The sequence below is a fragment of the Pseudomonas sp. GW456-E7 genome (assembly GCF_059424105.1).
In genome coordinates, this window is sequence record NZ_JBWKZB010000035.1 from 1 (window position 1) to 56,867 (window position 56,867).

52 protein-coding genes (1 of these 52 running past the window's edge) are annotated in these 56,867 nt (G+C 60.3%); 26 read left to right on the forward strand and 26 right to left on the reverse strand.

What is annotated here, in order from left to right; genetic code table 11:
- The first annotated feature begins 155 nt into the window (after window positions 1-155).
- From AC07YV_RS20780 to pdxH, 3 genes are all read left to right on the forward strand, one after another.
- Window positions 156-1,301 (forward strand): serine hydrolase domain-containing protein, encoded by a 1,146-nt coding sequence (locus AC07YV_RS20780; RefSeq protein WP_102701005.1) that lies wholly within the window; start codon window positions 156-158, stop codon window positions 1,299-1,301.
- A gap of 113 nt (window positions 1,302-1,414) precedes the next feature.
- Complete coding sequence (locus tag AC07YV_RS20785) at window positions 1,415-2,422, forward strand: OmpA family protein (protein WP_102701006.1); 1,008 nt, start codon at window positions 1,415-1,417, stop codon at window positions 2,420-2,422.
- A gap of 24 nt (window positions 2,423-2,446) precedes the next feature.
- Window positions 2,447-3,094 (forward strand): pyridoxamine 5'-phosphate oxidase, encoded by a 648-nt coding sequence (gene pdxH / locus AC07YV_RS20790; RefSeq protein WP_102701007.1) that lies wholly within the window; start codon window positions 2,447-2,449, stop codon window positions 3,092-3,094.
- A gap of 5 nt (window positions 3,095-3,099) precedes the next feature.
- Here the strand turns inward: pdxH and AC07YV_RS20795 are convergent, their stop codons facing one another.
- A complete protein-coding gene (locus tag AC07YV_RS20795) occupies window positions 3,100-3,336 on the reverse strand; it encodes a hypothetical protein (RefSeq protein ID WP_102701008.1) in 237 nt (78 codons plus the stop codon).
- Between the two features lie 164 nt (window positions 3,337-3,500).
- On the opposite strand from AC07YV_RS20795, the gene AC07YV_RS20800 reads away from it, so the two are divergent.
- Complete coding sequence (locus AC07YV_RS20800; protein WP_007971612.1) at window positions 3,501-3,965, forward strand: outer membrane lipoprotein; 465 nt, start codon at window positions 3,501-3,503, stop codon at window positions 3,963-3,965.
- A 103-nt stretch (window positions 3,966-4,068) separates the two neighbouring features.
- On the opposite strand, the gene nhaA is transcribed toward AC07YV_RS20800, so the two are convergent.
- Window positions 4,069-5,256: a Na+/H+ antiporter NhaA gene (gene nhaA, locus AC07YV_RS20805; RefSeq protein WP_102701009.1), complete on the reverse strand. Its 1,188-nt coding sequence runs from the start codon at window positions 5,254-5,256 to the stop codon at window positions 4,069-4,071.
- Window positions 5,257-5,503: 247 nt separating this feature from the next.
- Between nhaA and AC07YV_RS20810 the strand changes: the two genes are divergently transcribed.
- Window positions 5,504-6,601, forward strand: coding sequence for a PLP-dependent cysteine synthase family protein (locus AC07YV_RS20810; protein ID WP_173900830.1), 1,098 nt, complete (start codon window positions 5,504-5,506; stop codon window positions 6,599-6,601).
- 95 nt (window positions 6,602-6,696) lie between these two features.
- Here the strand turns inward: AC07YV_RS20810 and AC07YV_RS20815 are convergent, their stop codons facing one another.
- Window positions 6,697-8,310 carry an NAD(P)/FAD-dependent oxidoreductase gene (locus tag AC07YV_RS20815; RefSeq protein WP_102701011.1) on the reverse strand — a complete coding sequence of 538 codons (1,614 nt, stop codon included), beginning with the start codon at window positions 8,308-8,310 and terminating at the stop codon, window positions 6,697-6,699.
- Between the two features lie 95 nt (window positions 8,311-8,405).
- Window positions 8,406-9,074, reverse strand: a complete 669-nt coding sequence (locus AC07YV_RS20820) for a COG3650 family protein (RefSeq protein ID WP_102701012.1) — start codon at window positions 9,072-9,074, stop codon at window positions 8,406-8,408.
- A gap of 173 nt (window positions 9,075-9,247) precedes the next feature.
- On the opposite strand from AC07YV_RS20820, the gene AC07YV_RS20825 reads away from it, so the two are divergent.
- Window positions 9,248-9,604: a SecDF P1 head subdomain-containing protein gene (locus AC07YV_RS20825; protein WP_102701013.1), complete on the forward strand. Its 357-nt coding sequence runs from the start codon at window positions 9,248-9,250 to the stop codon at window positions 9,602-9,604.
- Window positions 9,605-9,616: 12 nt separating this feature from the next.
- Here AC07YV_RS20825 and AC07YV_RS20830 read toward each other — a convergent pair whose 3' ends face one another.
- On the reverse strand, window positions 9,617-10,216 hold the full coding sequence (locus AC07YV_RS20830; protein ID WP_102701014.1) for a short chain dehydrogenase: 600 nt from the start codon (window positions 10,214-10,216) through the stop codon (window positions 9,617-9,619).
- A 106-nt stretch (window positions 10,217-10,322) separates the two neighbouring features.
- Between AC07YV_RS20830 and AC07YV_RS20835 the strand changes: the two genes are divergently transcribed.
- The gene (locus tag AC07YV_RS20835) at window positions 10,323-11,231 is read left to right on the forward strand and encodes a LysR family transcriptional regulator (protein ID WP_102701015.1); all 909 of its coding nucleotides are present in this window, start codon (window positions 10,323-10,325) and stop codon (window positions 11,229-11,231) included.
- Window positions 11,232-11,393: 162 nt separating this feature from the next.
- Here the strand turns inward: AC07YV_RS20835 and AC07YV_RS20840 are convergent, their stop codons facing one another.
- From AC07YV_RS20840 to AC07YV_RS20860, 5 genes are all read right to left on the reverse strand, one after another.
- Window positions 11,394-12,095, reverse strand: a complete 702-nt coding sequence (locus tag AC07YV_RS20840) for an ABC transporter ATP-binding protein (protein ID WP_015093834.1) — start codon at window positions 12,093-12,095, stop codon at window positions 11,394-11,396.
- Window positions 12,096-12,863: a high-affinity branched-chain amino acid ABC transporter ATP-binding protein LivG gene (livG, locus tag AC07YV_RS20845; protein ID WP_007976644.1), complete on the reverse strand. Its 768-nt coding sequence runs from the start codon at window positions 12,861-12,863 to the stop codon at window positions 12,096-12,098.
- Window positions 12,860-14,116: a high-affinity branched-chain amino acid ABC transporter permease LivM gene (locus AC07YV_RS20850; protein ID WP_102701016.1), complete on the reverse strand. Its 1,257-nt coding sequence runs from the start codon at window positions 14,114-14,116 to the stop codon at window positions 12,860-12,862. The genes livG and AC07YV_RS20850 overlap by 4 nt, the downstream gene beginning before the upstream one ends.
- Window positions 14,113-15,036 carry a high-affinity branched-chain amino acid ABC transporter permease LivH gene (gene livH, locus AC07YV_RS20855; protein ID WP_007976647.1) on the reverse strand — a complete coding sequence of 308 codons (924 nt, stop codon included), beginning with the start codon at window positions 15,034-15,036 and terminating at the stop codon, window positions 14,113-14,115. The genes AC07YV_RS20850 and livH overlap by 4 nt, the downstream gene beginning before the upstream one ends.
- A 233-nt stretch (window positions 15,037-15,269) precedes the next feature.
- Window positions 15,270-16,397 (reverse strand): branched-chain amino acid ABC transporter substrate-binding protein, encoded by a 1,128-nt coding sequence (locus AC07YV_RS20860; protein WP_095965097.1) that lies wholly within the window; start codon window positions 16,395-16,397, stop codon window positions 15,270-15,272.
- A 350-nt stretch (window positions 16,398-16,747) separates the two neighbouring features.
- On the opposite strand from AC07YV_RS20860, the gene AC07YV_RS20865 reads away from it, so the two are divergent.
- Window positions 16,748-17,053 (forward strand): DUF2288 domain-containing protein, encoded by a 306-nt coding sequence (locus AC07YV_RS20865; RefSeq protein ID WP_102674187.1) that lies wholly within the window; start codon window positions 16,748-16,750, stop codon window positions 17,051-17,053.
- Between the two features lie 274 nt (window positions 17,054-17,327).
- Here AC07YV_RS20865 and AC07YV_RS20870 read toward each other — a convergent pair whose 3' ends face one another.
- Window positions 17,328-19,526, reverse strand: a complete 2,199-nt coding sequence (locus AC07YV_RS20870) for a hypothetical protein (RefSeq protein WP_102701017.1) — start codon at window positions 19,524-19,526, stop codon at window positions 17,328-17,330.
- Between the two features lie 195 nt (window positions 19,527-19,721).
- On the opposite strand from AC07YV_RS20870, the gene AC07YV_RS20875 reads away from it, so the two are divergent.
- Window positions 19,722-20,618 (forward strand): NAD(P)-dependent oxidoreductase, encoded by an 897-nt coding sequence (locus AC07YV_RS20875; protein ID WP_102701018.1) that lies wholly within the window; start codon window positions 19,722-19,724, stop codon window positions 20,616-20,618.
- On the opposite strand, the gene AC07YV_RS20880 is transcribed toward AC07YV_RS20875, so the two are convergent.
- Window positions 20,575-22,791, reverse strand: a complete 2,217-nt coding sequence (locus AC07YV_RS20880) for a putative bifunctional diguanylate cyclase/phosphodiesterase (protein WP_494990346.1) — start codon at window positions 22,789-22,791, stop codon at window positions 20,575-20,577. The genes AC07YV_RS20875 and AC07YV_RS20880 overlap by 44 nt on opposite strands.
- Window positions 22,792-22,937: 146 nt before the next feature.
- A complete protein-coding gene (locus AC07YV_RS20885) occupies window positions 22,938-23,303 on the reverse strand; it encodes a YkgJ family cysteine cluster protein (protein ID WP_102701020.1) in 366 nt (121 codons plus the stop codon).
- Window positions 23,304-23,664: 361 nt separating this feature from the next.
- Between AC07YV_RS20885 and AC07YV_RS20890 the strand changes: the two genes are divergently transcribed.
- Window positions 23,665-25,011, forward strand: coding sequence for a spinster family MFS transporter (locus AC07YV_RS20890; protein ID WP_102701021.1), 1,347 nt, complete (start codon window positions 23,665-23,667; stop codon window positions 25,009-25,011).
- A 10-nt stretch (window positions 25,012-25,021) separates the two neighbouring features.
- Here the strand turns inward: AC07YV_RS20890 and rapA are convergent, their stop codons facing one another.
- Window positions 25,022-27,838: an RNA polymerase-associated protein RapA gene (gene rapA, locus AC07YV_RS20895; RefSeq protein ID WP_102701022.1), complete on the reverse strand. Its 2,817-nt coding sequence runs from the start codon at window positions 27,836-27,838 to the stop codon at window positions 25,022-25,024.
- Window positions 27,839-28,056: 218 nt separating this feature from the next.
- On the opposite strand from rapA, the gene AC07YV_RS20900 reads away from it, so the two are divergent.
- The 3 genes from AC07YV_RS20900 (at window position 28,057) to ccoM (ending at window position 28,916) form a co-directional block, all read left to right on the forward strand.
- Window positions 28,057-28,398: a hypothetical protein gene (locus AC07YV_RS20900; protein ID WP_008054180.1), complete on the forward strand. Its 342-nt coding sequence runs from the start codon at window positions 28,057-28,059 to the stop codon at window positions 28,396-28,398.
- A gap of 100 nt (window positions 28,399-28,498) precedes the next feature.
- On the forward strand, window positions 28,499-28,660 hold the full coding sequence (locus tag AC07YV_RS20905; RefSeq protein WP_173900828.1) for a hypothetical protein: 162 nt from the start codon (window positions 28,499-28,501) through the stop codon (window positions 28,658-28,660).
- Window positions 28,661-28,805: 145 nt separating this feature from the next.
- On the forward strand, window positions 28,806-28,916 hold the full coding sequence (gene ccoM / locus AC07YV_RS20910; protein ID WP_007976669.1) for a cytochrome c oxidase subunit CcoM: 111 nt from the start codon (window positions 28,806-28,808) through the stop codon (window positions 28,914-28,916).
- A 270-nt stretch (window positions 28,917-29,186) separates the two neighbouring features.
- On the opposite strand, the gene AC07YV_RS20915 is transcribed toward ccoM, so the two are convergent.
- Both AC07YV_RS20915 and AC07YV_RS20920 read right to left on the reverse strand, forming a co-directional pair.
- Window positions 29,187-30,662: an inorganic phosphate transporter gene (locus AC07YV_RS20915; protein ID WP_102701023.1), complete on the reverse strand. Its 1,476-nt coding sequence runs from the start codon at window positions 30,660-30,662 to the stop codon at window positions 29,187-29,189.
- Window positions 30,663-31,038: 376 nt separating this feature from the next.
- Window positions 31,039-31,239, reverse strand: coding sequence for a hypothetical protein (locus AC07YV_RS20920; protein ID WP_007976673.1), 201 nt, complete (start codon window positions 31,237-31,239; stop codon window positions 31,039-31,041).
- A 687-nt stretch (window positions 31,240-31,926) separates the two neighbouring features.
- Between AC07YV_RS20920 and pcaR the strand changes: the two genes are divergently transcribed.
- The 11 genes from pcaR (at window position 31,927) to pcaC (ending at window position 42,702) form a co-directional block, all read left to right on the forward strand.
- Window positions 31,927-32,769, forward strand: a complete 843-nt coding sequence (pcaR, locus tag AC07YV_RS20925) for a pca regulon transcriptional regulator PcaR (protein ID WP_007986334.1) — start codon at window positions 31,927-31,929, stop codon at window positions 32,767-32,769.
- Between the two features lie 124 nt (window positions 32,770-32,893).
- Window positions 32,894-34,240, forward strand: a complete 1,347-nt coding sequence (gene pcaK / locus AC07YV_RS20930) for a 4-hydroxybenzoate transporter PcaK (protein WP_102701024.1) — start codon at window positions 32,894-32,896, stop codon at window positions 34,238-34,240.
- A gap of 259 nt (window positions 34,241-34,499) precedes the next feature.
- Complete coding sequence (locus AC07YV_RS20935; RefSeq protein WP_007976681.1) at window positions 34,500-35,357, forward strand: CoA transferase subunit A; 858 nt, start codon at window positions 34,500-34,502, stop codon at window positions 35,355-35,357.
- On the forward strand, window positions 35,357-36,136 hold the full coding sequence (locus tag AC07YV_RS20940; RefSeq protein WP_102701025.1) for a CoA-transferase subunit beta: 780 nt from the start codon (window positions 35,357-35,359) through the stop codon (window positions 36,134-36,136). The genes AC07YV_RS20935 and AC07YV_RS20940 overlap by 1 nt, the downstream gene beginning before the upstream one ends.
- The gene (pcaF, locus tag AC07YV_RS20945; RefSeq protein WP_173900829.1) at window positions 36,133-37,338 is read left to right on the forward strand and encodes a 3-oxoadipyl-CoA thiolase; all 1,206 of its coding nucleotides are present in this window, start codon (window positions 36,133-36,135) and stop codon (window positions 37,336-37,338) included. Before AC07YV_RS20940 ends, pcaF begins: the two co-directional genes overlap by 4 nt.
- 37 nt (window positions 37,339-37,375) lie before the next feature.
- Window positions 37,376-38,080: a protocatechuate 3,4-dioxygenase subunit beta gene (gene pcaH / locus AC07YV_RS20950; RefSeq protein ID WP_102701027.1), complete on the forward strand. Its 705-nt coding sequence runs from the start codon at window positions 37,376-37,378 to the stop codon at window positions 38,078-38,080.
- Between the two features lies 1 nt (window position 38,081).
- A complete protein-coding gene (gene pcaG / locus AC07YV_RS20955; RefSeq protein WP_102701028.1) occupies window positions 38,082-38,648 on the forward strand; it encodes a protocatechuate 3,4-dioxygenase subunit alpha in 567 nt (188 codons plus the stop codon).
- Window positions 38,649-38,780: 132 nt separating this feature from the next.
- Entirely contained in the window at window positions 38,781-40,085 is a 1,305-nt protein-coding gene (locus AC07YV_RS20960) for an MFS family transporter (protein ID WP_102701029.1), read from the forward strand.
- Between the two features lie 45 nt (window positions 40,086-40,130).
- Complete coding sequence (locus AC07YV_RS20965) at window positions 40,131-41,495, forward strand: 3-carboxy-cis,cis-muconate cycloisomerase (protein WP_102701030.1); 1,365 nt, start codon at window positions 40,131-40,133, stop codon at window positions 41,493-41,495.
- A gap of 12 nt (window positions 41,496-41,507) precedes the next feature.
- Entirely contained in the window at window positions 41,508-42,299 is a 792-nt protein-coding gene (gene pcaD / locus AC07YV_RS20970) for a 3-oxoadipate enol-lactonase (protein WP_102701031.1), read from the forward strand.
- Between the two features lie 10 nt (window positions 42,300-42,309).
- Window positions 42,310-42,702: a 4-carboxymuconolactone decarboxylase gene (gene pcaC / locus AC07YV_RS20975; protein ID WP_007976697.1), complete on the forward strand. Its 393-nt coding sequence runs from the start codon at window positions 42,310-42,312 to the stop codon at window positions 42,700-42,702.
- A gap of 123 nt (window positions 42,703-42,825) precedes the next feature.
- On the opposite strand, the gene AC07YV_RS20980 is transcribed toward pcaC, so the two are convergent.
- The 4 genes from AC07YV_RS20980 to emhA form a co-directional block, all read right to left on the reverse strand.
- On the reverse strand, window positions 42,826-44,085 hold the full coding sequence (locus AC07YV_RS20980) for an OprD family porin (RefSeq protein ID WP_102701032.1): 1,260 nt from the start codon (window positions 44,083-44,085) through the stop codon (window positions 42,826-42,828).
- A gap of 435 nt (window positions 44,086-44,520) precedes the next feature.
- Window positions 44,521-45,981 (reverse strand): efflux RND transporter outer membrane subunit EmhC, encoded by a 1,461-nt coding sequence (gene emhC, locus AC07YV_RS20985; protein ID WP_102701033.1) that lies wholly within the window; start codon window positions 45,979-45,981, stop codon window positions 44,521-44,523.
- A complete protein-coding gene (gene emhB / locus AC07YV_RS20990) occupies window positions 45,981-49,142 on the reverse strand; it encodes an efflux RND transporter permease subunit EmhB (protein WP_102701034.1) in 3,162 nt (1,053 codons plus the stop codon). Before emhB ends, emhC begins: the two co-directional genes overlap by 1 nt.
- 3 nt (window positions 49,143-49,145) lie before the next feature.
- Window positions 49,146-50,303, reverse strand: a complete 1,158-nt coding sequence (gene emhA / locus AC07YV_RS20995; protein ID WP_102701035.1) for an efflux RND transporter periplasmic adaptor subunit EmhA — start codon at window positions 50,301-50,303, stop codon at window positions 49,146-49,148.
- A gap of 277 nt (window positions 50,304-50,580) precedes the next feature.
- On the opposite strand from emhA, the gene emhR reads away from it, so the two are divergent.
- The gene (gene emhR / locus AC07YV_RS21000) at window positions 50,581-51,213 is read left to right on the forward strand and encodes an efflux system transcriptional repressor EmhR (RefSeq protein ID WP_015093857.1); all 633 of its coding nucleotides are present in this window, start codon (window positions 50,581-50,583) and stop codon (window positions 51,211-51,213) included.
- A 186-nt stretch (window positions 51,214-51,399) separates the two neighbouring features.
- Here the strand turns inward: emhR and AC07YV_RS21005 are convergent, their stop codons facing one another.
- From AC07YV_RS21005 to AC07YV_RS21020, 4 genes are all read right to left on the reverse strand, one after another.
- On the reverse strand, window positions 51,400-52,110 hold the full coding sequence (locus AC07YV_RS21005) for a hypothetical protein (protein WP_102701036.1): 711 nt from the start codon (window positions 52,108-52,110) through the stop codon (window positions 51,400-51,402).
- Window positions 52,111-52,302: 192 nt separating this feature from the next.
- Window positions 52,303-53,352 (reverse strand): alkene reductase, encoded by a 1,050-nt coding sequence (locus AC07YV_RS21010; RefSeq protein ID WP_102701037.1) that lies wholly within the window; start codon window positions 53,350-53,352, stop codon window positions 52,303-52,305.
- Window positions 53,353-53,382: 30 nt separating this feature from the next.
- Complete coding sequence (locus tag AC07YV_RS21015) at window positions 53,383-54,549, reverse strand: MFS transporter (RefSeq protein ID WP_102701038.1); 1,167 nt, start codon at window positions 54,547-54,549, stop codon at window positions 53,383-53,385.
- A gap of 34 nt (window positions 54,550-54,583) precedes the next feature.
- Window positions 54,584-54,886, reverse strand: a complete 303-nt coding sequence (locus tag AC07YV_RS21020) for an ArsR/SmtB family transcription factor (RefSeq protein WP_007983055.1) — start codon at window positions 54,884-54,886, stop codon at window positions 54,584-54,586.
- 170 nt (window positions 54,887-55,056) lie between these two features.
- On the opposite strand from AC07YV_RS21020, the gene AC07YV_RS21025 reads away from it, so the two are divergent.
- A complete protein-coding gene (locus tag AC07YV_RS21025) occupies window positions 55,057-55,635 on the forward strand; it encodes an acyl carrier protein phosphodiesterase (protein WP_102701039.1) in 579 nt (192 codons plus the stop codon).
- Between the two features lie 108 nt (window positions 55,636-55,743).
- Here the strand turns inward: AC07YV_RS21025 and AC07YV_RS21030 are convergent, their stop codons facing one another.
- Both AC07YV_RS21030 and olsB read right to left on the reverse strand, forming a co-directional pair.
- A complete protein-coding gene (locus AC07YV_RS21030) occupies window positions 55,744-56,535 on the reverse strand; it encodes a lysophospholipid acyltransferase family protein (protein WP_102701040.1) in 792 nt (263 codons plus the stop codon).
- A protein-coding gene (gene olsB, locus AC07YV_RS21035) for an L-ornithine N(alpha)-acyltransferase (protein ID WP_102701041.1) crosses the window boundary here: on the reverse strand, window positions 56,535-56,867 show its end. It continues 423 nt past the right edge of the window; only the last 333 of its 756 coding nucleotides appear in the window; its start codon lies beyond the right edge, outside the window; it ends in the stop codon at window positions 56,535-56,537. Before olsB ends, AC07YV_RS21030 begins: the two co-directional genes overlap by 1 nt.

Consider the following 56,867-nt stretch of genomic DNA (forward strand, 5'->3'; position numbering starts at 1 on the left):
CTCCTACAGGGGGTACGCCTTGCCACTGTAGGAGCTGCCGCAGGCTGCGATCTTTTGATCTTGAATGGACCGCCCGGCCCGACCCTGTTCCCAAAACCCTCAAGGGCTGGAACAATGCCCGCCACTTTGTAGAGCGTTAATCCGGGGAGTTGCGGGTGCAGATTCAGGGTCATTACGAGCTTAAGTTCGAAGCGGTGCGAGAGGCTTTCGCGGCGCTGTTCGACGATCCCCAGGAGCGTGGCGCAGCATTGTGCATTCAGATTGGTGGCGAAACCGTCCTCGATCTGTGGGCCGGCACCGCCGACAAGGACGGGGCCGAGGCCTGGCACAGCGACACCATCGCCAACCTGTTCTCCTGCACCAAGACCTTTACCGCCGTCACCGCGCTGCAACTGGTGGCCGAAGGCAAGTTGCAACTGGATGCGCCGGTGGCGCGCTACTGGCCCGAATTTGCCGCTGCCGGCAAAGCGTCCGTCACCTTGCGTCAACTGCTCTGCCATCAAGCCGGCCTTCCGGCATTGCGCGAGCTGCTGACCCCCGAAGCCCTCTACGACTGGCAAACCATGGTCGACGCCCTGGCTGCCGAAACGCCGTGGTGGACGCCGGGCGAAGGCCACGGGTACGCAGCGATCACTTATGGCTGGCTGGTCGGCGAATTGCTGCGCCGTGCCGACGGTCGTGGGCCGGGGGAATCCATTGTCGCGCGGGTCGCCAAACCCTTGGGCCTGGACTTCCACGTGGGGCTGGCCGACGAAGAGTTCTATCGCGTGGCCCACATTGCACGGGGCAAGGGCAATGTCGGCGATGCCGCTGCCCAGCGCCTGCTGCAAGTGACCATGCGTGAGCCAACGGCCATGACGACCCGGGCGTTCACCAATCCGCCGTCGATCATGACCAGCACCAACAAACCCGAGTGGCGACGCATGCAGCAGCCGGCCGCCAATGGCCACGGCAATGCCCGTAGCCTGGCCGGTTTCTACGCCGGCCTGCTCGACGGCAGCCTGCTGGAAAGCGAAATGCTCGATGAGTTGACGCGTGAACACAGCCTCGGCGAGGACAAGACTTTACTGACCCGGACCCGTTTCGGCCTGGGTTGCATGCTTGATCAACCGGACGTTGCCAATGCCACCTTCGGCCTTGGCCCGCGGGCGTTTGGTCATCCGGGTGCCGGCGGCTCCATCGGCTTTGCCGACCCGGAGCACGATGTAGCCTTCGGATTTGTGACAAATACCCTGGGCCCCTACGTCTTGATGGACCCGCGCGCGCAAAAGCTGGTGCGGGTTCTGGCCACTTGTCTGTAAAAGCGGCTGTCGGTCTCCAGGGCTGGAACCCGATAGCCTTTTGAGTTTCAAAACGTCAGTTTGTGCGGGCCGACGTGGCCTGATTATTTCGACTTCATTTTTGTGGATATCCAATGTCATCCAATAAAACCCTCGCCTTGGCCCTGTGCTTCGCCATTACCGGTTGCGCACAGACTCCACAGAAAGACGCGACGGCACCTGTCGCCAAGACTGAAAGCGCCAGCCACTGGTACTGGCCGTTCGGTTCCGACGACAGCGCCGGCAAGCCCGCGGCCAAGCCGGAGGTGAAACCTGAGGTTAAACCCGTGGCGGTGGCCAAGGCCGAAACCGAGAGCGGGAGCAAGTGGTGGTGGCCGTTCGGTGGAAGCGAACAGAGCGCCGCCAAGGCTGTGCCGATGCCCGACCCGAAGGTCACCCAGGCCTGGCTTGACGACTACGAGCCCCGTCTGCGCGAGGCGGTCAAGGACAGCAACCTGCAACTCGAGCGCCGCGAAAACGTGCTGGTGGTCACTGCACCGGTCGAAGGCTCGTTCAACCCTGATCGTCCGGCCATGCTGCTGCCGGTCACGCTCGGTCCGTTTACCCGCGTTGCCAAGATCCTTGAAGCCGATCCAAAGACCGCTGTGTTGATCCTCGGCCACAGCGATACGTCCGGCGCTGCGCCTGCCAACGTCAAACTGAGCCAGGAGCGTGCCCAGTCCGTTGCGGCGATTTTCCGTCTCAGTGGTTTGCAGCGTGATCGCTTGATGCTGCGTGGCCTGGGCGGTGATGCGCCGCGTGCCGCCAACGACAGCGTGCAAGGCCGTGCGCTGAACCGCCGCGTGGAACTGCTGGTGACCCCGCAGAACACCATGGTCGCGCTGCTGAGCAAGTACAACATGCCGGCCCCAGCGCCTGTGAGCATGGTTGCAGCCGCTGACGTCAAGCCGGTCGCCAAGCCGGTGACACCAGCCCCGGCGACTAAGAAGGCCGCTGTTCCAGCGGTGAAAAAAGCCCCGGCGAAAAAAGCTGCGGCCAAGAAAGCACCTGCGAAAACCGCAACGCCGGCAAAGAAAACCACGCCAGCCAAAGCCTCCACGGCTGACAAGAAAGTCGCCGCCACTGATACTGCAAAGCAGTGATTTGTTAACCAAAAGGAATGCGCCATGACCCAGGGCCTGGCTGATATGCGTCGTGACTACACCCGTGACGGCCTGACCGAGGCACAAGCCCCGGCCGAGCCGTTTGCGTTGTTCCACCAGTGGTTCGCCGACGCGGTGAAAACCGAGCAGGCGCCGGTGGAAGCCAACGCCATGACCCTGGCCACCGTCGACCAGGACGGTCGACCGCACTGTCGCATTCTGTTGCTCAAGGGCCTGGACGAACTGGGGTTCACCTTTTTCACCAACTACGAAAGCGCCAAGGGCCAGCATCTGGCCGCGAATCCGTTCGCGGCCATGACGTTTTTCTGGCCGGCGCTGGAGCGCCAGGTGCGCATCGAAGGGCGGGTGGTGAAGGTGACGCCCGAGGAGTCCGACGCCTATTATCAGGTTCGTCCTCTGGGCAGTCGCCTGGGAGCCTGGGCATCGCCGCAAAGCCGCGTGATCGCCGATCGTGGCGAGCTCGAAGCGCTGCTCAAGGACACCGAGCAACGTTTCAGCGACACCCAGCCCCATTGCCCGGAACACTGGGGCGGTTATCGCCTGTTGCCGGAGCGCATCGAGTTCTGGCAGGGCCGCCCGAGTCGCCTGCACGACCGCCTCAATTACCGCCAGCAGGGCGCCGACTGGATTCTTGAACGTCTGGCACCCTGAACAGTCTACCGATCGGGATAGCCTGCCGCAGCGGCCTCCAGCCACTTCGGCAGGTCTCGACGCTTGATCTTCTGCGCCTGGGCACTCGCCAATTGTTCGAGCATGAAGGCTTTTTTCTGCTCGTCCTTGCCCGCCAGCGCTAGCGCCAGGTCGCGGTCCATCCAGCGTTTGATCCGCACGTACAGCCACCCGTGGAAGTACAAACCGGCAACCGTCGTGACGACGATGATAAAGTAGTCCATGAAAATCCTTGGCCAGTGGGCGGTTTTCCGATTTTGCCGCTACTGTGTGAGTTCGTGGAGGCGCCTTAACGGAGCCTGAATCAAAGCAATTTTACCCGGGCGGTGCCGTGACAAGCGTCAAGCTGCGGAGTTTAATGAACATCTGTTTCTTTGGAGTTGATGCTATGCGTAAGTCTGTTCTGCTGGTTGCTTCCTTTTCCACGATGGCGATGTTGCTCACTGGTTGCCAATCGAGCCTGACCGGTGACTCCTATTCCCGTGACGAGGCGCGTCGTGTGCAGACCGTTCGCATGGGTACCATCGAAGCATTGCGTCCGGTGAAAATCGAAGGCACCAAAACCCCGATCGGCGGCGCTGCAGGCGCAGTGGTTGGCGGCGTTGGCGGCAGCGCCATCGGTGGCGGCAAAGGCAGTATCGTTGCTGCGGTCATCGGCGCAGTCGCTGGCGGCCTGATCGGTTCGGCCGCAGAAGAGGGCATGACCCGCACCCAGGGCGTGGAAATCACCGTGCGCGAAGACGATGGCAGCATGCGCGCCTACGTTCAGGAAGTTCAGCCGAACGAAGTGTTCCGTGTTGGCGAGCGTGTGCGCATCGCCAGTGTGAATGGTACCAGCCGCGTTTCGCACTAAGCGCAGACACCGGATAAACAAAAACCCGATCAGGTGACTGATCGGGTTTTTTGTTTTACAGCGCAGGTGAATCTTGATTGGCGTCAGGCGATATCGCGGTTTATCAGGAGACCAGGGCGGAGCTCTTGCGACTCGCCATCGCGGTTACCGCATAACCGATCAGCGCGGCCAGAATCGAACCGGTCAGGATTCCCATGCGGTCCATCCCGGCGAAATCACTCACGCCCGGCTCGAAGGCCAGTGAGCCGACAAACAGACTCATGGTGAAACCGATACCGCATAGAATCGCCACGCCCAGTATCTGGCCCCAATTGGCGCCTTGGGGCAGGGCGGCGATACCGGTTTTCACGGCCAGCCAGGTCAGGCCGAAGACACCGACAGTCTTGCCCAGCAGCAGCCCGATGGCGATGCCCATGGGAACGTGATGAGTGAAGCTTTCGACGGTGACGCCGCTCAGGGACAGGCCGGCGTTGGCGAAGGCGAACAGCGGCAGGATGCCGTAGGCGACCCACGGGTGCAGGGCATGTTCCAGGCTCAGCAGTGGCGAAGGTTCGGCATTTTTTGTGCGCAGCGGAATGCAGAAGGCCAGGGTTACGCCGGCCAGCGTGGCGTGGACACCGCTCTTGAGCACGCAGACCCAGAGGATCAGGCCAATGATCATGTACGGCCCGAGCTTGACTACGCCAAGCCGGTTCATCCCGATCAGCGCCGCAATACAGGCTGCGGCCAGCGCCAGGGAGAGGGTCGACAGTGCACCGGAATAGAAGATCGCAATGATGATGATCGCGCCGAGGTCGTCGATGATCGCCAGGGTCATCAGGAACAGTTTCAGCGAGACCGGAATCCGTTTGCCAAGCAACGCCAGCACGCCAAGGGCGAAGGCAATGTCGGTCGCGGTCGGGATTGCCCAGCCGTTGAGGGCCGGTGGCGTGTCGCGGTTGAGGTACCAGTAGATCAGCGCCGGCACCACCATGCCGCCAATGGCCGCCGCGCCAGGCAGGACGATTTGCGACGGTTTGGACAACTGGCCGTCGAGGACTTCGCGCTTCACTTCCAGGCCGATCAGCAGGAAGAACAGCGCCATCAGGCCGTCGTTGATCCATAGCAGCAACGGCTTGGCGATTTTCAGTGCGCCGATCTGGGCCACCACCGGAGTGTCCAGCAGGCCGTTGTACAGCCAGGACAGCGGTGAGTTGTTGATGATCAGAGCCAGAACGGCAGCGGCGATCAGTAACAGACCGCTGGCAGCTTCCAACTGAAAGAAACGCGTGAAAGTGCTACGCAGAGGCAAGGTCGCTCTCCATCTGTGAATTCAAAAGGTGTTACACCCTAACAAGTACCGTTAGTTGTTAAAACAAAAGTTATATTCTTTTTTGTTATATGTCGTTACAGAGTGATCCGTCGCCAGCGAGCTGAGCCTAGCAGTTGTCGGACGTATTGGATCGCAGCTGTACCTGTGCCGGATGCAGGATTTTTCCTAAGCTTGTGGGATGGGCCTCGTACAAAGGCCAACTCCTGCCCGATTCAACGAGAAAACCATCATGAGCGACAACCGACAGTGGTCCCGCGAGGCGATCCGGATCATCGAAGCCGATTTCCAGCGCAGCGCCGACACCCACTTGATCCCCTTGCCGCTTCCGGGTTTTCCGGGCATCGAGTTGTATTTCAAGGATGAGTCCAGCCACCCCACGGGCAGCCTCAAGCACCGCCTGGCCCGTTCGCTGTTCCTGTATGCGCTGTGTAACGGCTGGCTCAAACCCGGTGCGCCAGTCATTGAGGCTTCCAGCGGTTCCACGGCGATTTCCGAAGCGTATTTTGCGCGTATGCTGGGCTTGCCGTTCATTGCGGTGATGCCGGCGACAACCTCAAAGGAAAAGATCGCGCAGATCGCCTTCTACGGTGGCCAAAGTCATCTGGTCGACGACCCGACCCAGATCTACGCCGAGTCCGAGCGTCTGGCTCGTGAGCACGACGGGCACTTCATCGATCAGTTCACCTACGCCGAGCGCGCCACCGACTGGCGAGCGAACAACAATATTGCCGAGTCGATTTTTCAGCAGATGCGATTCGAGCAGCATCCCGAGCCGAGCTGGCTGATTTCCAGCCCCGGCACCGGAGGCACGACGGCCACACTGGGCCGATACGTGCGTTATCGCCAGCATTGCACCCGCGTGCTGTGTGCCGATGCCGAGCGTTCGGTGTTCTTTGATTACTACCAGACCGGTGATGCCAGCCTGCGACTGGACCACGGTTCGCGCATCGAAGGCATTGGCCGGCCGCGTGTGGAGGCGTCGTTTCTGCCCAAGGTGATCGACGCCATGGTCAAGGTGCCGGATGCCCTGTCACTGGCGGCCATGCACTACCTGGCGGAACGCCTGGGACGCCATGTGGGCGGGTCGAGCGGGACCAACCTGATCGGTGCCTTGATGGCCGCTCAGCACATGAAGGCGGCAGGGGAGACGGGGTCGATGGTGGCGATTCTGTGTGACAGCGGCGAACGTTACGCCACGACCTATTACGATCCGCAGTGGCTCAAGGCCCAGGGCTATGAGTTGAGTGGTTTGATGGCTGCGGTCGCGGCGACGGTGGAGCGGGGTGAGCCGCTGCCCGTCAGCGTGTTGCGCGCCAATATCTGACACGAATGAAAAGATCGCAGCCATCGGCAGCTCCTACAGGGGATGGTGTAAATCCTGTAGGAGCTGCCGAAGGCTGCGATCTTTTGCTTTAAACCTTAAGCCTCCAGGCCAAGGATATCCCGAGCCACAGCCTCGGCAATCCGAATCCCGTCCACACCTGCCGACAGAATCCCGCCCGCATAACCGGCACCTTCACCGGCCGGGAACAAGCCTTTCACGTTCAGGCTCTGCATCGACTCGTTGCGGGTAATACGCAGCGGCGAGGAGGTGCGAGTCTCGATGCCGGTCAACACCGCGTCGTGCAGCGAGTAGCCACGAATCTGCTTCTCGAACGCCGGCAAGGCTTCGCGAATCGCTTCGATGGCGAACGCCGGCAGTGCCAGCGCCAGATCACCCAGGGCAACGCCTGGCTTGTAGGACGGCTCGACACTGCCCAGTTCGGTGGACGGCGTGCCCGCGATAAAATCGCCGACCAGTTGCGCCGGGGCTTCGTAGTTGCTGCCGCCCAGCACAAAGGCGTGGGACTCCAGGCGTTCCTGCAGCTCGATACCGGCCAGCGGGCCGCCCGGATAATCGACTTCCGGGGTAATGCCGACAACGATCCCGGAGTTGGCATTGCGCTCGTTACGCGAGTACTGGCTCATGCCATTGGTGACCACGCGGTTCGGCTCGGACGTCGCCGCCACCACGGTGCCGCCCGGGCACATGCAGAAGCTGTAGACCGAACGGCCGTTCTTGGCGTGGTGCACCAGTTTGTAGTCGGCGGCGCCGAGTTTCGGGTGCCCGGCGTATTTGCCCAGCCGCGCGCGGTCAATCAGCGACTGCGGATGCTCGATGCGGAAACCCACCGAGAAAGGCTTGGCTTCCATGAACACGCCACGGCCATGGAGCATGCGGAAGGTATCGCGGGCACTGTGGCCGAGGGCCAGGATCACATGCTTCGAATGGATCTGTTCGCCGCCATTGAGTTCGACGCCGACCAGTTGGCCGTCTTCGATCAGCACGTCGGTGACACGCTGCTGGAAGCGCACTTCGCCGCCCAGGGCGCGAATCTGCTCACGCATGTTTTCCACCACGCCGGTCAGACGGAACGTACCGATGTGCGGCTTGCTGACGTAGAGGATTTCTTCCGGTGCGCCGGCCTTGACGAACTCGTGCAGGACCTTGCGACCGAGGAACTTCGGATCCTTGATCTGGCTGTAGAGCTTGCCGTCGGAGAATGTCCCCGCGCCGCCTTCGCCGAATTGCACGTTGGATTCCGGGTTGAGCACGCTTTTGCGCCACAGGCCCCAGGTGTCCTTGGTGCGCTGGCGGACTTCGGTGCCGCGTTCGAGGATGATCGGCTTGAAGCCCATTTGCGCCAGCAGCAGCCCGGCGAAAATCCCGCACGGACCGAAGCCGACGACGATCGGACGTGCGCTCAGGTCGGCCGGTGCCTGGCCAACCATTTTATAGCTGACATCCGGCGCCACGTTGACGTTACGGTCATCGGCGAACGTGTGCAACACCGCCGCCTCGTCGCGAACTTCAAGGTCGATGGTGTAGATGAAGCACAGCTCGGAGGACTTTTTACGCGCATCGTAGCTGCGCTTGAACAAGGTGAAGTCGAGCAGGTCATCGCTGGCGATACCCAGGCGCTGCACGATGGCAGGGCGCAGGTCTTCATCGGGATGGTCGATCGGCAACTTGAGTTCGGTGATTCGTAACATGGCGGGATCCGGTTCGCGGGGCGCACAACTGCGCCAGGGCGTTTGAAACCCGCGATTATAAGCCTCAAAGGCGCAGGCCCGTGAGGCTTAAACGATCAGTCGTCGCGCGATCCGCCGAAATACCCGCAGCCGCGCTGTACCTGACCGTCGATGCGCAGCTCGGCGCTCATGTGCTGGATGCTGGCGGTGCTGCTGTCGACGCAGCGTTGCGGTGCAACCCACAGTTCGATGTGCTGGTTGTTGGCTTCGGTGCTGAGGTTGAAACGGCCATCGCCCAGTTGCTCTTCGACGTAAGGTACGGCCAAGGGTGGCTGGCCGACCCGGTCGATGACCATGCCTTTGCCGCTGACTTTCACGCTCCACTCCGGGGTGTGGCCGGCGGCGCGCAGGATCAGCAGCTTGAAATTCGGATCCTCACACGCGTTGCTCGAGCGCTCGACGCGGTACAACTGCTCCAGATCGAGCTGGCCGTCACCACCGCTGCCGGCCACAACCCGCCCGCGCACGTCGGCAAACAGCTTGCCCTGCTTGTCCGCCAGGCTGGCGGCCTGCTGCAGGACGCTGGTACCGCCGGTGTCGTTGACCACGTAGCGCGCAGACTGGTTGCACGGCTGGAACAGCAGTTTGCCGTCCGCTGCAGTCAACTGGCCTTGCATGCGTGTCTGGCCGACATGGGAGGCGTTCTGCCGCTCACCCTCGAACAACTGGCAAGCGGCGAACAGCGGAAGCAGGGCAACGAGGACTAAGGAACGGGCAACACGCATCTTGGGGTCTCCTGGCAAGTGCCGCCACGTTACTCAGGCTGACCGTTCATCACAAGGCTGGAATGGATCTCTGGAAAAGTAGAGGGCGATTTGCGGCAACATCCTGTGAATTATTCCGATGCCGAGTATCAGGATGCCAAAGGTAAGCTGCCGTTTTTTTGCTGGGGGCGGATATGAAGCAGGCAACGGGCTGGAAGATCGGGGTGTTTCTGATGGTTATGACGGGGGCCACGGGCAGTCACGCTGCCGAGATCAATTTGTCTTCGGCAACCGACTTCACCCGGATGGAGTTGCTGTTGAAGGACAGCGACAGGCTTCAATCGGGATATGAAATGAATGTCACGCTCAGTCCTGAAGCAGCTGAGCGTATGAAGCGCATTACCCATGAATCGATAGGCCAGAAATTGACGCTGTCGATCAATGGCTGGAAAATTTCTACGGCGACGGTGCAATCGGCCTTGGGCGCGAAGTTCCAGGTGTCCATCCCGAAAGCCATCGCCAAAGACCTATTGCCCACCTTGGTTGATTGAGCTGGAACCGGCTCAGCCTACGTGAAAGGTCTGACCTGTCTGCAGGCCTTCCACGCTTTTGGCGTAGGCCAAGGCCACATCTGCCGCAGGAACCGGCTTGAAGCCACGGAAGTACGGCGCGTACTTGCCCATGGCTTCGACCAGGACGTTGGGGCTGATCGAGTTCACCCGCAGGCCGCGCGGCAGCTCGATGGCGGCGGCGCGGACGAAGCTGTCCAGTGCACCGTTGACCAGCGCCGCCGAGGCACCACTGCGAATCGGGTCGTGGCTGAGTACCCCGGTAGTGAAGGTGAACGACGCGCCGTCATTGGCGAAGTCGCGGCCGATCAACAGCAAATTGACCTGGCCCATGAGCTTGTCTTTCAGGCCCAAGGCAAAGCTTTCTTCGGTCATCTCGTTGAGCGGTGCGAAGGTCACGTTGCCGGCGGCACACACCAGGGCATCGAATTTGCCGGTCTGCTCGAACAATGTGCGAATCGAGGCGCTATCACTGATATCCACCTGAAAATCGCCGCTGTTGCGGCCAATCCGGATGATTTCGTGGCGTTGCGACAGTTCCTTGTCGACTGCCGAACCGATGGTGCCGTTTGCGCCGATCAAAAGAATTTTCATGGGGGCTGATCCTCGTATGGGTTGAACGAGGTATCAGTGTAGGGTGGTTTTTTTCGTAGATAAGCGCACTAATAGGCAACCTTTGGTTTTCAAATGGAAACAATCCATGAGTGAGATGGATGACCTGGCCGCGTTCGCCGTATTGATCGAAGCGGGAAGTTTCACCTTGGCGGCGCAGCAGCTCGGTTGCAGCAAAGGCCAGCTGTCCAAGCGCATCAGCCAGCTGGAAGCGCAGTTTTCCGTGGTGCTGTTGCAGCGCACCACCCGCCGCTTGAGCCTGACCGCCGCTGGCGCTGCGTTGTTGCCCCAGGCCCAGGCGCTGGTGGTGCAGGTCGAGCGGGCGCGCCAGGCCCTGGCGCGTTTGAAGGACGACATGGCCGGACCGGTGCGGATGACGGTGCCGGTGTCGCTCGGGGAAACCTTCTTCGACGGGCTGTTGCTGGAGTTCTCGACCCAGTATCCCCAGGTGCAGATCGAGCTGGAGCTCAACAACAACTACCGCGACCTGTCCCGCGACGGCTTCGACCTGGCGATTCGCTCTGAGGTGGCCCTTGACCAGCGACTGGTGGCGCGCCCGTTGCTGGCGTGGCAAGAGTTGACCTGTGCCAGCCCGGCCTATCTGGAACAATACGGTGAGCCGCAAACACCCCAGGCGCTGGCCGAGCATCGCTGCTTGCTCAACAGCCATTACAGCGGCCGCGAAGAATGGCTGTATCACCAGCAGCATGAGTTGTTGCGGGTGCGGGTGTCGGGGCCGTTTGCCAGCAACCACTACAACTTGTTGAAGAAAGCCGCACTGGTCGGCGCCGGTATTGCGCGCCTGCCGTCCTACTGTTTGCCAACAGAACTGGCCGACGGACGTTTGCGATGGCTGCTGCGCGATTATCAGACCCGCAGCATGCCGATGTACCTGGTGCATCCGTATCAGGGCGGATTGCCCAAGCGTACGCAGGTGCTGGCGGATTATTTGATTGGCTGGTTCAAGCGTAGTGGGGAGGCGTTGGATCGACTTTGAACCCACACACGGACCCTTGTAGGAGCTGCCGCAGGCTGCGATCTTTTGATCTTAAAAGATCAAAGTCAAAAGATCGCAGCCTGCGGCAGCTCCTACAAGGATCGTATTCGCAGGCATAAAAAAACGGCCCGCAAAGGCCGTTTTCTTGTTTACCGCAAAGGCTCAGCCACCGAGGTACGCTTCGCGCACTTTCGGGTCGGTCAGCAGCGCTTCACCAGTGCCTTGCATCACTACCCGGCCGTTCTCCAGAACGTAGGCGCGGTCAGCGATTTTCAGTGCCTGGTTGGCGTTCTGTTCGACCAGGAACACCGTCACACCGTCCTTGCGCAGCTGTTCGATGATGTCGAAGATCTGCTGGATGATGATCGGTGCCAGACCCAGCGACGGCTCGTCGAGCAGCAACAGCTTGGGCTTGCTCATCAGTGCACGGCCGATGGCGAGCATTTGCTGTTCGCCGCCGGACATGGTGCCGCCACGCTGGTTGAAGCGCTCCTTCAGGCGTGGGAAAAGTCCGAGGACCTTGTCCATCTGTTCCTGATAGTCGCCCTTGGCGGTGAAAAAGCCGCCCATCGACAGGTTTTCTTCCACGGTCAGCCGGGAAAACACCCGACGACCTTCCGGCACCACGGCAATGCTCTTGCGCATGATCTGCGAAGAGTCCTGGCCGACCAGTTCCTCACCCATGTAGCGGATGCTGCCGCTGTGGGCGCGCGGCGAACCGCAAAGCGTCATCAGCAGCGTGGACTTGCCGGCACCGTTGGCGCCGATCAGCGTCACGATCTCGCCCTGGCGGACTTCGACGTTGACGCTGTGCAGGGCCTGGATCTTGCCGTAGAAGGTGGAAACGTTTTCGAACTGCAGCATTTACGCTTCCCCCAGGTAGGCTTTGATCACTTCAGGATTGTCGCGGATCTGTTCCGGCGTGCCGTTGGCCAGGGGCGTACCCTGGTTGATCACGACGATGTGGTCGGAAATGCTCATGACCAGTTTCATGTCGTGTTCGATCAGCAGGACGGTCACGTTGTGCTCTTCACGCAGCACACTGATCAGCGCCTTGAGGTCTTCGGTTTCCTTCGGGTTCAGGCCGGCGGCCGGTTCGTCGAGCATGAGGATCCGTGGACGGGTCATCATGCAGCGGGCGATTTCCAGGCGACGTTGCTGGCCGTAGGCCAGGGTGCCGGCCGGACGGTTGGCGAACTCACGCAGATTGACCTTGTCCAGCCAGTACTCGGCGTATTCCATGGCCTCGCGCTCGCTCTTGCGGAACGACGGAGTCTTGAACAGGCCGGACAGGAAGTTGGTGTTCAGGTGACGGTGCTGGGCGATCAAGAGGTTCTCGACCGCGGTCATGTCCTTGAACAACCGTACGTTCTGGAAGGTCCGCACCACGCCTTTGAGGGCGATCTTGTGACCCGGCAGGCCTTCGATTGGCTCGCCGTCCAGCAGGATGCTGCCGCCGCTCGGCTTGTAGAAACCGGTCAGGCAGTTGAACACGGTGGTCTTGCCAGCGCCGTTAGGGCCGATCAATGCCACCACTTGTTTCTCTTTTACGCTCAAGGCCACGCCATTGACCGCCAGCAAGCCGCCGAAGCGCATGCTCAGGTTTTCTACTTTAAGGATCTCGCGGCTCATTTGCGCAGCTCCATGTGAGGACGTTGCATGGGCAGCAGACCCTGAGGGCGCCAGATCATCATCAGTACCATCAAGGCACCGAACATCAACATGCGGTACTCACTGAACTCACGCATCATTTCCGGCAGCAGGATCATCACCACGGCAGCGAGGATCACGCCCAGCTGCGAGCCCATGCCACCGAGTACCACGATGGCGAGGATGATCGCCGACTCGATGAAGGTGAAGGACTCCGGCGTCACCAGGCCCTGGCGAGCGGCGAAGAAGCTGCCGGCGAAACCGGCGAAGCTCGCACCCAGGGTGAAGGCCGACAACTTGATGATGGTCGGGTTCAGGCCCAGTGCACGGCAGGCGATCTCGTCTTCACGCAACGCTTCCCAGGCACGGCCCAACGGCATGCGCAGCAAACGGTTGATGACGAACAGCGCAGCCAGCGCCAGGAACAGGGCAACGAGGTAAAGGAAAATCACCTTGTTGATCGAGTTGTATTCCAGGCCGAAGTACTCGTGGAAGGTTTGCAGGCCTTCCGCGGCTTTTCGTTCGAAGGTCAAGCCGAAGAACGTTGGTTTCTCGATATTGCTGATGCCGTTCGGGCCGCCGGTGATGTCGGTCAGGTTGCGCAGGAACAGACGGATGATTTCACCGAAGCCCAGGGTCACGATCGCCAGGTAGTCACCACGCAAGCGCAACACCGGGAAGCCCAGCAGGAAGCCGAAAGTGGCCGCCATCAGGCCGGCAATCGGCAGGCAGATCCAGAAGCTCAGGCCGTAGTAATGCGACAACAGCGCGTAGCTGTAGGCGCCGACGGCATAGAAACCGACGTAACCGAGGTCGAGCAGGCCGGCCAGGCCGACCACGATGTTCAGGCCGAGGCCGAGCATCACGTAGATCAGTACCAGCGTGGCGATATCCACCGCACCGCGGGAGCCGAAGAACGGCCAGACCAGGGCACCGGCGATCAGCGCGATGATGACCCAGCGTTGCGTGGTCGGCAGGGTCAGGAAGTTGCTGGCCTTGGCCGGAATCAGCGGCATGCTTGGCGACGAACGCCAGGCCGAGCTGATCTGCTGGTCGAACAGCACACGCAGGAACATCAGCACCGAACACACCGCGATGGTGATCAGGGTGGCGTCGCTGGTGCCATGAACTTCGAGGTTGATGCCGACAATGGTCAGCTTCAGACCGAGTACCGGGTAGGCCACGGCCCACACCAGCAAGGCGCTGAACAGCGCCTGTTTAAGATTCCTAGTCATACCTTCTCAACCTCCGGACGGCCCAGCAGGCCGGTTGGCCGGAACAACAGCACCAGAACCAGCAGGCCGAACGCCACGACGTCCTTGTACTGGTCGCCGAAGATATCGGCACCAAAGGCTTCCGCCACACCCAAGACGAGCCCGCCGAGCATGGCGCCCGGAATGCTGCCGATACCGCCCAGTACCGCTGCGGTGAAGGCCTTGAGGCCGACCAGGAAACCGGCGTTCGGGTTGATCACGCCGTATTGCATGCTCAGCAGCACGGCCGCGATGGCCGCCAGCGCGGCACCGATGACGAAGGTCAGGGCGATGATGTTGTTGGTGTTGATACCCAGCAGGTTGGCCATCTTGATGTCTTCGGCGCAGGCGCGGCAGGCGCGGCCCAGGCGGGAGCGGGAGATGAACAGCGTCAGGCCGAGCATGGCGACCAGGGTCACCACGAACACCACGATTTGCATGTAGGAAATCAGCACTTCATGTGCGCCACCTGGCCCAAAGGCAATATTGCCCGGAATCAGGTTGGGGATGGATTTGTCCTTGGAGTCTTGCGCCAGCAGAACGGTGTTCTGCAGGAAGATCGACATGCCGATGGCGGAGATCAGCGGGATCAGACGGTTGCTGCCGCGCAAGGGGCGGTAGGCGATCCGTTCGATGCTGTAGCCATAGGCACTGGTGACAACGATGGTTGCAAGGAAAGCGGCGGTCATCAACAGCGGAACGCTGTCGAGTCCCAGCATGGCCAGCCCGGCGATGGCGATGAACGCCACGTAGGAGCCGATCATGTACACCTCGCCGTGGGCGAAGTTGATCATTCCAATGATGCCGTAGACCATCGTATAGCCGATGGCGATCAGGGCATACGTGCTGCCAATGGTCATGCCATTAACCAGCTGTTGGAAAAAGTGATAGATGTCAGGCATTACAGCGCTCCTAAAAACCTGATACGCATTTCACTGGTGGAGTCATTTTCCCGCCCGAGCCCCGTGGATCTGCATCCACTTCGAATTCGGGGTTTGCCAGCGAACCGCTGATGACGGTTTTGAGATTTTCAGGTGGGGAGACTGGCGGATCACGCCAGCGCGGCCCAAGTACGTTCGTAAAACAAAGCCCACGGCACGCCGTGGGCTTTATTGGCAGTCAGTCAGGCAACGCCTTACTGAGGCTTGGCTTCAGTTTTTGGTTTGCCGAAGTGCCACTCGTAAACCACAAATTTGAAGTCCTTCAGGTCGCCTTTCTCGTCGAAGCTCAGGTCGCCGGTAGGGGTCTTGAAGGTGCCTTTGTGGATGGCTTCAGCCACTTTGGCGGAGTCTTCGGACTTGGCAGCCTTGATACCATCGGCAATCACGGTCACAGCCGAGTAGGCCGGGAACACGAACGGACCGCTCGGGTCTTCTTTCTTGGCTTTGAACGCATCAGCCAGGGCAACGTTGGCCGGATCCTGGTCGAAGGATTTCGGCAGGGTCACCAGCAGGCCTTCGGAAGCGTCCTTGGCGATCTGCGAAATGGAGTCGTTACCCACGCCTTCCGGACCCATGAACTTGGCTTTCAGGCCTTTTTCCTGGGATTGACGCAGGATCAGACCCAGCTCAGGGTGGTAGCCGCCGTAGTAGACGAAGTCGACATTGGCTTGCTTGAGCTTGGCGATCATCGAGGAGAAGTCTTTGTCGCCAGCGTTGACGCCTTCGAACACGGCAACCTTGACGCCTTTGCCTTCCAGGGTTTTCTTCACGGCACTGGCGATGCCTTCACCGTACTGCTGTTTGTCGTGCAGGACGGCAACGATTTTCGGTTTGACGAAGTCGGCGATGTAGTTACCGGCGGCAGGGCCCTGGGCGCTGTCCAGACCGATGGTACGGAAGACCATTTTGTAACCACGGGCGGTGATGTCCGGGCTGGTGGCAGCCGGGGTGATCATGATCACGCCTTCGTCTTCGTAGATGTCCGAAGCCGGTTGAGTGGAGCTGGAGCACAGGTGACCAACCACGAACTTGACGCCGTCGTTGACGACTTTGTTCGCTACGGCCACGGCTTGTTTTGGATCACAGGCGTCATCGTATTCAACGGCTTCAAGCTTCTTGCCGTCTACGCCGCCCTTGGCGTTGATCTGCTCGATGGCCATTTTGGCGCCACTGAACTGCATGTCGCCGTATTGGGCTACAGGACCGGTTTTAGGGCCGGCGATGCCGATCTTGATGGTGTCAGCTGCGAACGAATGGCTGGCAACCCCGGCCAGAACCATAGCGGCAAACAGTTTGGAAATCTGCTTAGTAGCCTTAGTCATAGTGCTCCACTCTTACTGTTGTAGTTTTTATAGTCCTGGCGCCGAAAGCAGCAGAACCGGGTCAGATATCTACGACATTCCCCGGAAAAGCCCCTCGGCAACTGTACCGGTACAGTGTAGAGCGCCGATTGTCAGCCTGGGAAGGCAGCGCCGAGGGGCAAAACCTGCAAGTGTCGCTTTATTGAAAGAAAAAGACAGAATTGCGGCGGGGCGTTGAGGGGCTTATAGCCGGATTCACTGCATTCCCTGGCTTTCCTGCGCTTTTCATTTCGGTCACTCAATTGCATCCGGGTTTTTCTGCCAGTCCACCGACGTTATCATCTGCGTCGATTTCTTTTTCGGACAGTCCCATGAATCAAGAACCTAGCACCCTCTATGCCAAGCTGCTTGGTGAAACCGCATCTATTACCTGGAAAGAGTTGGAGCCGTTCTTTGCCAAGGGTGCCCTATTGTGGGTCGATCCTGGCCTGGATCTGATCGCCGCCGCCGAGGCCGTGGCCCAGGATGAAGGGGAGAAAGTGGCTGCCTGGCTGGCTGCTGACAAGCTCGCCAAGCTGTCTGAAACGCGGGCGCTGGATCTTTTTGAACGTGATCCGCAGTTGTGGGCGGTGGTTGTTTCGCCGTGGATTCTGATCCAGGAAAGGGCGCAGGTTTAAACGGTTGCACCGGTTTGGTGCGCTCCCTTCAGGCAGGAAAGTGTGTAGCCGAGTAGCGTGATGGCATGTTGCCGTAGAGAAAGGCCACAGCCTCACGGTGACGTAAACGTAACGGGAACAGTTGGGAGGGCAACTGAACGGCTGCTCAATTGTTTCTGGATGTTGATTTGCAGTGAATTCGTCGCCGCCATCGCGAGCAAGCTCGCTCCCACAGAGATCGCGGTCAACTGTGGGAGCGAGCCTGCTCGCGATGCGGGCGGCGCGGTTTTGCGCCTTAGTAAGCCGTCTTGCCCGTATGGTTATTCAGCGAAATAACCTTGGTCTTGCCGATGCGGTGACGATAGATCTCGCGCAGGTATTTGATCGACTTCTTCACGCAGTCCCGCGACAGGCGGATGTCGTTGATCGAGACGAATTTTTCCTTGTCGTTGATCAGCTCGCGATACTTCTTCTCATACATCGGCTTGATCGCGTACCAGTTGGTATCGAGGATCTTCGCCGGATTCTCGAATTCGTTGAGCAACTCGTCGATCCGGTCTTCATCGAACTGTTCGTTGATGATGAAGTCCAGGATCGAGTTATCCAGGGTTTCGTCGAAGCGGTACGGATTCTTCGCAAAGCAGCGCTTGATAAAGGCCACGATCAGCGTCAGGAAATCGTCCGACAGGCACGGGCTCTTGGCGATCAGGGTGGTCAGGGACAGGTTGGCCGAGGCACCGATCACCAGGGCGTAGCGCTTGAGCGTGGTGTTGGGGAACAGGCTGTTGAGGTGGGTCTTCAACCGGTTCAGGTCCATGTAGGACAGCTTGTAGTCCTTCGGCAAGGAAACGATCGACACCACCGACGAGCAATTCTTGAAGAAGTGCAGGTCGTGCAGGGCCGCCGCGTCGTAACCCGAGTTCTTGTACTGCTCCAGCGACGCGCGATAGCGCTTGGACTCGATCGGCAACAGGCTGATGCCTTCGATGGCCTGGGTGACCTTGTTGAAGTGCGGCAGGTCGATCGAACGGAAAAACAGGTCGTCGATGTTCAGGCGCTGCGGCTCTTTCTCGAACACCTTGAACTTGTCGTTGCTTGGCGGCGGGGTTTCCGGCACCACGGACTCGGCATAGGCAATCGCCACCGGGCCGGCCAGGCTCATGAACAGGTCGTTGGCGTCCAGGCGAATGGTCTCGCCGATGTCGATGCCGGCCCGACGGAAATAGTTCTGGTCGTAGTCGGTGGTGACCGCCTGAGCCGTCAGAATGTTGAATATCTGCTGCGAGATGTACTGGTTGGCGTGCTTTTCCATGGCATTGACATCAATGTTCTGGATATTGCCGTCATCGTTCTCTTCGGCGTAACGCATGATGTCGTTGGAAATCAGCATCATCGCGTTCCATGGGCGGATGCGACCCATGACGCTGGCTTCGCTGCTGTCTTCGTTGGCGAAGTTGTAGGAGAAGTCCCACTCTTCCGACAGGTATTTGCACAGCAGGCGGCCGGCGTTGATGTGCAGCGCCTCGGACATTTCACTGCGGTGGTCGGAAATGTTCGGCAGTACACAGATGCCGCTGGTGAAGATCGGTTCGAAGACGAAGGAGTGGCCGCTTTTGCTGTCGTGCTCGTCCATCGGTTTGGTGTCGAACGTCTTGTTCATGTACGAGTGCTGCTGGGCCAGGCCGAATTCCGAGGCCATGCCGGAGCCAGTACCGCCGCCGGCACTGAAGATCGAGAAATACAGGCGCGACTGGTTGGCCTTGATGCCGCAGCTGTCGATCAGGTACGAGTGAATCATTTTCCAGTCAGGGCTGGAGAAACGCTGGGTGTCCTTGTTCAGGATGATCTTGGCCAGGTACTGGCCGAGGATCGGCGCGTTACCGGCGCCACCGGCGTGGACTTCCGACAGGTCCATGATTTTCATTTTGCTGTAGTCGCGCAGGAAGCCGCTTTTTTCGCCCTTGCGCGAGAAGCGGATGCGTCCGGCGATGTCTTTGTCCAGATCGCCGAGCATCACCAGCGGCTCGACCAGAAACACCGGCTTGGTGTTCTTGTTCTGGCCCAGGCGCAGGTTGTTGCGGATCCACTGGGCCGGGCTGTAGCCCTTTTCGGCAAAACGCTTGTCCGGTGACAGGCGATCTTCGTTGTTGAATTCGTTGAGGTAGAACTTGCGGGCGTTGTACACCAGCTCTGCCACGTCCAGCGCAATGTTCGAGCCGCAGCGGCCCAGGCCGATCAGGCACACCGAGGGGAATTCCTGGTCGCTGTGCTGTTCGCTGTCGCCTTCCAGATGCGGTGGGCGCGGGAAGACCATGTCGCGCAGGCCATCGAGGTTATCGAGGATGCGGTCGGTGTTGGTTTCGGTGAAGTAGAGGTATTGCTGGGTCGCCAGCGGGCGGGATTGAATCAATGGCTTCGGTGATGACGGGCTGTTGGCCGCGGGGCTCAACGTCAGATCGGTTACCGCAGTGGCCGGGTTGTTTTTAGAAGTCATTGTTCGCCATCTACCTGGGCTGATTGGTTGGCCGACTCACTGTCGTCGAACCGTCACGGAATAGAATCGCGTCTTTTTTCAGCGCGTACCTGGACCATGCCTTGGTCTTTGGCCTGAGCATTGCTCGGGGGAATCCTTCCCTAAGTCATGATGAATCGGCCAGTATTTGGCGATCTTTAATCAAAAGGAGGCTAAATGATGTCAACGCTACCTTCGTTGGGGTTTGCCGGGATCGGCCTGATGGGGTTGCCGATGTGCCGGCGACTGCTGGCCGCGGGTTATCCGCTGGCGGTATGGAATCGCAATCCGGACAAGTGCAAGCCACTGGTCGAGGCTGGCGCGCGCCAGGTCGCCAGCCCGGCCGAACTGTGCCAGCACGCTGACGTGGTGATGTTGTGCCTGGCCGATACGGCGGTCGTACGCGAGGTAGTGTTTGGTCCGGCAGGCATCGTCGAGGGGGCAGGAAAAGGCCAGCTGCTGGTGGACTTTTCCAGCCTGGAGCCTAACGCCACGCGGGAGATGGCCGCAGACCTCGCCGGTAGAACCGGCATGCACTGGCTCGACACGCCGGTGTCCGGTGGCGTGGTCGGCGCAGAAGCTGGAAGCCTGACGATCATGGTCGGCGGTGACGCACAGGATCTGGAACGGGTCCGGCCTGTCCTGTTGAGCCTGGGGCAACGTGTGACACACATGGGCCGTGTCGGGGCAGGGCAGGTGACCAAGGCGTGCAATCAGATGATCGTCGCCTGCAATGCATTGGTGATTGCCGAAGTGGTCGCGCTGGCGGAGCGTTCCGGGGTTGACGCAAGCCTGATCGCCGAAGCGCTGGCCGGCGGCTTTGCCGATTCGAAACCCTTGCAGTTCCTGGCCCCGCAGATGGCTGAAAACCGTTTCGAGCCGGTCAAGTGGCACGTGCGCACCTTGCTCAAGGATCTGGATGCCGCAGTTAAGTTTTCCCGTGAGCAGGGTTCGGCGACACCGATCAGCGGGCTGGCCGCGCAGTTGATGCGTTTGCACGGGAGCCAGGGTTTCCTTGAAAAAGACCCGTCTACATTAGTGCAGATGTACCGTGAGCCAGACTCAGCGTCGTGACCGTGTAGGCGTGCTTGCGCTGGTTGATTTCGTTCAGCACCGGGAGTAACTCGGTCAGCGGCACCGGCCGACTGAGCAAATAGCCCTGAACGAAGTCACAGCCATGGTCTTCCAGGAACTGGTATTGCTCGAAGGTTTCGACCCCTTCGGTGACCACTTGCAGTTGCAGGGTATGGGCCATGACGATAATGGCCTGGACAATTTCCATGTCCTGGGTCGCCTTGGGAATGTCCTGGATGAACGAGCGGTCGATTTTCAGCGTGTTGAGCGGCAAGCGCTTGAGGTAGGCCAGGGATGAATAGCCGGTGCCGAAGTCATCGATAGACAGCGATACGCCGAGGGCGCGTATCTGCCGCAGCAACACCAGTGTATTGGCGATATTGCCCATCAAGGCGTTTTCCGTGACTTCCAGCTCCAGCCGATGGGGCTCCACACCGGCGGCCCGCAACGCGTACTCGATCTCATCGGCCAGTTCTTCGCGCGCCAGGTTCAGGGGCGAACAATTCACGGCGATCTTGAGGTCTTCACAGCCTTGGCGCGACAACTCGCCCAGATCCTCGCAGGCCTTGCGCAGCACCCAGTTGTCCAGTTCGGCGATCAGGCCGTTGGCCTCGGCGATGGCGATAAAGCGATCCGGCACGAGGAATCCGTGGACCGGGTGTTGCCAGCGGATCAAGGCTTCTAGCTTGCTGACCTGACCGGTCTTGAGGTCATAGATCGGCTGGTAATAGAGCATCAGGCCGGTGTCTTCACGCAGGGCGTGGCGCAATTCTTCTTCCAGTTGCAGCTCAAGCGTGGCGCGGGTTTTCAGGTTGGCGCTGAAAAAATTCAAGCCGTTGCGGCCGCTGCCCTTGGACTGATACAGCGCGAGGTCGGCGTTCTTCAACAGTTCCTCACAGGTCTTGCCGTCTTCCGGAAACAGGCTGATACCGATGCTGGTGGTCATCACCATGCGCCTGCCGGCCAGTTCGATGGGCTCCTTCATTTTCAGCATGATGCGTTGGGCCAACTGTCGCGCTTCGTCACGATCATGCAGGTCGATGAGCAGGCAGAACTCGTCGCCGCCGAAGCGTGCGACCACATCCTCGTGACTGCGAACCGAGCTCTTGATGTGCGCGGCAAGCACTTTGAGCAGTTCGTCTCCGGCATCGTGGCCAAGGCTGTCGTTGATCCGCTTGAAATGGTCGATGTCCAGGAACAGGACTGCCAGCATCCCGCCTTCGTTGGTTTTCTCGATGAGTTTTTCGGCGAAGATCTGGTTGAACCCGCGACGGTTGATCAGGTTGGTCAGCGCGTCGTAGTGCGCCACCTGCTGCAGGGACATGCGCGCCTGGTCCAGTTGGCTGAGCAGGGAGTTGACCCGCTGCAGGTCGTGGTCCTTGTGTTGCAGTTTCTTGTCCGCCAGTGCCGCGCTGATGCTGCTCCCGATGATCAGCAGGGTCATGACCGTCACGGTCAGCGCCAGTTGCAGGTGGCTGTGTTCGCCGGTTTGCACTGGCAGGCTGTCGCTGGGCAACACCAGATTGAAGGCGGCCATGGCCGTGAGGTGCATGCTCAGGATGCCTGCCCCGAGCAGCAGGCTGGCGCAGTATTTGAAGAGCTGGTGCAGCATGCCGGTGCCGTTGCGCAGATACCATGCCAGCAACAGGGCTGCCAGCGCGGCACCGATCGCGATCACGATGGAGAGGGCAAACAGGCCAGGATGGTAATAGACCGAAGCATTGGAGTGCATGGCCGCCATGCCCACGTAATGCATGGTCGCGATACCCAGGCCGATCCCGATCGATGACGTGAGGCACTGTCGAAAACTCAGCTCGGGAAGGCTGAGGGTATGCATGGCCAGCCACGCGGCGAGCAGCGCGATGGTTAGCGAGAACACCGTGACAGGCAGTTGGTAGTGAAGGTCGACAGGCGCCTGGAATGCCAGCATCCCGACAAAGTGCATGGCCCAGATACCGCCCGCCAGGCAACCGCTGCCCACCCAGCGCCAGCGCGTTTTGGACGCGGTTTTTTCAGCGTGGGCAACCCGCTCGGCCATGTCCAGTGTCGCGAAACAGCCGACACAGGCGACCAGATAAGCCAGCAGCACCAGAAAAGGGTCATGTGTGCAATTGAGTATGACCTGCCCATTCTCTGGTAGCTCGGTAATGAAATGCAGACCAAGCCACTCCATAGCATGCCCCATCGTTATCCTTCAGGCCGGAGCAAGAGCGCCAGCGAACGTCATGGAGTATAGAGGGCATGGATGGAGCGCAAGCGATAGTGGCACATTGGTGCCAAATATTTTGACATTAACCTAATAGCGATTGGTGCTATTACTTAGGCGATTTGCTTCTGAGGCGTCTCGAACACCGGTTGCAGGGCCGGCAAGCCGAACGCGGCACGGGCTGCGTCGCAATCGGGGTTGGCCTGGCCATCGACCCATGAAGCGTCGAACTCCCGACAGGTGCTGGAGCGTTTTTCGTAAATCGAGCACTGCACCGTACTGCCCACGTCTCCGACCAGGCTGGTGCAGCGCACGGGTTTGCAGCCGGTGCCGATCATCGCGACCCGGCTGGGGCTGATTTGCTCGACAAGTTCATCGGGTACCGTCCCCCCGGACGAGGCGCACTCCCCCCAGAAAAATGACACGCGAAAATGAGAACAGCAGGCACCGCAATTCAGACACGGACTGGCTTCGGACATGGGCGATTATCGTAAGGAGGAGTGGAGACACAGGGGGGGAATCAGGCCGCTATTCTAGGCTTCGGCAACGGCTTGGGAAGGGGGGGCGAAGGGTATTTTTCTTCGGCCGGACGAACTGCGAAATATCCGCTCTGCGAAAGCCGTACCTTCTGTGGGAGCGGGTTTGCTCGCGAATGCGTCAGGTCAGTCAGTAAAATTGTTGAATGACACACCGCCTTCGCGAGCAAGCCCGCTCCCACAGGCATGTGCGCCATGGGCAGGTATCAGCCTGGCGAATAATGAAAGACAGTTGTGGCCGGTCTGTCTAGATTGCAAAGTCCGGGGGCAGTGACGCCCCAAAAACAATAAAAGAGACGGACCCATGCAGAACTCGACCCAAGCGGCCAATGCCTGGCGCATCCTGTTCCTGTTGTTCCTGGCCAACCTGTTCAATTTTTTCGACCGCACCATCCCGGCCATCATCATCGAGCCCATTCGCATGGAATGGCACCTCAGTGATTTCCAGTTGGGGATCATCGGAACGGCATTCACCATCGTCTACGCCATTGCCGGCTTGCCGCTGGGGCGCATGGCCGATACCGGCTCGCGCAGCAAGCTGATGGGCTGGGGACTTGCGGTGTGGAGCGGGTTGACGGCCGTCAACGGCATGGTGGGCAGTTTCTGGAGCTTCCTGATCGTGCGCATGGGCGTTGGCATCGGCGAAGCCAGCTACGCGCCAGCCGCTAACTCGCTGATCGGCGATTTGTTTCCGGCTCACCGCCGGGCACGGGCCATGGGCATCTTCATGTTGGGGCTGCCGTTGGGGCTGTTGCTGGCGTTCTTCACCATCGGCGCGATGGTCAAGGCCTTCGACAGCTGGCGCGCGCCGTTCTTTATCGCGGCGGTGCCCGGGCTGGTCCTCGCGATCTTCATGTTTTTCATCAAGGAACCGAAGCGCGGCGCCGCCGAGAGCGTGCAGGTTTCGCAGGAAAAGATCGATCGACCGATCCGTCGGGTACTGGCCGTACCCACCTTCCTGTGGTTGGTGATGGCGGGCCTGTGTTTCAACTTCGCCACCTATGCCTGCAATTCGTTTCTGGTACCGATGCTGCAACGCTACTTCCTCATGCCGTTGCAGGAAGCCGCAGTGGCGACCGGGGTTATTGTCGGTGTGACCGGTTTGGTCGGCCTGACCCTCGGTGGCTGGATCGCGGACAAGATTCACCAGCGGGTCGCCAACGGGCGGCTATTGTTTGCCGCCTTCAGCCTGGTGATTTCGACGATCTGCACCGCGTGGGCGCTGCATTCCGGGCGAATCGAGATCGGTGTGTTCGTCGCCGTATTCAGTGTCGGCTGGCTGTTTGCCTACAACTTCTACACCTGCGTCTACACGGCGATTCAGGACGTGGTCGAACCGCGGTTGCGGGCTACGGCCATGGCGCTGTTCTTTGCCGGGCTGTACCTGTTGGGCGGTGGCCTGGGGCCGGTGGTGGTCGGAGCCTTGTCCGATCACTTCGCCCACACGGCGATGCTCGCCGCCGGCGCCGAACAGATGACCGAAGCGTTCAAGGCGGTTGGCCTGCATGACGCGATGTACCTGATTCCGGTGGCGCTGTTGCTTACCGTGGTGTTTCTGTTCCTGGCTTCGCGGTGTTTTGTGCGCGATGCCAAGCGGATGAAGGAGGGGTTGGTGGCGGTTGATCCGCAGATAGAGGCGGTGACGGCATAAGGTGTAAAGATCAAAAGATCGCAGCCTTGTCGAGCATGGCCAGGCCTTGCTCGCGTTGTTTACGCAGGGCCACCAGTTCGTTGTCGCGCACGGTCGGGTTGACCGCTTGCAAGGCGGTCAGGCGCGCCAGTTCTTCGTCGGTATCGGCGGCCAGGCGACGTTGCGCCTCGGCGACACGTTCAGTGTGGCGCGGCAGGATCTTCGCCTCACCGGCGTTGATCCGTGGCGTCAACTGGTCGCGCTGGGCCTGGATGAACTTGTTGGCGCTGGCACGTGGCACGCTTTCGAGCTGGTCGTTCAGGGTTTCGAACGACACGCGGGCGGACAGGTCGTTGCCGTTGGTATCGAGCAGGCAGCGCAGGGCAGCCGGCGGCAGGTAGCGGCCCAGCTGCAGCGAGCGCGGGGCAACCACTTCGCTGACGTACAACAGTTCAAGCAACACGGTGCCCGGCTTCAGCGCCTTGTTCTTGATCAGCGCCACGGCGGTGTTGCCCATGGAACCGGACAGCACCAGATCCATGCCGCCCTGCACCATCGGGTGCTCCCAGGTAATGAACTGCATGTCTTCGCGAGACAGCGCCTGATTGCGGTCGTAAGTGATGGTCACGCCTTCGTCGTCGCCCAGCGGGAAGCTGGCGTCGAGCATTTTTTCGCTCGGCTTGAGGATCAGGGCGTTTTCCGAATGGTCTTCGCTGTCGATGCCAAAGGCGTCAAACAGGGTTTCCATGTAGATCGGCAGCGCGAACTGGTCGTCCTGCTCAAGGATATCTTCCACCAGTGCATCGCCTTCGCCCGCGCCACCGGAGTTCAGCTCCAGCAAGCGGTCACGGCCGGTGTGCAGCTCGGCTTCCAGGCGTTCACGCTCGGTGCGGGCTTCGTCGATCAGCGCTTGCCACTCGCCATCGTCGGCTTCTTCGAGCAGCGGCAGCAGGCGCGGGCCGAACTGGTGCTGCAAGGCGTTGCCGGTCGGGCAGGTGTTGAGGAATGCGTTCAGCGCTTCGTGGTACCACTGGAACAGGCGCTCTTGCGGACTGGTTTCCAGGTACGGCACGTGCAGTTCGATGATGTGCTTCTGGCCGATCCGGTCCAGTCGACCGATACGTTGTTCCAGCAGGTCCGGGTGGGACGGCAGGTCGAACAGCACCAGGTGATGGGAGAACTGGAAGTTGCGGCCTTCACTGCCGATTTCCGAGCAGATCAGCACTTGCGCACCAAACTCTTCATCGGCGAAGTAGGCGGCGGCGCGGTCACGCTCGAGGATGTTCATGCCTTCGTGAAACACCGTGGCCGGGATGCCGGAACGCACGCGCAGGGCGTCTTCCAGGTCCATGGCGGTTTCGGCGTGGGCGCAGATCACCAGCACTTTGGTGCGCTTGAGCATCTTCAACTGGTCGATCAGCCACTCGACGCGCGGGTCGAATTTCCACCAGCGCTCTTCTTCGCTGGCGTCCGGCTGGGCCTGGAAGCTGACTTCCGGGTACAGCTCGGCGTGATCGCCCAGCGGCAGTTCGAGGTATTCGTCCGGGCACGGCAGCGGGTACGGGTGCAGCTTGCGTTCCGGGAAGCCTTGCACGGCGGCGCGGGTGTTGCGGAACAGCACGCGGCCGGTGCCGTGACGGTCGAGCAATTCGCGCACCAGGCGCGCGCTGGCTTCGGTGTCGCCATCGTTGACGGCGGCCAGCAGGGCTTCGCCTTCGTTGCCGAGGAAACCGTGGATGGTCTCGTGGGCTTGCGGCGACAGGCGTCCCTGATCCAGCAACTCCTGAACGGCTTCGGCCACCGGGCGATAGTTTTCGCTCTCGGCGCGGAAGGCTTGCAGGTCGTGGAAACGGTTCGGGTCGAGCAGGCGCAGACGGGCGAAGTGGCTGTCCTGGCCCAGTTGTTCCGGGGTGGCGGTCAACAGCAGTACGCCAGGAATGGTTTCGGCGAGTTGCTCGACCAGCGAGTATTCAGGGCTGACCTGATCTTCGTGCCACACCAGGTGGTGCGCCTCGTCGACCACCAGCAAGTCCCAGCCTGCCGCGAACAACGCGTCCTGGGCTTTCTCGTCGTCCACCAGCCACTCAAGCGCGACCAGCGCGAGTTGGGTGTCTTCGAACGGGTTGCTGGCATCGCTTTCGATGAAGCGCTCTTCGTCGAACAGTGCGACCTGCAGATTGAAACGGCGACGCATCTCGACCAGCCACTGGTGCTGCAGGTTCTCCGGAACCAGGATCAACACACGGCTGGCGCGGCCCGAGAGCAACTGGCGATGGATCACCAGGCCGGCTTCGATGGTTTTGCCCAGGCCCACTTCGTCAGCCAGCAGAACCCGCGGCGCGATACGGTCGGCGACTTCGCGGGCAATGTGCAACTGGTGCGCGATCGGTTGCGCACGCACGCCGCCCAGGCCCCAAAGGGAGGACTGCAACTGACGGCTGGTGTGTTCCAGAGTGTGATAACGCAGGGAGAACCAGGCCAGCGGGTCGATCTGGCCGGCGAACAGACGGTCGCTGGCCAGGCGGAACTGGATGAAGTTCGACAGTTGGGTTTCTGGCAGGGTGACCACTTCGTTCTGCCCGTTGAGGCCGTGGTAAACCAGCAGGCCATCGATGTCATCGACTTCGCGGACGGTCAGCTTCCAGCCTTCGAAGTGAGTGATGGAGTCACCCGGCGAAAATCGCACGCGGGTCAGAGGCGCATTCCGTAGCGCGTACTGGCGGGTGTCGCCAGTGGCCGGGTAGAGCACGGTCAACAAGCGGCCGTCCTGTGCCAGAACGGTGCCTAAACCCAGCTCGGCTTCGCTGTCACTGATCCAGCGTTGCCCCGGTTGATACTGCTGCGCCATGCTGCCTGACTCCCACCTTGAAAAAGCCGGCTATCTTAACGGAATGAGGGCTTCAGGGCCAAAGGACTCTCAGAAAAACTCACAGTCAAACGTTAGCCCACCTGTGCATGACGCGCCGCTCAGTGCACTAATGAGTGCCAATTGGGTCACAGTTTGCGACCGATGGCTCAAGTCGCCATCCCCGCAGCCGACAGCCTGCTGACAGGAGACCGAAAACCATGCTGCCACCGATGCTTCCCTTGAGTGCCGTGCCGATCACTTCACAGACTGATCCGATCCGCCAGCGCCCGGATATTCCACCGGTGGTGCCGGTGCAGGAAAGCTCCAGTGAAAGCACCATCGACCTGCAAAAGCGTAATCCTGAAGAGGACGGGCTGGTGCTGCGCGAGGAGCAGCGGCGCAGGCAGGAGCAGGAACGGCGTCGCCACGAGGCTGATAATGATCCCGAGGCGCACCTGGCGATTCCCGGGGATGAACTCAATGCCGACAACACTGTGCCGGTGGCGCCGCTGATGGAAGATCAGCCGCGGCAGGGGCTGTGGGTCGACATCGAGATTTGAGCGCGCGGCTGGTCAGCGCGGCCGTCAGGCCGCATTATTGGCGCAGGGTTGCCGAACGCTACGGCGGCTGAAACTCATTTCAAGCGATGCACAGACTGCCATGAGCCAAGACGACAAACTGATTGACCTCAACGCGGAACGCGCCAAGCGTGTTCATGACCTCAATGACAAACGGCTCAATGAAGTTCGCCAGGCGTTCGAACAAGCCATGCCGTTGGGCAAGGTGAAGAAAAAGCCGAAAAGCAAACCGAAAAAACGCTGACCCTCCTCCCGCATTCATTGATGCGGGTCAAACTTTCCCCTTCCTCTTGCCCAGTCTCGGGCGACATTGATCCCGGTCAATATTCTCTCCTGCCCGTTTGGTTAACCTGGCTCTATCGCAACAGGGCAAGTGCAGGAGACGCGTCATGTTTTTCGACAACGTGGTGATCGCCGGAGTGCTGACTGTCAGCCTCATGTTTGTGTTTTTTGCAGGGTTCGGACTTTTTATCTGGAAGGATTCGCACAAGCGGAAATAACCGTAGTTCTTTCTGGATGTAATGAGCACGCAAGGCATTTTGGGCAACTTCGGTTGCCCTTTTTTTTGCCTGTAAAACTCTATCGATACACGCAAACCCTGTGGGAGCGAGCTTGCTCGCGATGAGGCCATAACATTCAGCATCTATATTGACTGCAAGGCCGCTATCGCGAGCAAGCTCGCTCCCACAATGATTTGTGGTGTGGCGACAATTATGGCAATAAAAAAGGCGCGTTCCTTGCGGAGCGCGCCTTTTTCGTTTGGCTGCCTGTCAGCTGCCAAGCGCCTTCGAAGCGAGCCAGAACAACCCGGCCGACAGGGCCACGGTGGCTGGCAGGGTCAATACCCAGGCCATCAGGATGGTTCTGACGGTGCCGCCTTGCAGGCCGCTTTTATTGGCGACCATGGTGCCCGCCACGCCAGAGGACAGCACGTGGGTGGTGGAAACCGGCAGGCTGAAGATGTTCGCCATGCCGATCAGGCTGGCGGTGGTGATCTGCGCCGACATACCTTGAGAGTAAGTCATGCCTTGCTTGCCGATCTTCTCGCCAATGGTCAGTACCACGCGTTTCCAGCCAACCATGGTACCCAGGCCCAGGGCCAGCGCCACTGCCAGAATCACCCAGAACGGGGCATATTCAGTGGTAGTGGTCAGGTCTTTGCGCAGCTTGTCCAGGTCAGCCTTTTCACGGGCGCCGAGGGTTGGCAACTTGCTGACCTTCTTCGCCGTGTCGTCCAGGCAGAGCAGGTAACGACGTACTTCGATGCGGCTTTCCGATGGCAGCGAGTGGTAGTCAGCTACACCCTTGAGGGTACCGAGCAGGGCGGTGATGGTCGGTTCGGTCTGTTGCGGGTTGCAACGGAATTTTTCCGGCAGATCGCCTTCCACGCTCTTGCCCAGGGCCAGGAACTCGCCCAGGGTTTCCGAGTTGCGCTGGTAGAACTGGCTCAGGTGCAGCGTGGCGTCGCGGGTACGCTCGATCTGATAGGTCGTGCTGTTCAGGTCGAGGACGAACTGCGCCGGAACGATACCGATCAGGACAAGCATGATCAGGCCGATACCCTTCTGGCCATCGTTGGAACCGTGCACGAAACTCACGGCCATGGCCGAGATCACCAGTACCAGGCGATTCCAGAACGGCGGATGCTTCTTGTCGTCGATCTTGCGGCGCTGTTCCGGTGTCTTGTGCATCTTCGACAGCGGACGCCACCATTTAAGACCGATCAGGATCAGCGCGGCGATCAGGAAACCTGCCATTGGCGAGAACACCAGTGACATGGCGATATCGATCGCCTTTTGCCAGTTCACGCCGTCGGCCAACGGAATATCGTTGATCAGGGCGTTGGCCAGGCCGACACCGAGGATCGAACCGATCAGCGTGTGGGAGCTGGAAGCGGGAATACCGAAGTACCAGGTGCCCAGGTTCCAGGTAATGGCGGCGGCGAGCAACGAGAACACCATGGCCAGTCCGTGACCGGTGTTCACATTGATCAGCAGTTCTACCGGCAGCAGGTGGACGATGGCATACGCCACGCCGACCCCGCCCAGCAGCACGCCGAGGAAGTTGAACACCCCGGAGAAAAACACCGCCAGGTGAGGCGGCATGGCTTTGGTGTAGATAACGGTGGCCACCGCGTTAGCGGTGTCATGAAAGCCGTTGATGAACTCGAAGGCGAGGACAAAGGCCAGGGCGAGCAAGAGGCTCACAAGCACCCAAGCATCCAGTCCGCTGAATAAATCGATCATGAAGGTTTTCTGACCCGGTCATAAGGGGGCGCGATTATGCCAGAAAAGACTGCCAATCAATGCACTAGCTGCTCATCGGTAACATTCTTCAACGAATTTTTTTGCCGCGGCACCCAAAACCCAAGGGTTTTGCTGTGTTTTTTAACTTGTTGATTTTTCTTGAAAAGATCGACGTAGCAAGAGATTCGCACCGCTGAAGGATGGGGGCGAATACCTGTACGAAATATCTGAGAAATATGTCAGATACCAAAATCTGCCTTCATCCGGGGAGGGCAGTGGCCGCTGCCCGCTCGTAGCGGGCGCGCAAGGCGACCTCTATACATCCCGCTTTTAACAGGTGCAGAGGCAGGTCCTTGTAAGGTTCAGGCCGAAGCAGTCATGGCTCTTCGGCTTTGAGTTCCTTTTCCATTTTTTCAAGTTCTTGCTGGAAAACCTGATCCTGAACGGTGGCGCGTTTACGCCAGGGTTTGCGTTCCGGTTCGGGTTGAGCGGCGTAAGTGGTGACTTCTCCGCCGTAAACTTCCTTGTAGCGTTGTTCCTGGCGCTCTAGTTCCGCGCGCAGTTCGTCTTTCGTCACAGTGCTACCTGATTGAGTTGGGATAAATTCTGGTGAAAACGCGCTGCATCAAATCGATTGATCACGTCCGTCGAATGGCAATGCCCGTCAAGGCATCGTTTTGGCAACAACCGGGATCAATACTTCCATGTCACAGGCGGCCACGGCACCAGAGATAAACAGCTGACGTAGCTTCAGTTTCCTGTTTCAGCAAGCGCACTGGCAAGGCGGTGCAATGCAGATCTGGCGCTTGCAATGGGCAACGGAGATGGAACATCGCATTGCCGGGCAGCAGGTCCGGCAAGTAAAAAAACCGGAGTGCTACTGAATTGTATTATAGCGGCCTATTTGAAGAACACTATATCCAAGAGTTAAAAGCAGGTCTTGGGAGGGGCAGTTTTGTTGTGCAGAACTTTACGTTCTACTAGAACGTCGACTGATCCCTGATTGCTGCGATGCCTTTCTGACGCCATTAAGTCGAACAAGTTACGGTATTTAGAATGCCTCATTAAGGCCCTGGGGCGATCGGCTGTAAACGAGTTCGTGATTCAGCGAAAAACGGATATCAGCGCACTCGGTGATTGACACAGTGGATTGCGATTATCGGTCGAGCGTTCGATAATCGCCCGAAGTTGAGAGGCCGGGCTTGAGCGTAAGGCGGTAGCCCTTTGTAATAGTCGCTGATCCGAGTGGGTAAAAGGACCTTGTATGAACGATCAAATGCGCAATTCCTTCGCTTCAGTGGCTCCCCCCATCGTTGCCTCACCGGCCAAACGGATCCAGGCACTGACCGGCGACCCGGATTTCATGACGTCCCTGGCCCGTGGCCTGGCTGTGGTGCAAGCGTTCCAGGAGCGCAAACGGCACCTGACCATTGCCCAGATCAGCCACCGCACGGAAATTCCCCGCGCCGCCGTGCGCCGTTGCCTGCACACCCTGATCAAACTCGGCTACGCCACCACCGACGGCCGCACCTATTCGTTGCTGCCCAAAGTGCTGACCCTCGGCCATGCCTATGTGTCATCAACGCCGCTGGCGGTTTCCGCCCAACCTTATCTGGACCGCATGAGCGAACAGCTGCACGAAGCCTGCAACATGGCCACGCTGGAAGGTGATGACATTCTGTACATCGCCCGCTCCGCGACCACCCAGCGCCTGATTTCGGTGGACCTGTCGGTGGGCGGGCGCCTGCCGGCCTATTGCACGTCGATGGGGCGGATTCTGCTGGCCGCTCTGGACGACACGTCGCTGGGCGAATACCTGGACCACGCCGAACTGCAGGCCAAGACGAGTCGCACGATTCACACCCCCGAGGCATTGCTCGAATGCCTGCAAGAGGTGCGACAGCAAGGTTGGTGCATCGTCGATCAGGAACTTGAGCAAGGGCTGCGCTCGATTGCCGTCCCGGTGTACGACGCCTCCGGCCAGGTGGTCGCGGCCCTCAATGTCAGCACCCACGCCGGGCGAGTCAGTCGTAACGAGCTGGAACAACGCTTTCTGCCTGGCCTGCTGAGTGCCAGCCGCGACCTCAGTACCCAATTGTTCACCTAAGCTGTTCGATAAACGCACAGAGTCGCGTTTGGCGAATTGACGCTGTTTCCTGTGGATCATTACTGTCGCGTCTGCGTCAGCCCCGGCTGGCCCCTTTTCGACTGTGATCCATGGAATAAAAATAATGAACCAGCCCCAGTCTGCTGTAGGAAACTGCCTTGACGTGCAGTCCTTCATCAATGCCCAACCCATTTCGCGCTACCAGTGGCGGGTAGTCATCCTGTGTTTCCTGATTGTCTTTCTCGACGGCCTCGATACCGCGGCCATGGGCTTCATTGCGCCGGCCCTTTCGCAGGATTGGGGAATCGATCGCGCCAGCCTCGGGCCGGTGATGAGCGCGGCTCTGATCGGCATGGTCTTTGGTGCACTGGGCTCCGGGCCATTGGCTGACCGCTTTGGGCGAAAAGTCGTACTGGTCGGGGCGGTGTTGTTGTTCGGTGCCTTCAGCCTGGCTTCGGCCTACAGCACCAACGTCGAGCAATTGCTGGTGTTGCGCTTTTTAACCGGGTTGGGCTTGGGCGCCGGCATGCCGAACGCCACGACCCTGCTGTCGGAGTACACCCCGGAGCGCAAGAAGTCCCTGTTGGTGACCAGCATGTTCTGCGGTTTCAACCTCGGCATGGCCGGCGGCGGATTTATCTCGGCCAAGCTCATTCCGGCCTTTGGCTGGCACAGCCTGCTGCTGATCGGCGGAGTCCTGCCGCTGATCCTCGCCGTCGTTTTGCTGTTCTGGCTGCCGGAGTCGGCGCGTTACCTGGTGGTGCGTAACCGCGGGACGGACAAAGTGCGCAAGGCACTGGCGCCGATTGACCCGACGGTGGTGGCCCAGGCGTCCAGCTTCAGCGTGCCGGAACAGAAAACCGTGAAGGCGCGCAATGTGTTTGCGGTGATCTTCTCCGGCACCTACAGCGTCGGCACCTTGCTGCTATGGCTGACCTACTTCATGGGCCTGGTGATCGTCTATCTGCTGACCAGCTGGCTGCCGACGCTGATGCGTGACAGTGGCGCGAGCATGGAACAGGCCGCCTTCATCGGCGCGTTGTTCCAGTTCGGTGGCGTGCTGAGTGCGGTGGGCGTGGGCTGGGCGATGGACCGGTTCAATCCGCACAAGGTCATCGGCACTTTCTACCTGCTGGCCGGGGTGTTTGCCTACGCGGTGGGGCAGAGCCTGGGCAACATCACAATACTGGCGACGCTGGTGCTGGTGGCGGGGATGTGTGTCAACGGTGCGCAATCGGCGATGCCGTCTCTGGCGGCACGTTTTTACCCGACTCAGGGGCGGGCCACCGGCGTGTCGTGGATGCTCGGGATCGGCCGCTTCGGCGCGATTCTCGGGGCGTGGATGGGCGCGACGCTGCTGGGGCTGGGCTGGAACTTCGAGCAAGTGCTGACGGCACTGGTGATTCCGGCGGCGCTGGCGACCACGGCCGTGGTGATCAAGGGCATGGTCAGTCATGCGGATGCGACCTGATTAGGGGTGTAGCCAGAAAAGATCGCAGCCTGCGGCAGCTCCTACAGGTGCACGAATTCCTCTGTAGGAGCTGCCGAAGGCTGCGATCTTTTAGGGGCAACCTAAAAGATAGCCAGACAACAATGCGTTCGATTATCGAACGGTTAGTCGATTATCGGATTGTTTGGTGTTTTGCACAGGCTTAACCTTCAGTCATTCCGGCGCTGCGCATCGGCGCCTTCTTCCACTGTCGGTTAACAACAAACGGGAGCCTGCCCCAATGGCTGAAATTCTTTCGCTGCACGACGCGGTGAAGCAATTCGTGAACGACGGCGATACGGTCGCGCTCGAAGGCTTCACCCACCTGATCCCGACTGCCGCGGGTCACGAAATCATTCGCCAGGGCAAGAAAGACCTGACCCTGGTGCGGATGACCCCTGACCTGATCTACGACCAGTTGATCGGTGCCGGTTGTGCCCGCAAGCTGATTTTCTCCTGGGGCGGCAACCCCGGTGTCGGCTCCCTGCATCGCCTGCGTGACGCCGTCGAGAAACAGTGGCCGCACCCGCTGGAAATCGAAGAGCACAGCCACGCCGACCTGGCCAATGCCTACGTCGCCGGCGCTTCCGGCCTGCCGTTCGCGGTACTGCGTGCCTACGCCGGTTCCGACCTGCCGAAGGTCAACCCGCTGATCAAGTCCGTTACCTGCCCGTTCACCGGCGAAGTGCTGGCCGCCGTGCCTTCGGTGCGCCCGGACATCACCGTGATCCATGCGCAGAAAGCCGACCGCAAAGGCAACGTCCTGCTCTGGGGCATCCTCGGCGTGCAGAAAGAAGCCGCACTGGCCGCCAAGCGCTGCATCGTCACCGTTGAAGAGATTGTCGATGACCTGAATGCACCGATGAACGCCTGCGTGCTGCCAACCTGGGCCTTGAGCGCGGTCTGTCACGTGCCTGGCGGTGCGCATCCGTCCTACGCCCACGGTTACACCGAACGCGACAACCGCTTCTACCAGGCCTGGGACCCGATTGCCCGCGACCGTGAAACCTTCACCGCGTGGATCAACGAATACATCCACGGCAGCGCTGACTTCAGCGAGTTCCAGGCCAAACTGGCCGCCGCTTCGGAGGCGAAGTAATGACTTACACCACCAATGAAATGATGACCGTCGCCGCCGCTCGCCGCCTGAAGAACGGTTCTGTGTGCTTCGTTGGCATCGGCCTGCCGTCGAAAGCGGCCAACCTGGCGCGCCTGACGTCTTCGCCTGACGTGGTATTGATCTACGAATCGGGTCCGATCGGTGCCAAGCCGAGCGTATTGCCGCTGTCGATCGGTGACGGTGAGTTGGCCGAAACCGCCGACACCGTGGTTCCGACCGGCGAGATTTTCCGCTACTGGCTGCAGGGCGGGCGCATCGACGTCGGTTTCCTCGGCGCGGCGCAGGTCGACCGCTTCGGCAACATCAACACCACCGTGGTCGGCGATTACCACGCGCCGAAAGTGCGTCTGCCGGGCGCCGGTGGCGCACCGGAGATTGCCGGTTCCGCCAAGAGCGTGTTGATTATCCTCAAGCAGTCGGCGCGCTCCTTTGTCGACAAACTCGACTTCATTACCTCGGTCGGCCACGGCGAGGGCGGCGATTCGCGCAAGCGTCTCGGCCTGCCAGGCGCCGGTCCGGTCGGCATCATTACTGACCTGTGCATCATGGAGCCGGAAGCCGGCACCCATGAGTTCGTGGTCACTGCACTGCACCCGGGCGTGACCCGCGAGCAAGTGGTCGCCGCCACCGGTTGGGCAATCCGTTTTGCCGATAACGTTGAGCAAACCGCCGAGCCGACTGAAGTCGAACTGACCGCGCTGCGCGATCTCGAAGCCCGTACCGCAGCGGCCCACGGCCAAGCCCCCGGAGAAGCGTGATGCGTGACGTTTATATCTGCGACGCGATTCGTACCCCCATCGGCCGTTTCGGCGGCGGTCTGTCGACGGTGCGTGCCGACGACCTGGCCGCCGTGCCGATCAAGGCCTTGATAGAGCGCAACCCGTCGGTGGACTGGAGCGCCGTGGACGAGGTGTTCCTCGGCTGCGCCAACCAGGCCGGCGAAGACAACCGTAACGTCGCGCGCATGGCGCTGCTGTTGGCGGGGCTGCCGGAAACCATTCCCGGCGTGACCCTCAACCGCCTTTGTGCTTCGGGCATGGATGCCATCGGCACCGCGTTCCGCGCCATCGCCAGCGGCGAGATGGAGCTGGCGATTGCCGGCGGCGTCGAGTCGATGTCCCGTGCGCCGTTCGTGATGGGCAAGGCCGACGCGGCGTTCTCGCGCAACATGAAACTCGAAGACACCACCATCGGCTGGCGTTTCATCAACCCGCTGATGAAAGCCCAGTACGGCGTGGACGCGATGCCGCAGACCGCCGACAACGTGGCCGACGACTACAAAGTGTCCCGCGAAGATCAGGACGCCTTTGCCCTGCGCAGCCAGCAGCGCACTGCCGTCGCACAAGCCGCCGGGTTCTTCGCTGAAGAAATCGTCGAAGTGCGAGTTGCCCACAAGAAGGGTGAAACCGTGGTCAGCCAGGACGAGCACCCTCGCGCCGACACCACACTGGAAGCCCTGACTAAACTGAAACCGGTCAACGGCCCGGACAAAACCGTCACCGCCGGCAATGCCTCGGGTGTGAACGACGGTGCCGCCGCATTGATCCTGGCCTCGGCCGAAGCCGTGAAGAAACATGGCCTGATCGCCCGCGCCAAAGTGCTGGGCATGGCCAGCGCCGGTGTTGCACCGCGGGTAATGGGCATCGGCCCGGTGCCGGCGGTGCGCAAACTGACCGAGCGCCTCGGCGTGGCGGTCAGCGACTTCGATGTGATCGAACTCAACGAAGCCTTCGCCAGCCAGGGCCTGGCGGTACTACGTGAACTGGGGATCGCCGACGATGCCGCCCAGGTCAACCCGAACGGTGGCGCGATTGCCCTGGGCCATCCGTTGGGCATGAGCGGTGCGCGTCTGGTGCTGACGGCGTTGCATCAGCTGGAAAAAACCGGTGGCAAGAAAGGTCTGGCGACCATGTGCGTCGGTGTCGGCCAGGGTCTGGCTTTGGCAATCGAACGGGTCTGACACACCCTGTCGGCTAACAAGAACTGAGGAAAGAGTAATGACTGACAAGCCTGGTTACCGTCGCCCGCAGGAGGGTACTCAGCCGGAGTACCTGCATCCGACCTATCAATCCACCAACCTGCGCTCGCCGTCCAAGCCGTTGGTGTTTCTGCCCCATTCGTTGTCGGAAATCACCGGGCCAACCGTCGGCGCCGAGCGCATCAACGAGAAGGACAATGACCTCACCGCTCAGCACGAAGGTCAGCCACAGGGTGAGCGCATCATCATCCACGGCCGTGTGCTGGACGAAAACGGTCTGCCGGTTCCGGGGATTCTGGTGGAGATCTGGCAGGCCAACGCCGCCGGTCGCTACGCCCATGCCCGTGACCTGCACGACGCGCCGCTGGACCCGAACTTCACCGGCACCGGCCGTACCGTGACCGACGCCGATGGCTGGTACCAGTTCCAGACCATCAAGCCCGGCGCCTATCCGTGGGGCAACCACCACAACGCCTGGCGCCCGGCGCACATCCATTTCTCGCTGTTCGGGCCGAGCATCCTGACGCGCCTGGTGACGCAAATGTATTTCCCGGGCGACCCGCTGCTGGCGTACGACCCGATCTACAACTGCGTGCCCGATACCCGCGCCAAAGAGCGCTTGATCGCCTCGTTCGACCTGGAAAAAACCATCCCGTCCTATGCCCTCGGTTATCGCTGGGACATCGTTTTGCGCGGCCGCGACGCCACGCCGATGGAGAAATAAGATGACGCTGACTGCGACCACGTCCCACACCGTCGGGCCGTACTACCACATCGGCCTGACCTGGCTGAACCGCGAAGACCTGACCGTTGAACAAACCCTGGGCGAGCGCGTGGCGATCACCGGGCAAGTGCTCGACGGCAATGGCGACATCGTCAACGACGCGATGCTGGAAGTCTGGCAGGCCAACGCCGCCGGTAAGTATGACCATCCGGAGGACGACCAGGAAAAACCCCTGGACCCGAATTTCGAAGGCTTTGGCCGGGTGCCGGTGGATGCCGAAGGGCGTTTTCGTTTCACGACCATCAAGCCGGGAACGGTCGAGGGACTCAAAGGCACGACTCAGGCACCGCACCTGGTGGTACTGGTGTTTGCCCGTGGTCTGGTGAAGCACCTGCTGACACGGATCTACTTTGAGGGTGATGCGGCCAACGTGAACGATCCGTTGCTGGAATGCGTGCCGGCCGAGCGTCGCGGTACCTTGCTGGCCCGGAAGGATGCGTCGGGTGTTTATCAGTGGAATGTGATTCTGCAAGGCACTGATGCGGAGACGGTGTTCTTCGATTATTAAGACCCAGATCAAAAGATCGCAGCCTGCATGCCATGCCTTTGTAGGAGCTGCCGCAGGCTGCGATCTTTTGTGTGGAACGGGACTGTTACAAAGTATGTCTAGACTCTCACAGTCCCCATTGAGTGAAAAACAATGACAACGACCACAGCTACACAACCGCTATACACCGGTGAGGAGCGCAGCAAGCGGATCTTCGCCATCGTCGGCGCCTCGTCCGGCAATCTGGTCGAATGGTTCGACTTCTACGTCTACGCCTTCTGTGCGATCTATTTCGCCCCGGCGTTTTTCCCGTCCGATAACCCCACCGTGCAGTTGGTCAATACCGCAGGCGTGTTCGCCGCCGGGTTCCTGATGCGGCCGATTGGCGGCTGGATTTTCGGTCGGTTGGCGGACAAGCACGGGCGCAAGAATTCGATGCTGATCTCGATTCTGATGATGTGCTTCGGCTCCTTGCTTATCGCCTGCTTGCCGACCTACAACAGCATCGGGGTCTGGGCACCGATCCTGTTGCTGTTCGCCCGTTTGCTGCAAGGCTTGTCGGTGGGCGGTGAGTACGGCACCACGGCGACCTACATGAGCGAAGTGGCGCTCAAGGGCCAGCGCGGCTTCTTCGCTTCATTCCAGTACGTGACCCTGATTGGCGGGCAACTGTTGGCAGTGTCGCTGGTGGTGATCCTGCAACAGTTCCTCAATGAAGACGAATTGCGTGCCTACGGCTGGCGGATTCCCTTTGTGGTCGGTGCCATGGCGGCGCTGGTTTCGCTGTATCTGCGTCGTTCGCTGAAAGAAACCACCAGCAAGGAAATGCGCGAAAACAAGGACGCCGGCAGCATCAGCGCGTTGTTTCGCGACCATAAGGCCGCGTTCATCACCGTACTCGGCTACACCGCCGGTGGCTCGCTGATTTTCTACACCTTCACCACGTACATGCAGAAGTACCTGGTGAACACCGCCGGCATGCCGGCCAAGACCGCCAGCTATATCATGACCGGCGCGCTGTTCCTCTACATGTGCATGCAACCGGTTTTCGGCATGCTCGCCGACAAGATCGGCCGGCGTAACTCGATGCTCTGGTTCGGTGCCCTCGGCACCCTGTTCACTGTGCCGATCCTGTTGAGCCTGAAAAGTGTCAGCAGTCCGTTCCTGGCCTTCGTGCTGATCACCCTGGCGCTGGCAATCGTCAGTTTCTACACCTCGATCAGTGGCCTGGTGAAAGCCGAGATGTTTCCGCCGGAGGTGCGTGCATTGGGTGTCGGCCTGGCGTATGCGGTGGCGAATGCGATCTTCGGCGGTTCGGCGGAGTATGTGGCCTTGAGCCTCAAGGCCGTGGGCATGGAAAACTCCTTCTACTGGTACGTGACGGTGATGATGGCGATAGCCTTCCTGTTCAGCCTGCGACTGCCGAAACAGGCGAAGTATCTGCATCACGATCTTTGATCTTCACGCGTGGGCCGCAAAGGCCCGCGCTTTCAGGAACTGTTTATGAACCAGCGACCGGGCAATCAATTGTTCGATGCCTATTTCACCGCCCGCGATATGCGTGACGTGTTCTGCGATCAGGGCCGGGTCCAGGCCATGCTCGATTTCGAAGCGGCACTGGCCCGGGCGCAAGCGCGAGTCGGCTTGATACCATCGAGTGCAGTCGCGCCGATTGAGGCGGCCTGCAGCGCCGGGCTCTACGACTTTGCGGCGTTGGGTGAGGCGATTGCCACGGCGGGTAACTCGGCGATTCCGTTGGTCAAGGCGCTGGGCAAGCAGATCGCTGCGCAGAATGCCGAGGCCGAGCGTTACGTGCATCTGGGCGCGACCAGCCAGGATGTGATGGACAGCGGCCTGGTGCTGCAATTGCGTCGAGCGCTGGAGCTGATCGAAAGCGATCTGGCGCAACTGGGGCAAACCCTTGCGACGCAGGCCGAACGATATGTGGCCACGCCATTGGCCGGGCGCACCTGGTTGCAGCATGCAACGCCGGTGACCCTGGGCATGAAAATCGCCGGTTGGCTGGGCGCCGTGACCCGCAGTCGCCAACGCCTGGCCGAATTGAAGCCGCGTTTGCTGGTGCTGCAATTCGGCGGTGCGTCCGGCACCCTTGCGGCACTTGGCGAGCAGGCCATGCCGATTGCCCAGGCGCTGGCCGAAGAACTGCAACTGACCTTGCCCGAGCAACCGTGGCACACCCAGCGCGATCGTGTGGTGGAGTTCGGCGCGGTGCTCGGGTTGATTGCCGGCAGTCTCGGCAAACTCGGTCGCGACGTCAGCCTGCTGATGCAAACCGAAGCCGCCGAAGTGTTCGAACCTTCGGCGCCGGGCAAGGGCGGTTCCTCGACCATGCCGCACAAGCGCAATCCGGTGGGCGCGGCAGTGTTGATCGGCGCGGCGACGCGTGTACCCGGTTTGCTCTCGACGCTGTTCAGCGCCATGCCTCAGGAACACGAGCGCAGTCTTGGCCTGTGGCATGCCGAGTGGGAAACCCTGCCGGAGATTTGCTGCCTGGTGTCGGGCAGCCTGCAGCAAGCTTTGCTGATCGCCCAAGGACTGGAAGTGGATGCCGGGCGCATGGCGCACAACCTCGATCTGACCCAGGGCCTGGTGCTCGCCGAAGCGGTGAGCATCGTCCTCGCCCAACGGGTCGGCCGCGATACCGCACACCATCTGCTCGAACGCTGCTGCAAACGTGCGGTGGCCGAACAGCGTCACCTGCGAGCTGTCCTCGGCGACGAACCGCAAGTGACCGCCGAGCTGTCGGCGGCTGAACTCGATCATCTGCTGGACCCTGCTCATTACCTCGGCCAGGCCAAAACCTGGGTCGAGCGGGCGGTGGCCGAACATTCTGCATTGACTGCCTGAAGGAGAATCGCTGTGGCTTTTGTACAACTCGCCGAGGGCGAACTGCATTATCAACTGGATGGACCGGTCGATGCGCCGGTGCTGGTGCTGTCCAACTCTTTGGGCACCGACCTGCACATGTGGGACGCGCAAATCCCGGCGTTCTCCGAGCATTTTCGCGTGTTGCGTTTTGACACCCGCGGCCATGGCCAGTCATTGGTGACACCGGGGCCTTACAGCATCGAGCAACTGGGCCACGACGTGCTCGCCTTGCTGGATGCCTTGCACATCGAGCACGCACATTTTTGTGGTTTGTCCATGGGCGGGCTGATTGGCCAGTGGCTGGGGATCAATGCCGGCGAGCGCCTGAACAAGCTGATCGTGTGCAACACCGCGGCGAAAATCGGCGATCCGTCAGTGTGGAACCCGCGTATCGAAATGGTCCTGCGTGATGGCCAGGCAGCCATGGTTGCCTTGCGCGATGCCTCGATTGCCCGCTGGTTCACCCCGGACTTCTCCGCCGCCAACCCGGCGGCGGCCAAGCAGATTACCGACATGCTCGCGGCCACTTCGCCCGAAGGCTATGCGGCCAATTGCGCGGCGGTGCGTGATGCCGATTTCCGCGAGCGGTTGTCCTCGATCAAGGCGCCGTTGCTGGTGATTGCCGGGACCGAAGACGCGGTGACGCCGCCATCCGGTGGGCATTTCATTCAGGAACATGTGCGCGGGGCCGAGTACGCCGAGTTCTACGCCGCGCATTTGTCCAACGTCCAGGCAGGCGATGCGTTCAGCGAGTGCGTGCTGGCGTTTCTGTCGGCTGATTGAGGGGATATTCGTGGACGAAAAACAACGTTATGACGAGGGTATGAAGGTCCGTCGCGCGGTCCTTGGGGACGCGCATGTCGACCGCAGCCTGACGACCCTGACCGAGTTCAACTCGGAGTTTCAGGAGATGATCACCCGCCACGCCTGGGGCGACATCTGGACCCGCCCGGGCCTGCCGCGCCATACCCGCAGCCTGATCACCATCGCCATGCTGATCGGCATGAACCGCGAGGGCGAACTCAAACTGCACCTGCGCGCCGCCGCCAACAATGGCGTGAGCCGTGGCGAGATCAAGGAAGTGATCATGCAGAGCGCCATCTACTGCGGCATTCCGGCGGCCAATGCGACCTTCCACCTGGCCGAATCGGTGTGGGATGAGTTGGGGGTCGAGTCGCGGGAGTAAGCGGTAAAACGGTGAACAACCTGTGGGAGCGAGCTTGCTCGCGATGGCGTCGGCACATTCACTATTGATGTCGCCTGATACACCGCCATCGCGAGCAAGCTCGCTCCCACATTTGTTTTGTGTTTACAGCAGGCTGATCGGATAGCTGATGATCAACCGGTTCTCATCGAACTCGTTATTGCTGTAATCCCGGCGCATGGTCGAGTTGCGCCATTTCAGGTTCAGGTCTTTCAGCACGCCGCTTTGCACGGTGTAGGCCAGTTCCGATTCACGTCCCCATTCCTTGCCGTCGGTGATGCTGCCGGTGTGCACATTGTCGCCGCTGATATAGCGGTTCATCAGGGTCAGGCCCGGTACGCCAAGGGCGGCGAAGTTGTAGTCGTGGCGCACCTGCCAGGATTTCTCCCGGGCATTGTCGTAGCTGGAGTTGTAGCTGTCGTTGGCCAGGGTGCCGCCGCTGGTGCCGTTGACCCGCATCCAGGCGCTGTCGCCGGTGAGTTTCTGCAGGCCGACGTAGAAGGTGTGGCCGCCGTATTTGGCCGAGAACAACCCGTACAGGGTTTTGTTGTCCAGCTCACCGGCCCGGGCGCTGCCGTCATCCTTGCCGTAGAAGAAACCCAGGTTGGCGCCCAGGGTCCAGTCGCCAAGCGGCTGGCTGTGGATCAGGTTGACGAATTGCTGGCTGTAGATGTCCTTGAGCTCGGCGTTCCACAGACCAATCTGGGTGCGCTTGTCATTGAACACGTACTCACCGCCCTCGAAGTTGAAACGATCGGAGGTGAACGCGGCTTTGCCGGTCATCGACATGTCGCTCATGCTGCTGTCGTCGCGCGGGCTGTTCTGGCGGAACTGGCCGCCGTAGAGCGTCAAGCCATCGATTTCCTTCGAGGTGATCTGGCCGCCACGGAAGGTTTGCGGCAGCGAACGACCGTCGTCGGAGCGCAGGATCGGCAGTACCGGCATCCATTCCCCAACCTTGACTTCGGTCTGCGACAACTTCGCCTTGAACGCCACGTTGGTGCGGCCGAAGTTGTCTGCAGGGCGGCCGTCATGGTCCAGCGGTAGCAGTTGCGTCCCACCGGTGCCTTTGCCGCCGTCGAGTTTTACCGAGTACAAACCCAGCACATCCATGCCGAACCCGACGGTGCCCTGGGTGAATCCGGACTTGGCGTCGAGGATGAAACTCTGCGTCCACTCTTCAGCCTTGCCCTGGGCCTTGGTCGGGTTGGTGAAGTTGCGATTGATGTAGAAGTTGCGCAGGTTCAGGTTGACCTTGGCGCCCTCGACAAAGCCCGACTCCTCGGCGCTGGCGGGCAGGGCCGCGCAGGCCAGGGCAATGGCGATCAGGCTGGGAACGAAGTACGGCGCGGGAGAAGGCGTCATGAGCTCGGGTCTCTCTAATTCTTGGATGAAACGGGGTGATGCCGCAACCTGGGGGTTGCAGACGAACAGTCGAAATCATGAAAAGCGAAGCGGATCAGCCGGGGAGGGCAGGGCGCGGGGGCATGGTGTCGAACCTGTTGTTATTGGTTTTGTGGTTCGGATGGTGCGTGGAATGTACTGGATGGTTCAATCGTAAAAAGCGGGTTTTGGGCGATTATCGAACATTAGATTGACTGTGATTTTTGTGCTGTTCTTGCGCGCCTCATCGCTGGCAAGCCAGCTCCCACAGTGTCCGTGTCGTACACAAAATTTGTGGATCACAGTGACCCTGTGGGAGCGGGCTTGCTCGCGAAGAGGCCATACCTGACGACACACCTTTTCCCGCTGCCAACAAAAAGCCCACCAATCGGTGGGCTTCGTGTTTTCACAGCGCTATCAGAAATACTTCATCTTCGGCGCTTGTTCCTTCAACGGCTCGTTGTTCGCCGTCTGTTCGTTCCAGCCACCACCCAGTGCCTTGTACAGGTTGACCTGACTGATCAGCTGCGCCAGGCGATCGGTGATCAGATTCTGTTCGGAGTTGAACAGCTGACGCTGGGCATCGAGGAACGTCAGGTTGCTGTCGACACCGATGCGATAACGACGCTCGGCCAGGCGGTAGTAGTCCTGGTTGGCGCTGACCAGATTACGCTGTGCCTGTACCTGATCGGTGTAGGTCCCGCGTGCGGCCAGGCCGTCGGCGACTTCCTGGAAGGCCGTTTGAATGGACTTCTCGTAGTTCGCCACACCAATGTCTTTCTGGATCTTCGAGTAATCCAGGCTGGCGCGCAGGCTGCCGGCGTTGAAGATCGGCAGGTTGATCTGCGGCTGGAACAGCCAGGTACCCGAGCCGCCCTTGAACAGGCCGGACAGGTCCGGGCTCAGGGTCCCGGCGTTGGCGGTCAAGCTGATGCTCGGGAAGAACGCTGCCCGTGCCGCGCCGATGTTGGCGTTGGCCGCCTTGAGGTTGTGCTCGGCCTGGAGGATGTCCGGACGACGTTGCAGCAAGTCCGACGGCAGGCCGGCCGGTACTTCGGCCAACAGGTCGTCGTTCAGCGGTTTCGCCGCTGGCAGGTTGGCCGGGACGCCGGTACCCAACAGCAGTACCAGGCTGTTTTCATCCTGGGCGACCTGACGGGTGTAACGGGCCAGTTGCGCACGGGCGTTTTCCACCGAGGTCCGCGACTGCGCCAGGTCCAGGGCCGAGGCGACCCCCACTTCGTTGCTGCGCGCGGTGAGCTTGTAGCTCTCCTCGAACGCGGCGAGGGTGTCCTGGGTGACTTTCAGCAGTTCCTTGTCGGCCTGCCAGGTCAGGTAGGCGTTGGCGACGCTGGCCACCAGGCTGAGCTGCGTGCTGCGCCGGCCTTCTTCGGTGGCGAAGTACTTCTGCAACGCTTCCTCGTTCAGGCTGCGAACCCGACCGAACAGGTCGAGTTCGTAGGCGTTGACGCCAACCGTTGCCGAGTAGGAACTGGTGATGCCGGCTTCGCCGGTCTGCGACGCGTTAGCCGGAAGGCGCTGGCGGCTGCCGGTGCCATTGGCCGAAACGGCCGGGAACAGGTCGGCGCGGGAGATGCGGTACTGAGCCGCAAAGGCGTCGATGTTCAGGGCCGCGACACGCAGGTCACGGTTGTTTTCCAGGGCAACCTGAATCAGCTGTTGCAGCGCCGGGTCGTGGAAAAACTGCTTCCAGCCCTGCTCGGCAGCGGCTTGCGCCGGTGCCTGGGCCGGCGAATAAGCCGGGCCCTGCGGGTATTGCCCCGCCACCGGTGCTTCGGGCTGCTGATAATCAGGTATCAGCGAGCAGCCACCGAGCACGAAGGCGGCGACTGCCAGGGAGAGTAGCGACTTGCTCATTAGCCAGCCTCTTTAGGAGTTTCAGTAGCATCATCCGGGTTGGCAATCTTACGCTGGCCAATGGACGACACGGTGACGAAGAACAGCGGGACCCAGAAGATCGCCAGCACAGTGGCCGTGATCATACCGCCGATCACGCCGGTACCGATTGCATGCTGGCTGCCCGAACCTGCGCCCGTGGATATCGCCAGTGGTACCACACCCAGAACGAAGGCGAGGGAGGTCATGATGATCGGTCGCAGACGCATGCGGCAGGCTTCGATTGCCGCGTCGCGCAAGCTACGCCCCTGTTCGTGCAGTTCCTTGGCAAATTCGACAATCAGAATGGCGTTTTTCGCCGCCAGACCGATAGTCGTCAACAGGCCTACCTGGAAGTACACGTCGTTGGACAAACCGCGCAGGCTGGTGGCCATCAGTGCACCGATGATCCCCAGCGGTACCACCAACATCACCGCGATCGGAATCGACCAGCTTTCATACAACGCCGCCAGGCACAGGAACACCATCAGCAGCGACAAGGCGTACAGCGCCGGCGCTTGCGAGCCGGACAGACGTTCCTCGTACGACAGGCCGGTCCAGGAAATACCGACACCGGCCGGCAGCTTCTTGGCAATGGCTTCGACTTCGAGCATGGCTTCACCGGTGGAGTAACCCGGTGCCGGGGCGCCGAGGATTTCCATCGCTTCCACGCCGTTGTAGCGGGCCAGTTTCGGCGAACCGTAGATCCACTCGCCCTTGGCGAATGCCGAGAACGGCACCATGGTTCCCTGGGCGTTGCGCACGTACCACTTCTGCAAGTCTTCGGGGCCCATTCGAGAGCCTGGCTGGCCTTGCACGTAAACCTTCTTCACCCGACCACGGTCGATGAAGTCGTTGACGTAGCTACTGCCCAGGGCAATCGACAGGGTGTTGTTGATGTCGGCGATGGTAATGCCCAGGGCACTGGCCTTCTCGTCATCGATTTCCAGTTGGTATTGCGGTTCGTCGTTCAGGCCGTTCGGACGCACCTGAGACAGGATCTTGCTTTGTGCGGCCATGCCAAGGAACTGGTTGCGCGCTTCCATCAGTTTTTCGTGGCCGATACCGGCGCGGTCCTGCAGGAACACGTCGAAACCGGTGGCGTTACCCAACTCCAGTACCGCCGGTGGTGCAAAGGCGAACACCATGGCATCGCGGAAGGTGAAGAAGTGCTGCTGGGCACGGGCCGCCACCTTGAACACGTTGTTGTCGGCGTTACGTTCGTCCCACGGACGCAGCATGATGAACGCCATACCCGAGCTCTGGCCACGACCGGCGAAGTTGAAGCCGGTCACGGTAAACACCGAGTTCACCGCATCGCCTTCGCCGCCATCCTTGCCTGGGCGCAGCAGGAATTCACGCATTTCATCCACGACCACCTGGGTACGCTGGGCCGTGGAGCCGGCCGGGGTTTGCACCTGGGCAAACAGTACACCCTGGTCTTCTTCCGGCAGGAACGCCGTCGGAATGCGGGTGAACAGCCAGATCATGCCCACCACGATCAGCAGGTACGCCAGCAGATACGGGATCTTGCGCTGCAGGATATTGCCCACACCACGTTCGTAGCCGCGAACGCCGCGGTCGAAATTGCGGTTGAACCAGCCAAAGAAACCACGCTTGGGTACGCCGTGCTCGCCTTTCGGAATCGGCTTGAGCATGGTGGCGCAAAGCGCCGGGGTGAAGATCAGCGCGACCAGTACCGACAGGGCCATGGCCGAGACGATGGTGATCGAGAACTGCTTGTAGATCACACCGGTGGAACCGCTGAAGAACGCCATTGGCAGCAGAACCGCCGACAACACCAGGGCGATACCGACCAGTGCGCCCTGGATCTGGCCCATGGACTTCTTGGTGGCTTCCTTCGGTGACAGGCCTTCTTCGCTCATCACCCGTTCGACGTTTTCCACCACGACGATGGCGTCGTCCACCAGCAAGCCGATGGCCAGCACCATACCGAACATGGTCAGGGTGTTGATGCTGAACCCGGCAGCCGCGAGGATCCCGAATGTACCGAGCAATACCACCGGCACGGTCATCGTGGTGATCACGGTGGCGCGGAAGTTTTGCAGGAACAGGAACATCACCAGGAACACCAGCGCGATCGCTTCGACCAGGGTGTGAACCACACCTTTGATCGACTCGGTCACCACCGGCGTGGTGTCGTACGGGAACACCACTTCCATCCCTTGCGGGAAGAACGGCTTGAGGCTGTCGATGGTCGTGCGCAGGGCCTTGGCGGTATCGAGCGCGTTGGCACCGGTGGCCAGTTTCACCGCCAGGCCGGAAGCCGGGGCGCCGTTGAACTGGGCGTTGATGCTGTAGTTCTCACCCCCCAGGCCGACTTCGGCAACATCTTTGAGGCGAACCTGGGAGCCGTCCTTGTTGACCTTGAGCAGGATCTTGTCGAATTGCTCCGCGGTCTGCAGGCGGGTCTTGCCGATGATCGTCGCGTTCAACTGGGTGCCGGGCAGGGCAGGCAGGCCGCCGAGCTGACCGGACGACACCTGGACGTTTTGCGCCGCGATGGCGGTCTTGACGTCGATCGGGGTCAGGTTGTAGTTGTTCAACTTGGCCGGGTCGAGCCAGATACGCATGGCGTACTGCGAACCGAACACCTGGAAGTCACCGACACCGGCGGTCCGCGAGATCGGGTCTTGCATGTTCGACACGATGTAGTTGGACAAGTCGTCCTTGGTCATGCTGCCGTCACGCGACACCACGCCGATCACCAGCAGGAAGTTCTTCACCGCCTTGGTGACGCGGATACCTTGCTGTTGCACTTCCTGCGGCAGCAGCGGGGTGGCCAGGTTCAGCTTGTTCTGCACCTGAACCTGCGCGGTGTCGGAGTTGGTGCCTTGCTCGAAGGTCGCGGTAATGGTCATGGTGCCGTCGGAGTTACTTTCCGACGAGACATAACGCAGGTTGTCGATACCGTTGAGCTGTTGCTCGATCACCTGAACCACGGTGTCCTGTACCGTTTGTGCCGAAGCACCCGGGTAGGTCACGGAAATGGCGATCGCCGGAGGCGCAATGCTCGGGTACTGGTTGATCGGCAACCGCAGGATCGATAGTGCCCCGACCAACATGATCACCAGGGCAATTACCCAGGCGAAAATCGGACGGTCGATAAAAAATCTCGACATGGTTTACTCCCCTTTTCCGCCAGAGGCTTTATCAGCTGTCTGAGCGGGGGCCGGGTTCTTTACGGCTACGTTGGTCGCTTCACTGGCCTTGACTTCGATGCCGGGTTTGACGAATTGCAGACCTTCGGTGATCAGGCGATCGCCGGCCTTCAGGCCGTCTTCGATCAGCCACTGGTTGCCGACGGTGCGGTTGGCCTTGAGTTGACGCAGTTCGACCTTGTTGTCCGGGCCGACAACCAGCGCGGTCGGGGTGCCCTTGAGGTCGCGGGTCACGCCTTGCTGCGGGGCCAGGATCGCCGCGCTGTTCACACCGGCCAGCAACTTGGCGTGCACGAACATGCCAGGCAGAAGGGTGTGGTCAGGGTTCGGGAAAATGGCGCGCAGGGTGACGGAACCGGTGGTCTGGTCAACCGAGATTTCGGAGAATTCCAGTTTGCCGTCCAGCTTGTAATCGCTGCCGTCTTCCAGGGTCAGCTTGACCGAGGCCGCGTTGTCGCCGGCTTTTTGCAGGCGACCGCTTTCCAGCTCGCGGCGCAGTTGCAGCAGCTCGACCGAGGACTGCGTCACGTCGACGTAGATCGGGTCGATTTGCTGAATCACCGCCATCGCATCGACCTGGGCATTGCTGACCAGCGCGCCTTCGGTCACCGAGGAGCGGCCGATGCGGCCGGTCAGCGGGGCATAGACCTTGGTGTAGCGCACGTTGATCTGTGCGGTTTGCAGTGCGGCTTCCGATTGCAGGCGGTTGGCCACGGCGGTGTCGTATTCCTGCCGGCTTACAGCCTGCTCGTCGACCAGTTGCTTGTAGCGGTCGGAAATCGACTTGGTCGAGCGCAGGTTGGCTTCGGCGCTTTTCAATGTCGCTTCATAGACCGATGGATCGATCTGATAGAGCTGCTGGCCGGCCTTGACGTCGCTGCCTTCCTTGAACAGGCGCTTGAGAATGATGCCGTTGACCTGAGGACGGACTTCGGCAATGCGGAACGCACTGGTACGGCCGGGCAGATCGGAGGTCAGGGTGAACGCTTGCGGTTGCAGAGTCACGACGCCGACCTGAGGCGGTGGGGCGGCCGGTGCTGCCTCTTCCTTTTTGCATCCGCTGAGCAGCGATGCCAGGGCGACGGCGGCGACCAGAGCGGTAACAGCTGGCTTGAATTGCATGAAAATCCTCGGGTCAGGCGCGCAACGTGCGCACTAGAAAGGTGGAAGGTTGAAATATGGTTGCCGAGTGGATAAGTAGCTTGCTAAGTAATATACTTACGTACATGGCTGTTTGTAAATACCCAGGCTGCGTATCAGCGCCGTTACAAAAGCCATTACACAAGCCGTTGAAAGGCTGGAATTGTAGGCCGGGGACGAACCCCCAGAACGTTCGCCCCACTTTTATTCAGCTGATATTCAGACATCGCTGAAGCACCCTGATTGAGGTTGTACTGCCATGGTCCGTCGTACCAAAGAGGAAGCTCAGGAAACCCGCGCGCAAATTCTCGTGGCGGCCGAAAAGGCCTTTTACGAGCGAGGCGTGGCGCGTACGACCCTGGCGGATATCGCCACCCTGGCCGGCGTCACTCGTGGGGCCATTTACTGGCATTTCAGCAACAAGGCGGATCTGGTGCAGGCCATGCTCGACACCTTGCATGAGCCACTGGAAGAAATGGCCAAGGCCAGCGAGAGTGAAGACGAACTCGATCCCCTGGGCTGCATGCGCAAGTTGTTGATTCATTTGTTTCATCAAATTGCGCTGGACCCGAAAACCCGACGCATCAATGAGATTCTTTTTCATAAGTGCGAATTCACCGATGAAATGTGCGACCTGCGCCAACAGCGTGTGTCAGCCAGCCTCGAATGCAACGTGCGAATCGGTCTGGCCCTGAGCAATGCCGTGAATCGAGGGCAGTTGCCGGAAAACCTCGACACCGCTCGCGCCGCGATCAGCTTGCATGCATACATTGACGGCATCCTGTACCAGTGGTTGCTGGCCCCCGACAGTTTTGAATTGCACACCGAAGCCGAACGATGGGTCGATACCGGGCTGGACATGCTGCGCTTGAGCCCCAGCCTGCGCAAATGAAAGAAAATGCACCTTTACGATCAGTTCCTGGTTCACCACGCTGATTGGCGTGTGATTGAGTCAGGGCGCATTTATATACGGTCACTTTCCACGTGGACAGCTCGATAGCTGCCTATTTTGTAGGAAAATTGTTTTGCGTCTGAAAAGCGCCTCGTTGCAAGGCGCTCGTTGAATGATGCTGTCAACTCACCCCAGAGTGATGGCGACAGCGTAGCTGTAAGGGCGCTCCGCCAGTTTCCGAGAAATCTGCGAGCTGCATTCCAGCGACTCGGCTCCGACAGAACGGATCGTATGTTCTCTGTAAGGTATGGTCGGCGGCGAGAAGGAGAAAAACTCGTATTGCTTCTTTAATCTGATAGAAGTCGAAAACTCAAAAGCGTGTGAAGCGCTTTTGAAAGAGAAGTTTTGATTGATGCTAGTGGGGTATTTGCTCGGTTTGTCCCTTTTCACTACTGGCGTTTGATGGCGCAATGTAAAACACAGGTGTTGGAGAGGTTCGATATCGAAGTCGGAAACAGGGTGTCCGCTGTAATCCCAACTGGCGTTATGTAGCGAAAAGACTTCATTCGTACTGTTGAAAATAGTAATCAAAATACTGGTCGGTGAAGCGGTGCGTGCAATGCTGTTCCATTCATGTTGCTCCTCTTCGTTCGCCTCCCTCAGATAATTGAGATAAGTGGCTTCTATCTGCGATTGTTCTGCCATCTTCATGATTTCTTCGGCAGAAAGGCCCGCCAGTGTTACTTGCAGCGTAGCAGCAAGTATCGGGTTGAGCTGCGCCAATAACCAGAATGGAGTCGAATTCAGCGAAACGAAGTCAGCCTCCGTAATGATGTCGTACGCTTCAAAATCTTCATAATTTTCAATATCGATTTCAGTGTTCATGTTTTCTTCCATGAGATAACTTCCTTGGTTGTTTGAGGGCTACGACAGCGGTTTAACACTTTTTAATTTGATTAGGGTTCAAGTGTGTGTGGCTTTATTACGTATCGGCTTCTTGACTCAGTAAATGGCTGAACTGTTAAACGTTCGGAAATAAAAAGCCCCAACTCTTTCGAGTCGGGGCTTTTGCGTTTCAATGGCTGAAGCTTACAGCGTCGGGTAGTCGATGTAGCCGACCGGGCCCTTGGCGTAGAACAGTTCCGGGCGCGCTTCGTTCAGCGGCGCATCGGCCTTCAAACGTGCCGGCAGGTCAGGGTTGGCGATGAAGGGGACGCCGAAGGCGACCGCATCGGCCTTGCCGCTGGTGAGCAACGCGTTGGCGCTGTCCTTGGTGAAACGCTCGTTGGCAATGTAGGGGCCGCCGAAGGCTTCCTTGAGCTGTGGGCCGAGGCTATCGGCACCTTCTTTCTCGCGCGAGCAGATGAAGGCGATGCCACGCTTGCCCAGTTCGCGAGCGACGTAGGTGAAGGTTTCGGCCAGGTTGTCGTCGCCCATGTCATGCAGGTCGGCGCGTGGCGACAGGTGCACACCTACACGGCCGGCACCCCAGACTTCGATGGCGGCGTCAGTCACTTCCAGCAGCAGGCGGGCACGGTTTTCCAGGGAACCGCCATAGTTGTCGGTGCGCTGGTTGGTGCTGCTTTGCAGGAACTGGTCGAGCAGGTAGCCGTTGGCGGCGTGGATTTCCACACCGTCGAAGCCGGCGGCCTTGGCGTTCTCGGCACCGACGCGGTAAGCGTCGACGATGTCGGCGATTTCAGCGGTTTCCAGGGCGCGCGGAACAGGGAAGTCGGCCAGCGGACGAACCAGGCTGACGTGGCCCTTGGGCTGGATGGCACTCGGGGCGACCGGGGCTTCATCGTTCAGGTACAAGCCGTGGGAAATGCGACCCACGTGCCACAACTGCAGGAAGATCTTGCCGCCCGCGCCATGGATGGCCTTGGTCACGTTGGACCAGCCACGTACCTGATCGTTGGACCAGATGCCCGGGGTGTCCGGGTAGCCGACGCCCATCGGTGTCACCGAAGTGGCCTCGCTGAGGATCAGCCCGGCGGACGCACGCTGCACGTAGTACTCGGCCATCAGCGCGTTGGGTACGCGGCCTTCGTCGGCGCGGCAGCGGGTCAGGGGCGCCATGATGATGCGGTTGGCCAACTCGAGGTCGCCCAGTTTGATTGGATCGAAAATAGTCGTCATGAAATACAACCCTCGTGAGGTTTCAGGTGATTAGTGGGTAGCAGGAGCCAGATCGGGGTTGCCGCTCTGGCGGAAAGTAATCAGGGTCACCAGCAGGGCGAGTACCGCCAGTACGGCTGCCGCGAGCGGCACGCTGGTCAGGCCGAAGCCGTGGGCGATCACACTGCCGCCGACCCAGGCACCCAGGGCGTTGCCGATGTTGAAAGCGCCGATGTTCAGGGTCGACACCAGGTTCGGTGCGGCTTTGCCGAACGTCACCACGTTCACTTGCAGCGCCGGTACGGCGGCGAAGCACGCAGTGGCCCAGAGGAACAGGGTGATTTCGGTCGGGATCAAGGCGACGCTGGTCCAGGTCAGCACGGTGGACACCACGGCCATGGTCGCGAACACACCGATCAGGGTCGCGGCCATGCCTTTATCGGCCAGCTTGCCGCCGATGATGTTGCCGACCGTCAGGCCCAGGCCGATGAGCATCAGGGTCCAGGTCACGCCACGGGGCGAGACGCCAGTGACTTCGCCCAGCAGCGGCGCGACGTAGGTGAACAGGGTGAACACCGAGGCGGCGAACAGTGCCGTCATGCTCAGGGACAGCCAGATGCCAGCGCCCTTGAGTGCGGCCAGTTCGGCGCGCATGTCGAGTTTTTCTTCATCGCGCTTGGCCGGCAGGAAGCGGATCAGACCGATCAGCGCAATCACACCGATCACGGTCACGGCCCAGAAGGTCGAACGCCAGCCGGCTTCCTGACCTAGGGCGGTGCCCAGCGGTACGCCGAGGACGTTGGCCAGGGTCAGGCCGGTGAACATCAGGGCCACGGCCGAGGCACGTTTGTTCGCAGGCACCAGGCCGGCAGCCACCACCGAACCGATGCCGAAGAAGGCACCGTGGCACAGGGCGGTAACCACACGGGCAAACATCAGCACGTTGTAGTCGCCGGCCACTGCGCAGAGCAGGTTGCCGATAATGAAGATGCCCATCAACGCCACCAGGGCGGCCTTGCGCGGCAGCCTGGCGGTGGCCAGCGCCATGAACGGCGCGCCGATGGCCACGCCCAGGGCGTAACCGGTCACCAGCCAGCCGGCACCGGGAATCGATACACCGAGGTCGGCCGCCACGTTGGGCAGCAGGCCCATGATGACGAACTCGGTAGTGCCGATGGCGAAGGCACTCAAGGCCAGGATGAGTAGCGAGAGGGGCATGTCTGATTCCTTTTCGGCTGACTGACTTTAAGGGTCAGAGCTCTTTACTGAAGGTTTTGAGGAACTCCTGAATGGTTTCCTCATTGCGTTTGAAAAAATGCCACTGGCCGACTTTGCGGCTGCTGATCAGGCCGGCGCGTTGCAGGGTCGCCAGGTGTGCCGACACCGTGGACTGCGACAGGCCGCAACGTTGATCGATCTGCCCGGCGCAAACGCCGTGCTCGTTGCTGTGGGACTGGTCGGGAAATTCGACGGTCGGGTCCTTGAGCCAGTGCAGGATTTCTCGCCGTACTGGGTGTGCCAGGGCTTTTATTATTTCGTCGAGGTTGATGGTCATGATGTGGGCTCGTGATGTTTAAAACGCTATATCGCGATGAAGCGAACTTTAAATCGGTATTTCGCGATATACAAATATGATTTGGCTCTGATCAGCTCACATTTCGGTATATCGAGTTATAACGATACGTTGAGTGTAACAAGACAAGGGGGCAGTGCTAAGCTGCGCCCATGAACTATCTCGCACATCTTCACCTCGGTGGCCAGCGCCCCGGCCAATTGCTCGGCAGCCTGTATGGCGATTTCGTCAAGGGACGCCTGCAAGGGCAGTTCGCTCCGGACATCGAAGGGGCTATCCAGTTGCACCGCAGCATCGACGTGTTCACCGATCGCCATCCTCTTGTGGATGTCGCGTTGTCGCGTTTCTCCCTGACCCGTCGTCGCTATGCGGGGATCGTGCTCGACGTGTTTTTTGACCATTGCCTGGCGAGGGACTGGAGGCTGTATGCCGACCGGCCGCTGGAGCTGTTCACTTCGGACGTGTACCGCGTGCTGTCCAGCGAGCGGCAACTGCCGGAGCGGCTGGCGAAGATTGCGCCGCACATGGTGGCCAATGACTGGTTGGGCTCGTATCAGGAATTCGAAGTGCTGGAGCAGGTGTTGCGCGGGATCTCGCGGCGCCTGACCCGGCCGGAGGAACTGGCGGCGGCGATGCAGGAGTTGCGGCAGTTGTATGAACCGTTGAGCGAGGACTTTCGGTTGTTCTATCCGCAGTTGCAGGATTTTGCGCGGAACTATCCAACAACATAAAACCAGTGTGGGAGCGAGCTTGCTCGCGATTGCGGTGGGTCAGTCAACATCATCGTTGAATGATTATCCGCTATCGCGAGCAAGCTCGCTCCCACAAGGGGGATGTGTTTACGCCGCAATGGCAGGGCGCATCGGTGCTCGCTGAGGTTCAACGACAGTCCCGAACAACGCCTTCTGCACCGCCTGCTGTGCCTCGAACGCCAGCGCTGCACGTTCCCGACCTTCGCAAGCAATTGGCTTGAGCAGATGAATCTCTACACCACCGCGGTCATTGGCGAACAGGCGCATCAGGTGCGACAGCAGATCATCGTCGCCAATGAACGGCGCCAGCGCGCAAGGCTCGCCGTCACGCACATAACGGATCGCCACTGGCTGCAGCGCCACTTCGGAGTCGACGGCGGCGGACAGCAGGCGACCATGGAAGGTGCGCAGCGAACGGCCATCGGTGGTGGTGCCTTCCGGGAACATCAGCAGTGGGTAGGCCTGTTCCAGATGGCGGGTCATCTGCTTGCGGATCAACTGGCTGTCACCCGAGCCACGACGGATGAACAGGCTGCCGGCCTTGGCCGCCAACCAACCGGCCACCGGCCAGGTGCGCACTTCGGCCTTGGACAGGAACGACAGCGGCGTGAGCATGCCCAGCAGCGGAATGTCGGTCCAGGACACATGGTTGCTGACCCAGAGCATCGGTGTCTTCGGCAGCACGCCGTGGACGGTCACGTCAAAGGGCAGGGCGTTGCCCAGGCGGGCCATGAAAAATCGCGACCAGCGCTGACGACGCGTCATCGAATGGGCCAGGCCCAGGCGTTCGAACACGCCGAACACACTGGCCATGCCCAGGCCCAGCGTCACCACCATCAGCACTCGCGCGATTCGCGCGTACACCCGCAACCGGCTCATTACACAGCCGCCTTGAAGTGTTTGGCGTAGCGCGGGCAGAGTTCGTCGCGCTTGAGCAGGATGAACACGTCGGCGACCTGGAAGTCTTCGTCCCAGCACGGCTCGCCGCAGATCTTCGCGCCCAGGCGCATGTAGGCCTTGAGCAGCGGTGGCATTTCGGCGATTACGTTGGACGGGATGTCCAGGATTGGCAGCGGGTTTTTCGGCTCTGCGCGCAGGTGTTCGGTGCACAGGTAGCGTTCGCGCAGACGCTGCATGATCGCATGGGCCTGCACGCCGCCATCCTGCATCGGAATGCTCGCGCAGCCCATCAGGTAGCTGTAGCCGCCCTG

Bases quoted from the DNA above. Each gene is read 5' to 3' on its own strand.
- AC07YV_RS20875 (WP_102701018.1), top strand. From the start codon at position 19,722: ATGATGTCAACGCTACCTTCGTTGGGGTTTGCCGGGATCGGCCTGATG.
- rapA (WP_102701022.1), bottom strand. From the start codon at position 27,838: ATGGCGCAGCAGTATCAACCGGGGCAACGCTGGATCAGTGACAGCGAA.
- AC07YV_RS20800 (WP_007971612.1), top strand. From the start codon at position 3,501: ATGCGTAAGTCTGTTCTGCTGGTTGCTTCCTTTTCCACGATGGCGATG.
- emhC (WP_102701033.1), bottom strand. From the start codon at position 45,981: ATGAGCAAGTCGCTACTCTCCCTGGCAGTCGCCGCCTTCGTGCTCGGT.
- AC07YV_RS20905 (WP_173900828.1), top strand. From the start codon at position 28,499: ATGAGCCAAGACGACAAACTGATTGACCTCAACGCGGAACGCGCCAAG.
- AC07YV_RS21025 (WP_102701039.1), top strand. From the start codon at position 55,057: ATGAACTATCTCGCACATCTTCACCTCGGTGGCCAGCGCCCCGGCCAA.
- AC07YV_RS21020 (WP_007983055.1), bottom strand. From the start codon at position 54,886: ATGACCATCAACCTCGACGAAATAATAAAAGCCCTGGCACACCCAGTA.
- ccoM (WP_007976669.1), top strand. From the start codon at position 28,806: ATGTTTTTCGACAACGTGGTGATCGCCGGAGTGCTGACTGTCAGCCTC.
- AC07YV_RS20825 (WP_102701013.1), top strand. From the start codon at position 9,248: ATGAAGCAGGCAACGGGCTGGAAGATCGGGGTGTTTCTGATGGTTATG.
- pcaG (WP_102701028.1), top strand. From the start codon at position 38,082: ATGACGCTGACTGCGACCACGTCCCACACCGTCGGGCCGTACTACCAC.
- emhA (WP_102701035.1), bottom strand. From the start codon at position 50,303: ATGCAATTCAAGCCAGCTGTTACCGCTCTGGTCGCCGCCGTCGCCCTG.
- AC07YV_RS20860 (WP_095965097.1), bottom strand. From the start codon at position 16,397: ATGACTAAGGCTACTAAGCAGATTTCCAAACTGTTTGCCGCTATGGTT.
- AC07YV_RS20870 (WP_102701017.1), bottom strand. From the start codon at position 19,526: ATGACTTCTAAAAACAACCCGGCCACTGCGGTAACCGATCTGACGTTG.
- emhB (WP_102701034.1), bottom strand. From the start codon at position 49,142: ATGTCGAGATTTTTTATCGACCGTCCGATTTTCGCCTGGGTAATTGCC.
- AC07YV_RS20940 (WP_102701025.1), top strand. From the start codon at position 35,357: ATGACTTACACCACCAATGAAATGATGACCGTCGCCGCCGCTCGCCGC.
- AC07YV_RS20830 (WP_102701014.1), bottom strand. From the start codon at position 10,216: ATGAAAATTCTTTTGATCGGCGCAAACGGCACCATCGGTTCGGCAGTC.
- pcaR (WP_007986334.1), top strand. From the start codon at position 31,927: ATGAACGATCAAATGCGCAATTCCTTCGCTTCAGTGGCTCCCCCCATC.
- AC07YV_RS20840 (WP_015093834.1), bottom strand. From the start codon at position 12,095: ATGCTGCAGTTCGAAAACGTTTCCACCTTCTACGGCAAGATCCAGGCC.
- AC07YV_RS20880 (WP_494990346.1), bottom strand. From the start codon at position 22,791: ATGGAGTGGCTTGGTCTGCATTTCATTACCGAGCTACCAGAGAATGGG.
- AC07YV_RS20980 (WP_102701032.1), bottom strand. From the start codon at position 44,085: ATGACGCCTTCTCCCGCGCCGTACTTCGTTCCCAGCCTGATCGCCATT.
- AC07YV_RS20965 (WP_102701030.1), top strand. From the start codon at position 40,131: ATGAACCAGCGACCGGGCAATCAATTGTTCGATGCCTATTTCACCGCC.
- AC07YV_RS21005 (WP_102701036.1), bottom strand. From the start codon at position 52,110: ATGGAAGAAAACATGAACACTGAAATCGATATTGAAAATTATGAAGAT.
- AC07YV_RS20815 (WP_102701011.1), bottom strand. From the start codon at position 8,310: ATGTTACGAATCACCGAACTCAAGTTGCCGATCGACCATCCCGATGAA.
- pcaK (WP_102701024.1), top strand. From the start codon at position 32,894: ATGAACCAGCCCCAGTCTGCTGTAGGAAACTGCCTTGACGTGCAGTCC.
- pcaH (WP_102701027.1), top strand. From the start codon at position 37,376: ATGACTGACAAGCCTGGTTACCGTCGCCCGCAGGAGGGTACTCAGCCG.
- AC07YV_RS20915 (WP_102701023.1), bottom strand. From the start codon at position 30,662: ATGATCGATTTATTCAGCGGACTGGATGCTTGGGTGCTTGTGAGCCTC.
- AC07YV_RS20890 (WP_102701021.1), top strand. From the start codon at position 23,665: ATGCAGAACTCGACCCAAGCGGCCAATGCCTGGCGCATCCTGTTCCTG.
- AC07YV_RS21030 (WP_102701040.1), bottom strand. From the start codon at position 56,535: ATGAGCCGGTTGCGGGTGTACGCGCGAATCGCGCGAGTGCTGATGGTG.
- AC07YV_RS21010 (WP_102701037.1), bottom strand. From the start codon at position 53,352: ATGACGACTATTTTCGATCCAATCAAACTGGGCGACCTCGAGTTGGCC.
- AC07YV_RS20795 (WP_102701008.1), bottom strand. From the start codon at position 3,336: ATGGACTACTTTATCATCGTCGTCACGACGGTTGCCGGTTTGTACTTC.
- AC07YV_RS20865 (WP_102674187.1), top strand. From the start codon at position 16,748: ATGAATCAAGAACCTAGCACCCTCTATGCCAAGCTGCTTGGTGAAACC.
- AC07YV_RS20785 (WP_102701006.1), top strand. From the start codon at position 1,415: ATGTCATCCAATAAAACCCTCGCCTTGGCCCTGTGCTTCGCCATTACC.
- livG (WP_007976644.1), bottom strand. From the start codon at position 12,863: ATGAGCCGCGAGATCCTTAAAGTAGAAAACCTGAGCATGCGCTTCGGC.
- emhR (WP_015093857.1), top strand. From the start codon at position 50,581: ATGGTCCGTCGTACCAAAGAGGAAGCTCAGGAAACCCGCGCGCAAATT.
- AC07YV_RS20835 (WP_102701015.1), top strand. From the start codon at position 10,323: ATGAGTGAGATGGATGACCTGGCCGCGTTCGCCGTATTGATCGAAGCG.
- AC07YV_RS20820 (WP_102701012.1), bottom strand. From the start codon at position 9,074: ATGCGTGTTGCCCGTTCCTTAGTCCTCGTTGCCCTGCTTCCGCTGTTC.
- pdxH (WP_102701007.1), top strand. From the start codon at position 2,447: ATGACCCAGGGCCTGGCTGATATGCGTCGTGACTACACCCGTGACGGC.
- livH (WP_007976647.1), bottom strand. From the start codon at position 15,036: ATGCCTGACATCTATCACTTTTTCCAACAGCTGGTTAATGGCATGACC.
- AC07YV_RS20885 (WP_102701020.1), bottom strand. From the start codon at position 23,303: ATGTCCGAAGCCAGTCCGTGTCTGAATTGCGGTGCCTGCTGTTCTCAT.
- AC07YV_RS20850 (WP_102701016.1), bottom strand. From the start codon at position 14,116: ATGACTAGGAATCTTAAACAGGCGCTGTTCAGCGCCTTGCTGGTGTGG.
- AC07YV_RS20900 (WP_008054180.1), top strand. From the start codon at position 28,057: ATGCTGCCACCGATGCTTCCCTTGAGTGCCGTGCCGATCACTTCACAG.
- AC07YV_RS20935 (WP_007976681.1), top strand. From the start codon at position 34,500: ATGGCTGAAATTCTTTCGCTGCACGACGCGGTGAAGCAATTCGTGAAC.
- AC07YV_RS21015 (WP_102701038.1), bottom strand. From the start codon at position 54,549: ATGCCCCTCTCGCTACTCATCCTGGCCTTGAGTGCCTTCGCCATCGGC.
- AC07YV_RS20960 (WP_102701029.1), top strand. From the start codon at position 38,781: ATGACAACGACCACAGCTACACAACCGCTATACACCGGTGAGGAGCGC.